Origin of the sequence: Paracoccus aminovorans (assembly GCF_900005615.1) — a bacterium.
Lineage (GTDB): Bacteria > Pseudomonadota > Alphaproteobacteria > Rhodobacterales > Rhodobacteraceae > Paracoccus > Paracoccus aminovorans.
In genome coordinates this window covers 2,424,199-2,478,871 of record NZ_LN832559.1, presented here as the reverse complement: position 1 = coordinate 2,478,871, position 54,673 = coordinate 2,424,199, and the positions used below count along the sequence as shown (strand labels likewise).

Annotated in this window: 55 protein-coding genes and 3 pseudogenes (2 of these 58 running past the window's edge); 15 read left to right on the top strand and 43 right to left on the bottom strand. The window is 62.0% G+C overall.

Annotation, left to right across the window (positions count from 1 at the left end; genetic code table 11):
* The 6 genes from kdpB to JCM7685_RS12345 form a co-directional block, all read left to right on the top strand.
* Positions 1–1,475, top strand: partial view of a potassium-transporting ATPase subunit KdpB gene (gene kdpB, locus JCM7685_RS12370; RefSeq protein ID WP_074970771.1) — the 3' portion only. Its footprint begins 595 nt before the window's first position; 1,475 of the gene's 2,070 nt are visible here — the last part of the coding sequence; its start codon lies off the left edge, out of view; it ends in the stop codon at positions 1,473–1,475.
* 75 nt (positions 1,476–1,550) lie between these two features.
* On the top strand, positions 1,551–2,126 hold the full coding sequence (gene kdpC / locus JCM7685_RS12365) for a potassium-transporting ATPase subunit KdpC (RefSeq protein WP_074970774.1): 576 nt from the start codon (positions 1,551–1,553) through the stop codon (positions 2,124–2,126).
* A gap of 58 nt (positions 2,127–2,184) precedes the next feature.
* Complete coding sequence (locus JCM7685_RS12360) at positions 2,185–4,890, top strand: sensor histidine kinase (RefSeq protein ID WP_170848984.1); 2,706 nt, start codon at positions 2,185–2,187, stop codon at positions 4,888–4,890.
* Complete coding sequence (locus JCM7685_RS12355) at positions 4,887–5,582, top strand: response regulator transcription factor (protein WP_074970778.1); 696 nt, start codon at positions 4,887–4,889, stop codon at positions 5,580–5,582. Before JCM7685_RS12360 ends, JCM7685_RS12355 begins: the two co-directional genes overlap by 4 nt.
* Before the next feature lie 46 nt (positions 5,583–5,628).
* On the top strand, positions 5,629–6,081 hold the full coding sequence (locus JCM7685_RS12350; RefSeq protein ID WP_074970779.1) for a PTS sugar transporter subunit IIA: 453 nt from the start codon (positions 5,629–5,631) through the stop codon (positions 6,079–6,081).
* 169 nt (positions 6,082–6,250) lie between these two features.
* Positions 6,251–7,228, top strand: a complete 978-nt coding sequence (locus JCM7685_RS12345) for a LysR family transcriptional regulator (protein ID WP_074970781.1) — start codon at positions 6,251–6,253, stop codon at positions 7,226–7,228.
* Between the two features lie 28 nt (positions 7,229–7,256).
* Here JCM7685_RS12345 and JCM7685_RS12340 read toward each other — a convergent pair whose 3' ends face one another.
* The 33 genes and pseudogenes from JCM7685_RS12340 to JCM7685_RS12175 all read right to left on the bottom strand — a co-directional run bounded on the left by JCM7685_RS12340 (position 7,257) and on the right by JCM7685_RS12175 (position 37,232).
* The gene (locus JCM7685_RS12340) at positions 7,257–7,478 is read right to left on the bottom strand and encodes a DUF2274 domain-containing protein (RefSeq protein ID WP_074970783.1); all 222 of its coding nucleotides are present in this window, start codon (positions 7,476–7,478) and stop codon (positions 7,257–7,259) included.
* Positions 7,475–8,674: a TrbI/VirB10 family protein gene (locus JCM7685_RS12335; RefSeq protein ID WP_074970785.1), complete on the bottom strand. Its 1,200-nt coding sequence runs from the start codon at positions 8,672–8,674 to the stop codon at positions 7,475–7,477. The genes JCM7685_RS12340 and JCM7685_RS12335 overlap by 4 nt, the downstream gene beginning before the upstream one ends.
* The gene (gene trbG, locus JCM7685_RS12330) at positions 8,671–9,627 is read right to left on the bottom strand and encodes a P-type conjugative transfer protein TrbG (protein WP_074970787.1); all 957 of its coding nucleotides are present in this window, start codon (positions 9,625–9,627) and stop codon (positions 8,671–8,673) included. The genes JCM7685_RS12335 and trbG overlap by 4 nt, the downstream gene beginning before the upstream one ends.
* Positions 9,624–10,313 (bottom strand): conjugal transfer protein TrbF, encoded by a 690-nt coding sequence (trbF, locus tag JCM7685_RS12325; RefSeq protein ID WP_035227367.1) that lies wholly within the window; start codon positions 10,311–10,313, stop codon positions 9,624–9,626. Before trbF ends, trbG begins: the two co-directional genes overlap by 4 nt.
* On the bottom strand, positions 10,310–11,665 hold the full coding sequence (gene trbL / locus JCM7685_RS12320; RefSeq protein WP_074970789.1) for a P-type conjugative transfer protein TrbL: 1,356 nt from the start codon (positions 11,663–11,665) through the stop codon (positions 10,310–10,312). Before trbL ends, trbF begins: the two co-directional genes overlap by 4 nt.
* Before the next feature lie 3 nt (positions 11,666–11,668).
* On the bottom strand, positions 11,669–11,956 hold the full coding sequence (trbK-alt, locus tag JCM7685_RS12315) for a putative entry exclusion protein TrbK-alt (protein ID WP_074970791.1): 288 nt from the start codon (positions 11,954–11,956) through the stop codon (positions 11,669–11,671).
* A 10-nt stretch (positions 11,957–11,966) separates the two neighbouring features.
* Positions 11,967–12,746, bottom strand: a complete 780-nt coding sequence (trbJ, locus tag JCM7685_RS12310; RefSeq protein WP_074970793.1) for a P-type conjugative transfer protein TrbJ — start codon at positions 12,744–12,746, stop codon at positions 11,967–11,969.
* A pseudogene (gene trbE, locus JCM7685_RS12305) lies at positions 12,743–14,542 on the bottom strand (conjugal transfer protein TrbE); the annotation flags it as partial. The pseudogene trbE and the gene trbJ, both read right to left, overlap by 4 nt.
* Positions 14,543–14,677: 135 nt before the next feature.
* Entirely contained in the window at positions 14,678–15,406 is a 729-nt protein-coding gene (istB, locus tag JCM7685_RS12300) for an IS21-like element helper ATPase IstB (protein WP_028030902.1), read from the bottom strand.
* Positions 15,406–16,905: an IS21 family transposase gene (gene istA, locus JCM7685_RS12295; RefSeq protein ID WP_090271472.1), complete on the bottom strand. Its 1,500-nt coding sequence runs from the start codon at positions 16,903–16,905 to the stop codon at positions 15,406–15,408. Before istA (JCM7685_RS12295) ends, istB (JCM7685_RS12300) begins: the two co-directional genes overlap by 1 nt.
* A 108-nt stretch (positions 16,906–17,013) precedes the next feature.
* Positions 17,014–17,184, bottom strand: a pseudogene (locus JCM7685_RS12290) (nucleotide-binding protein); the annotation flags it as partial.
* Positions 17,181–18,341, bottom strand: coding sequence for a replication initiator protein A (locus tag JCM7685_RS12285; RefSeq protein WP_074970049.1), 1,161 nt, complete (start codon positions 18,339–18,341; stop codon positions 17,181–17,183). The pseudogene JCM7685_RS12290 and the gene JCM7685_RS12285, both read right to left, overlap by 4 nt.
* Positions 18,342–18,358: 17 nt before the next feature.
* Positions 18,359–18,640, bottom strand: a complete 282-nt coding sequence (locus tag JCM7685_RS12280; RefSeq protein WP_074970051.1) for a helix-turn-helix transcriptional regulator — start codon at positions 18,638–18,640, stop codon at positions 18,359–18,361.
* Positions 18,641–18,775: 135 nt separating this feature from the next.
* On the bottom strand, positions 18,776–19,096 hold the full coding sequence (locus tag JCM7685_RS20075) for a DUF2285 domain-containing protein (RefSeq protein WP_269458833.1): 321 nt from the start codon (positions 19,094–19,096) through the stop codon (positions 18,776–18,778).
* A 124-nt stretch (positions 19,097–19,220) separates the two neighbouring features.
* On the bottom strand, positions 19,221–19,547 hold the full coding sequence (locus tag JCM7685_RS20795) for a transcriptional regulator domain-containing protein (RefSeq protein WP_408634310.1): 327 nt from the start codon (positions 19,545–19,547) through the stop codon (positions 19,221–19,223).
* A 109-nt stretch (positions 19,548–19,656) separates the two neighbouring features.
* Positions 19,657–19,920, bottom strand: coding sequence for a DNA -binding domain-containing protein (locus tag JCM7685_RS12265; protein ID WP_074970055.1), 264 nt, complete (start codon positions 19,918–19,920; stop codon positions 19,657–19,659).
* Positions 19,921–20,031: 111 nt separating this feature from the next.
* Positions 20,032–20,283, bottom strand: a complete 252-nt coding sequence (locus JCM7685_RS12260) for a helix-turn-helix domain-containing protein (RefSeq protein ID WP_074970057.1) — start codon at positions 20,281–20,283, stop codon at positions 20,032–20,034.
* A gap of 225 nt (positions 20,284–20,508) precedes the next feature.
* Complete coding sequence (locus JCM7685_RS12255; RefSeq protein WP_054589582.1) at positions 20,509–20,835, bottom strand: DUF736 domain-containing protein; 327 nt, start codon at positions 20,833–20,835, stop codon at positions 20,509–20,511.
* A 570-nt stretch (positions 20,836–21,405) separates the two neighbouring features.
* Positions 21,406–21,846, bottom strand: coding sequence for a hypothetical protein (locus JCM7685_RS12245; RefSeq protein WP_074970061.1), 441 nt, complete (start codon positions 21,844–21,846; stop codon positions 21,406–21,408).
* Positions 21,847–21,997: 151 nt separating this feature from the next.
* Positions 21,998–22,924 (bottom strand): DUF2493 domain-containing protein, encoded by a 927-nt coding sequence (locus tag JCM7685_RS12240; protein WP_074970063.1) that lies wholly within the window; start codon positions 22,922–22,924, stop codon positions 21,998–22,000.
* Between the two features lie 307 nt (positions 22,925–23,231).
* On the bottom strand, positions 23,232–24,269 hold the full coding sequence (locus tag JCM7685_RS12235; RefSeq protein ID WP_074970064.1) for a DUF7146 domain-containing protein: 1,038 nt from the start codon (positions 24,267–24,269) through the stop codon (positions 23,232–23,234).
* Positions 24,269–28,603, bottom strand: coding sequence for a strawberry notch family protein (locus JCM7685_RS12230; protein WP_074970066.1), 4,335 nt, complete (start codon positions 28,601–28,603; stop codon positions 24,269–24,271). Before JCM7685_RS12230 ends, JCM7685_RS12235 begins: the two co-directional genes overlap by 1 nt.
* Before the next feature lie 159 nt (positions 28,604–28,762).
* Entirely contained in the window at positions 28,763–29,407 is a 645-nt protein-coding gene (locus JCM7685_RS12225) for an antitoxin of toxin-antitoxin stability system (protein WP_074970068.1), read from the bottom strand.
* A complete protein-coding gene (locus JCM7685_RS12220) occupies positions 29,400–29,816 on the bottom strand; it encodes a hypothetical protein (protein ID WP_074970100.1) in 417 nt (138 codons plus the stop codon). Before JCM7685_RS12220 ends, JCM7685_RS12225 begins: the two co-directional genes overlap by 8 nt.
* Positions 29,817–29,881: 65 nt before the next feature.
* A complete protein-coding gene (locus JCM7685_RS12215; RefSeq protein ID WP_074970070.1) occupies positions 29,882–30,430 on the bottom strand; it encodes a hypothetical protein in 549 nt (182 codons plus the stop codon).
* 197 nt (positions 30,431–30,627) lie between these two features.
* Entirely contained in the window at positions 30,628–30,792 is a 165-nt protein-coding gene (locus JCM7685_RS12210; protein ID WP_009450567.1) for a hypothetical protein, read from the bottom strand.
* Between the two features lie 422 nt (positions 30,793–31,214).
* Entirely contained in the window at positions 31,215–31,511 is a 297-nt protein-coding gene (locus JCM7685_RS12205) for a hypothetical protein (protein ID WP_074970071.1), read from the bottom strand.
* Positions 31,505–31,843, bottom strand: a complete 339-nt coding sequence (locus JCM7685_RS12200; protein ID WP_074970073.1) for a hypothetical protein — start codon at positions 31,841–31,843, stop codon at positions 31,505–31,507. The genes JCM7685_RS12205 and JCM7685_RS12200 overlap by 7 nt, the downstream gene beginning before the upstream one ends.
* Before the next feature lie 98 nt (positions 31,844–31,941).
* Positions 31,942–34,080, bottom strand: coding sequence for a Spo0J and enkurin domain-containing protein (locus JCM7685_RS12195; RefSeq protein WP_074970075.1), 2,139 nt, complete (start codon positions 34,078–34,080; stop codon positions 31,942–31,944).
* 124 nt (positions 34,081–34,204) lie between these two features.
* Complete coding sequence (locus JCM7685_RS12190; protein ID WP_074970077.1) at positions 34,205–34,600, bottom strand: DUF2958 domain-containing protein; 396 nt, start codon at positions 34,598–34,600, stop codon at positions 34,205–34,207.
* A complete protein-coding gene (locus JCM7685_RS12185; RefSeq protein ID WP_074970078.1) occupies positions 34,597–35,559 on the bottom strand; it encodes an ArdC family protein in 963 nt (320 codons plus the stop codon). The genes JCM7685_RS12190 and JCM7685_RS12185 overlap by 4 nt, the downstream gene beginning before the upstream one ends.
* Positions 35,560–35,993: 434 nt before the next feature.
* Positions 35,994–36,422: a tautomerase family protein gene (locus tag JCM7685_RS12180; protein ID WP_074970081.1), complete on the bottom strand. Its 429-nt coding sequence runs from the start codon at positions 36,420–36,422 to the stop codon at positions 35,994–35,996.
* Positions 36,423–36,476: 54 nt separating this feature from the next.
* The gene (locus JCM7685_RS12175) at positions 36,477–37,232 is read right to left on the bottom strand and encodes an SDR family oxidoreductase (RefSeq protein WP_074970083.1); all 756 of its coding nucleotides are present in this window, start codon (positions 37,230–37,232) and stop codon (positions 36,477–36,479) included.
* On the opposite strand from JCM7685_RS12175, the gene JCM7685_RS20790 reads away from it, so the two are divergent.
* Positions 37,168–37,314, top strand: a complete 147-nt coding sequence (locus JCM7685_RS20790; protein ID WP_139218128.1) for a hypothetical protein — start codon at positions 37,168–37,170, stop codon at positions 37,312–37,314. The two genes, JCM7685_RS12175 and JCM7685_RS20790, sit on opposite strands and share 65 nt — an antisense overlap.
* Before the next feature lie 49 nt (positions 37,315–37,363).
* Positions 37,364–38,257 (top strand): AraC family transcriptional regulator, encoded by an 894-nt coding sequence (locus JCM7685_RS12170; RefSeq protein ID WP_074970085.1) that lies wholly within the window; start codon positions 37,364–37,366, stop codon positions 38,255–38,257.
* A 175-nt stretch (positions 38,258–38,432) separates the two neighbouring features.
* Here the strand turns inward: JCM7685_RS12170 and JCM7685_RS12165 are convergent, their stop codons facing one another.
* Positions 38,433–39,740, bottom strand: coding sequence for a transposase (locus JCM7685_RS12165; RefSeq protein WP_074970102.1), 1,308 nt, complete (start codon positions 39,738–39,740; stop codon positions 38,433–38,435).
* 210 nt (positions 39,741–39,950) lie between these two features.
* Between JCM7685_RS12165 and JCM7685_RS12160 the strand changes: the two genes are divergently transcribed.
* Complete coding sequence (locus JCM7685_RS12160) at positions 39,951–40,445, top strand: hypothetical protein (protein ID WP_074970087.1); 495 nt, start codon at positions 39,951–39,953, stop codon at positions 40,443–40,445.
* Between the two features lie 152 nt (positions 40,446–40,597).
* Here the strand turns inward: JCM7685_RS12160 and JCM7685_RS12155 are convergent, their stop codons facing one another.
* From JCM7685_RS12155 to JCM7685_RS12130, 6 genes are all read right to left on the bottom strand, one after another.
* Positions 40,598–43,570 carry a TrlF family AAA-like ATPase gene (locus tag JCM7685_RS12155; RefSeq protein WP_074970089.1) on the bottom strand — a complete coding sequence of 991 codons (2,973 nt, stop codon included), beginning with the start codon at positions 43,568–43,570 and terminating at the stop codon, positions 40,598–40,600.
* Between the two features lie 120 nt (positions 43,571–43,690).
* Positions 43,691–44,632, bottom strand: coding sequence for a DUF2971 domain-containing protein (locus JCM7685_RS12150; RefSeq protein ID WP_074970091.1), 942 nt, complete (start codon positions 44,630–44,632; stop codon positions 43,691–43,693).
* 72 nt (positions 44,633–44,704) lie between these two features.
* Positions 44,705–45,538, bottom strand: a complete 834-nt coding sequence (locus tag JCM7685_RS12145) for a hypothetical protein (RefSeq protein ID WP_074970093.1) — start codon at positions 45,536–45,538, stop codon at positions 44,705–44,707.
* Positions 45,539–45,547: 9 nt separating this feature from the next.
* Positions 45,548–45,967 carry a DUF5615 family PIN-like protein gene (locus JCM7685_RS12140; RefSeq protein ID WP_170848967.1) on the bottom strand — a complete coding sequence of 140 codons (420 nt, stop codon included), beginning with the start codon at positions 45,965–45,967 and terminating at the stop codon, positions 45,548–45,550.
* A complete protein-coding gene (locus JCM7685_RS12135) occupies positions 45,964–46,617 on the bottom strand; it encodes a DUF433 domain-containing protein (protein ID WP_074970095.1) in 654 nt (217 codons plus the stop codon). Before JCM7685_RS12135 ends, JCM7685_RS12140 begins: the two co-directional genes overlap by 4 nt.
* A 108-nt stretch (positions 46,618–46,725) precedes the next feature.
* A complete protein-coding gene (locus JCM7685_RS12130; RefSeq protein ID WP_074970097.1) occupies positions 46,726–47,913 on the bottom strand; it encodes a tyrosine-type recombinase/integrase in 1,188 nt (395 codons plus the stop codon).
* Between the two features lie 414 nt (positions 47,914–48,327).
* Here JCM7685_RS12130 and JCM7685_RS12120 point away from each other — a divergent pair, with 414 nt between their 5' ends.
* The 3 genes from JCM7685_RS12120 (at position 48,328) to JCM7685_RS12110 (ending at position 50,155) form a co-directional block, all read left to right on the top strand.
* On the top strand, positions 48,328–48,618 hold the full coding sequence (locus JCM7685_RS12120; protein WP_074970098.1) for a hypothetical protein: 291 nt from the start codon (positions 48,328–48,330) through the stop codon (positions 48,616–48,618).
* 33 nt (positions 48,619–48,651) lie between these two features.
* A complete protein-coding gene (locus tag JCM7685_RS12115) occupies positions 48,652–48,957 on the top strand; it encodes a HigA family addiction module antitoxin (RefSeq protein ID WP_231964633.1) in 306 nt (101 codons plus the stop codon).
* 64 nt (positions 48,958–49,021) lie between these two features.
* On the top strand, positions 49,022–50,155 hold the full coding sequence (locus JCM7685_RS12110; protein WP_231964632.1) for a DEAD/DEAH box helicase: 1,134 nt from the start codon (positions 49,022–49,024) through the stop codon (positions 50,153–50,155).
* A 103-nt stretch (positions 50,156–50,258) separates the two neighbouring features.
* Here JCM7685_RS12110 and istB (JCM7685_RS12105) read toward each other — a convergent pair whose 3' ends face one another.
* Both istB (JCM7685_RS12105) and istA (JCM7685_RS12100) read right to left on the bottom strand, forming a co-directional pair.
* Positions 50,259–50,987, bottom strand: a complete 729-nt coding sequence (gene istB / locus JCM7685_RS12105) for an IS21-like element helper ATPase IstB (RefSeq protein WP_028030902.1) — start codon at positions 50,985–50,987, stop codon at positions 50,259–50,261.
* Positions 50,987–52,486, bottom strand: coding sequence for an IS21 family transposase (gene istA / locus JCM7685_RS12100; protein ID WP_090271472.1), 1,500 nt, complete (start codon positions 52,484–52,486; stop codon positions 50,987–50,989). The genes istB (JCM7685_RS12105) and istA (JCM7685_RS12100) overlap by 1 nt, the downstream gene beginning before the upstream one ends.
* 122 nt (positions 52,487–52,608) lie before the next feature.
* Here istA (JCM7685_RS12100) and JCM7685_RS12095 point away from each other — a divergent pair.
* From JCM7685_RS12095 to JCM7685_RS12085, 3 genes and pseudogenes are all read left to right on the top strand, one after another.
* A pseudogene (locus JCM7685_RS12095) lies at positions 52,609–52,764 on the top strand (3-hydroxyacyl-CoA dehydrogenase); the annotation flags it as partial.
* Between the two features lie 28 nt (positions 52,765–52,792).
* Positions 52,793–53,974 carry an acetyl-CoA C-acyltransferase gene (locus JCM7685_RS12090; protein ID WP_074971314.1) on the top strand — a complete coding sequence of 394 codons (1,182 nt, stop codon included), beginning with the start codon at positions 52,793–52,795 and terminating at the stop codon, positions 53,972–53,974.
* A complete protein-coding gene (locus tag JCM7685_RS12085; RefSeq protein ID WP_145981075.1) occupies positions 53,974–54,291 on the top strand; it encodes a hypothetical protein in 318 nt (105 codons plus the stop codon). The genes JCM7685_RS12090 and JCM7685_RS12085 overlap by 1 nt, the downstream gene beginning before the upstream one ends.
* Positions 54,292–54,420: 129 nt before the next feature.
* Here JCM7685_RS12085 and JCM7685_RS12080 read toward each other — a convergent pair whose 3' ends face one another.
* Positions 54,421–54,673, bottom strand: partial view of an IS5 family transposase gene (locus tag JCM7685_RS12080; RefSeq protein WP_100526019.1) — the 3' end only. Its footprint extends 680 nt past the window's final position; only the last 253 of its 933 coding nucleotides appear in the window; its start codon lies off the right edge, out of view — the gene reads right to left on this strand; it ends in the stop codon at positions 54,421–54,423.

The following is a 54,673-nucleotide window of genomic DNA, read 5'->3' as shown; positions in this document are numbered from 1 at the left end:
ACAAGATGATCGCTCTCGTCGAAGGCGCCGAGCGCCAGAAGACGCCAAACGAAATCGCGCTCAATATCTTGCTCGCGGGCATGACGTTGATCTTCGTGCTTGCGGTCGTGACCATTCCGAGCTTCGCTGCCTATTCCGGCGGTGTGGTTCCGGTGATCGTGCTGGTCGCCCTGTTCGTCACCCTCATCCCCACAACCATTGGTGCGCTGCTGTCGGCCATCGGCATCGCAGGCATGGATCGGCTGGTGCGCTTCAATGTTCTGGCCATGTCCGGCCGGGCCGTGGAAGCTGCCGGCGACGTCGACACGCTGCTGCTTGACAAGACCGGCACCATCACGCTCGGCAATCGCCAGGCGAGCGAGTTCCGGCCGATCCGCGGCGTCACCGAGAAGGAGCTGGCCGACGCGGCGCAACTTGCCTCGCTGGCTGACGAGACGCCGGAAGGCCGCTCGATTGTCGTGCTCGCCAAGGAAAAATACGGCATCCGTGCTCGCGACATGGCCAGCCTCAACGCCACGTTTGTTCCCTTCACGGCGCAGACCCGGATGAGCGGCGTCGACCTGGACGGTTCGACCATCCGCAAGGGCGCGGTCGATGCGGTTCTGAAACATGTGGAGCTCGCCACGGTCGCGACCGGCAGCCCGCGCGCGTCCGCCGAAAGCGTCCGTGAGCTTCAGGGCATCGCCGACCAGATCGCCAAGGCGGGCGGCACGCCGCTGGCCGTGGTGAAGGACGGCCGCCTGCTCGGCGTCATCTACCTCAAGGACATCGTCAAGGGCGGCATCAAGGAAAGGTTCGCCGAGCTGCGGCGCATGGGCATTCGCACGGTGATGATCACCGGCGACAATCCGATGACCGCGGCGGCTATCGCCGCCGAAGCGGGCGTCGACGACTTCCTGGCTCAGGCGACGCCCGAGAACAAGCTGGCGCTGATCCGCGAGGAACAGGCCAAGGGCAAGCTCGTCGCCATGTGCGGCGACGGCACCAATGACGCCCCGGCGCTCGCCCAGGCCGACGTCGGTGTGGCCATGAACACCGGCACGGTCGCTGCCCGCGAGGCCGGCAACATGGTGGATCTCGACAGCGATCCGACCAAGCTCATCGAGATCGTGGAGATCGGCAAACAGTTGCTGATGACGCGCGGCGCGCTGACGACGTTCTCGATCGCCAACGATATCGCGAAGTATTTCGCGATCATCCCGGCGATGTTCCTCGTCTTCTATCCGCAGCTTGGTGCGCTCAACATCATGGGCCTCGCTTCGCCCCAGAGCGCGATCCTGTCGGCGATCATCTTCAACGCCCTCATCATCGTGGCGCTGATCCCGCTGTCGCTGAAAGGCGTCAAGTATCGCGCCATCGGAGCGGGCTCGCTGTTGTCCCGTAACCTCCTGATCTACGGCCTGGGCGGCATTCTCGTCCCCTTCGCCGGCATCAAACTCATCGACATGGCGATCACCGCCATCGGTCTCGCCTGAGGCGAAACCGACGACCACGAAATCATTCCGCGTCCTTGCTGTTGTTCAGCGGCGGATCATTCGGGACAAACAAAGATGCTCAAGCAAATCCGACCTGCGATTTTCATGATCGTGGCCTTCACCATCATCACCGGACTTCTCTATCCGCTCGGTATCACCGGGATCGCGCAGGCGATCCTTCCCTTCCAGGCCAATGGTAGCCTGATCGAGCGCAACGGCACCGTCGTTGGCTCCGAGCTGATCGGCCAGCGGTTCACCGGCGAGCGCTACTTCCATCCCCGCCCGTCGGCGGCCGGCTCGGACGGCTATGACGCGGGCGCTTCGAGTGGCTCCAACCTTGGCCCCACCAGCCAGGCGCTTCGCGATCGCGTCGCCGCCGATACAGAGGCTCTGCGCGCGGCGAACGGTGGCGATGCGACCGTTCCGATGAACCTCGTGACCGCCTCGGGCAGCGGACTTGATCCGCATATCACGCCCGAAGCCGCCTACTTCCAGGTGAGTCGTGTCGCCAAAGCGCGCGGTATCGACGAGGCTGTGGTGCGCGCATTGGTCGATCAGCATGTCGAGCCGCGCATGCTCGGCTTCATGGGCGAGCCCGTGGTCAACGTTCTCAAGCTGAACCTGGCGCTCGACGACGCCAATAGAGGCTGAATGAAGTCGTCAGGACGGCTATAATAGCCGTCCTGACCGTCGATCCGGAGTCAATTAAGTGTCTGACGACCCAATACGAGAGCAGAGCCGGCCATCGCCTGATGCATTGCTGGAAAATGCGCAGCGGGAGACGCGGGGCCACCTCAAGATCTTTCTTGGGGCGGCGCCGGGTGTGGGCAAAACGTATGAGATGCTCATGTCGGGCCGGGCTCAGCGGGCCGATGGCGTCGACGTGGTCATAGGGGTGGTCGAGACCCACGGGCGGGCCGAGACCGAGGCTCTGGTCGACGGGTTCGAGATCGTTCCGCGTCGCGCTGTGCCCTATCGAGGGCATGTGCTCGATGAAATGGACATCGACGCGATCCTCGCGCGCAAGCCGGCGCTGGTCCTGGTGGACGAGCTCGCCCACACCAACGCTCCTGGCAGTCGCCATCCCAAGCGCTATCTCGATGTCGAGGAACTGCTGGCCAACGGCATAGACGTCTACAGCACGCTTAACATCCAGCATGTTGAAAGCCTCAACGACGTGGTGGCGCAGATCACACGAATCCGGGTGCGGGAGACCGTTCCGGACTCGATCATCGACCGCGCTGACGACATCGAGATCATCGACATCACGCCGGGTGACCTGATCAAGCGGTTGAACGAGGGCAAGGTCTATCTGCCCAAGACAGCGAAGCGCGCGACGCAGAACTATTTCTCGCCAAGCAATCTGACGGCCCTTCGTGAGTTGGCGCTGCGGCGCACGGCGCAGCGGGTCGATGACCAGTTGGTCACCCATATGCAGGCGCATGCGATCGCCGGGCCGTGGTCGGCCGGTGAGCGCGTATTGGTGTGCATCAACGAACGGCCCGGAGCGATGGCGCTCGTGCGCTATGGCCGCCGCCAGGCGGACCGGCTTCGTGCGCCATGGGCCGCGGTTCACGTCGAGACGAGCAAGGATGCCCGGCTCTCCGAGCAGAATAAGGACAAGATCGCCAGCGCACTGCGTCTTGCCGAGCAACTCGGCGCCGAGGCCGTTACCCTGCCCGGCGAGAACGTTGCGCAAGAAATTCTGACCTACGCATCGACCAACAACTATACGCATGTCATCGTCGGCATGCCGACCTCGCCCAGATGGCGGGAGATTTTCGCAGGCTCTGTTTCGCATGACCTGATCCGGGCCAAGACGGATGTGAGCGTGCACGTTATCTCGCCGGGCAACGGCGAGGGAACGCGACCTACAGCGACGCACAGCGCGCGGCCCAAGCGACGGCTGGACTTCGGCAACTATCTCTGGAGTTCCCTTTACGTCGCCGTGGCGCTGGGCATCGGAACGGCGCTGTCGCGCTTTCTGGATGTCCGCAACATCGCCCTCGTTTTCCTGATGGCGGTGCTGGCCTCGGCGATGGGCGGCGGGCTCTGGCCGGCGTTGTTTGCCTCCGTGGCCAGCGCGTTCGTCTTCAACTTCTTCTTCCTCGAACCGCGCTACACGCTGGATATCGGCGACCCCGAAAGCGTCGTGGCCTTTGCGTTCTTTCTCTGCGTCGCGGTGATTGCCAGCAATCTGGCGGGCCGGGTGCAACGGCAAGCCGTGACGGCGCGCCAAAGGGCCAAAACGACCGAGGGCCTTTATCTCTTCAGCAAGAAGCTCGCCGGCGCGGGCACGTTGGGCGACGTTCTCTGGGCGACGGTCTACCAGATCGCTTCCATGCTTCAGGTCAGGGTCGTAGCTCTGTTGCCGGAGAATGGGCGCATCGCGGTCCAGGCGGGTTTCCCGCCCGATGACACGCTCGACGATGCGGACATTGCGGCGGCTCAGTGGGCCTGGGAGCATGACAAGCCGGCAGGGCGTGGCGCGGATACGCTGCCGGGCGCAAAGCGCCTCTATCTCCCCCTAAAGACCGGCAGAACACGGGTCGGCGTCATCGGTCTGGACAATGACAAGCAAGGGCCGGTTCTGACGCCCGCAGAACAGCGGCTTTTCGACTCCCTAGCGGATCAGGCCGCTCTGGCGATCGAGCGGATCCAACTGGTCGCCGATGTCGACAATGCGCGTCTGGCCGCCGAGGCGGACAAGCTGCGCTCTGCGCTTTTGACGTCGCTGTCGCATGATCTCAAGACGCCTTTGGCGTCGATCCTCGGGTCGGCAGGAGCACTGAGAGACTATTCGACCTCTCTGACGGACTCCGGCCGAGTTGAGCTGCTGACGACGATTGTCGAAGAGGCCGAACGGCTGAACAGGTTCATCGCGAACCTTCTCGACATGACCCGGCTGGAATCCGGCGCTGCGGCGGTATCGCTGACGCCGCTGTTCATCGGGGATAGCGTCGGGAGCGCGCTCCGTCGAGCCGAAAAGATACTGGCTTTCCATAAGCTAAGCCTCGCCGTGCCTCCCGATCTGCCCATGGTTCGTCTCGATCCGGTGCTGTTCGAGCAGGTGCTATTCAATCTGCTCGACAACGCGCGCAAATATGCGCCGGCAGGCTCGCTGATCGCGATAAGGGCGTGGGCGGAAGACGCCCAAATTGTGTTGCAGATCATCGACGAAGGGCCCGGCATTCCCTCCGACGATCTGACGAGAATTTTCGATAGCTTCTATCGCGTTCGGAAGAAGGACCACGTTCAGGCTGGGACCGGGCTTGGTCTGTCGATCTGCAAGGGTTTTGTCGAAGCGATGGGTGGGACGATTTTCGCAAACAACCGGGACGACAGACCCGGCGCCATTTTTACTCTGCGGTTTCCGACCGGACCGGAGCCCACGACTTTGGAAGGAAAGATATGAGTACGTCCGTAGTCAAGATTCTCGTCGTTGATGACGAGCCGCCGATCAGGAAGCTGCTGCGGGTAGGGTTGACGGCCGAGGGCTACGCCATGGTCGAAGCGGCAAACGGCGAGGAGGCCGTAGCGCTCCTCGCTGAAGAAAAGCCCGATCTCATTCTGCTTGATCTGGGGCTGCCCGACATCTCCGGCCATGACCTGCTTGAGAGGTGGAGGGCCGAGCTTGTCGAGTTGCCGATCGTCATCCTCTCCAGCCGGACCGATGAAACGGGCATCGTCAAGGCGTTGGAGCTCGGTGCCGATGATTATCTCACCAAGCCATTCGGGATGCGCGAACTGGCAGCGCGCATTCGGGTGGCGCTGAGGCACAAGCTTCAGCAACAGGGCGAACGTCCAATATTCCAGGTCGGCGATCTCTCGGTCGACCTGGTGAAGCGGATCGTCAAGGTCGCAGACAAGGAGGTGAAGCTCTCACCCAAGGAGTACGAAATCCTGCGCGTTCTCGTGCAGCACGCGGGCAAGGTCATCACGCACCAGCACATCCTCAAGCATGTGTGGGGCGGCTCGACCGATGTCCAGTATCTGCGGGTCTATGTCCGCCAGTTGCGGCAGAAGATCGAGGCCACGCCTGATCAGCCGCAATATATCCTTACTGAAACAGGTGTCGGTTACCGCCTCCGTGAGCCGGAGCAGTGACTGCGCGCGCTCGTCTACGGGCGAGCGACTTAACGTGAGTATCCCTATGAACCTGTCATCTGCCATCGCACCAGAGGACGTGATCCTTGATCTATCCATCTCGACAAAAGCCGTCCTGATTAAGAAGCTGGCCGCGTATGCGGCCGCTCGCACTGGGGTGGACGAGGAAGCAATCCATACCGCTTTACTGGGCCGCGAGCGTCTGGGTTCGACGGGCATTGGCCATGGCGTCGCCGTGCCTCATGCACCGGTCCCCAGCCTTCAGACATCCTTTGCGGCGTTGATGGTGCTGAAGAAGCCAATCGATTTCGAATCGGTGGACGACCTTCCTGTCGATGTTGTCTTTCTTCTGCTCTCGGTTCCCGAAGGCAGCAATGAGTACCTGAAGATTCTCGCCGCGGTCGCCCGCCGGACCCGCGATGAACAAGTCATGAAAATGTTGCGCGGCGCGAAGTCGGCGCATGCCGCTTACTCCATCTTGGTAGAGCAGCCGGTATGAGGAGTTTCCGACGACCGGACCGACAGGAGTTCATGGTCGTCGCCGGCTTCGCCCGACAAGCGACTCGGGGACAGATCGTAGTTGTCTTTTTCAAAGGGGACCGCTGCCCAAGGCCATTGGTTTTGAGGGAGTTATCGCTTCCTCCTCCGGCCGACTGAAGGTCGATTGGATGGAGGAGGAAACCCAGGACACAGAGGGGCCTTTCTTTCCTCCTGTGTTCACGAAGATCCCATTTGATCTGAGCGCGCTTCAGTATGTCGTAGCGGCGGCGGACTATGGCAGCTTTCGGCGGGCTGCGGAGGCGTTGGGCCAATATCCGGCGACAGTGAGCCGCGGCGTGCAACGCATTGAGGATGTGGTGGGCGTCTCGTTCTTCGAGCGTTGCTCTTCCGGGATACGCCTGACGGATGCCGGAGTGCAATTCGTCGCAGCTGTCCGTCCAGCGATTGACCAAATTATGCGAGCGACCCAAACCGCCGGCGCAGCGGGCCGCGGAGAATACGGAAGACTGAGCATCGGGGTTCTGACGTCGTTGGCGGGCGGCTTTCTAAGGGAGCTTATTGAACAGTACACCTTGTCACATCCCAAGGTAGCCATAGAGGTCAGGGATGGAGGAAGGGCCGAACACATAGCCGCACTGCGATCACGGCAACTGGATATCGCTTTCTTTACTGGGAATGGCGCAATCGCCGATTGTGAAACTGCCGAACTCTGGCGAGAGCAAGTGCATGTTGCGTTCTCAGCAGATCATCATCTAGCCGAGCGTGAATCGATTGAATGGTCGTGGCTCCGCGACCAGAAATTCCTAGTGACGAAATGCGCGCCCGGTTTGGAAGTCCACGATTACATCGTTCGTCGGCTGGCGGATTATAGCACCTATCCCGCCTTTGAGATTATGCCCTGCAATCAGGAGACATTGATGAACATGGTTGCGATCGGCAGGGGCATCACTGTTGTGTCGGCCGGTTGGAGCTTTGTCTCCGTTCCTCGGCTCGTACTGCGCCCTCTGGTTGCGGACGAAGACACAGTTCCCTTCAGCGCGGTGTGGGCTCCCGGGCGGGACAACCCGTCACTTCGACGTTTTCTCTCGCTGGCCTCGAAACTGGCGTCAAAGGACCCTGGAGAGCGGTTGAGGCGACTTATCTGAGCCTACTGTACGGACACTGTGATCGCTGTCAGCCCCGATTTCGGCGCGCTTTGGCGAATCCTCGGTCAGTTGCCATAAATCGCTCAAGCATCGGAACAATGAGCTTTTTGGGGTCTATGACGGGCTGGCCGGTTTCACGGCCAAGCGCCTCCGCATAGGCACTGAGCTCACGGTGCAGGGCGCCGGGCAGGTCCAAGCTTATCTTAACCGGCTTATCCTCCGCGATCGGGCCGAGTTTCAGTTTCGTCATTGTGCAACTCCATATGGTTCGAGCAAGAGATCCCGGGTGACGATCACGCGGACGGGGAAGCCCGGCCGGATTGTCAGCGTGGGCGCGACCTGCAACTGGCGGCGGATGATCTGCTGGCCGGCGTCATTGATGGTGTCCTGCGCGCCGTCACGAATGGCGCGTATCAGCTGGTCATCATCATCGACAGCGAGCTCCGTACCGATGGCGAGAAGGGTCGAGAGGCCAGCCGCTTTGGCGAGGTCCCACCAGTGATAGTCGACACCGTCTTCCAGACCGGCATAGCCCTGCGTGTCGGCGCCAGGCTGGCGTTCCAGAATGATCGAGCGGCCATTGGGGAGGATCAGGCGGTTCCAGACGAGCAACACCCGGCGTTGACCGAAGCCGACATCGTTGCTGTATTCGCCAATAATCCGCGTTCCCTGGGGCACCAGAAGAAAGCGGCCCGTGGGGCTGTCGTAGATATTCTCGGTGACTTGCGCGGTGATCTGCCCTGGAAGATCCGAGCGGATGCCAGTGATGAGAGCCGCCGATATGACGGCGCCGGCTTGGAGGACATAGGGCGATGCTGGGGCCATGATGCGATCGGTGGCAACTGTGCGCCGATCGACCGGAGCAGTGAGGAAGGCATTCTGCCGGTCCTGGGCCGTCGGGGCACCTTGCAGTCCGGCCAGCCCCAGACCCGCGAGATTCGGATTGGCCATGCCGCCAGTCGTTCCCGTCCCGGCCCCTGAGCCGGGCGCGGTCTGGAAGAAGACGCGGCTCGTGCGGGCAGCTTCCTCTTCGGCGAGCCTGCGTTGTTCTTCAGGATCGACCTGGGGCGTCGCCATCGTTGGTGGAACGACGGGTTGGCCCCGGTTCTGGGCGTCCAGAATCGGACCACCGAGGTCTCCGGGCAGCGGCGGACCGAGAACCGGGCCGGTGTAATCGCGTGGCAGACCGGCAAGACCGTCAGCGGTTGCCCGATTGTCAGTCGAATAGAGTTCCTCGTTTCCTGTGCCGCCATCGCGGGTCTGGAGCGCATAGAGCAGCGCGCCGCCTATGCCGATGCTGGCTACGAGGCCGACGCTGGCGAGAACCTTGCGCGAAAGGCGGGTTACGCGCGGCGGTTCGGCGCGCAGCCGCATCGTGGTTGCGGAATCGACCGGGGCACCGGTGAGGGGCGCGTCATCCTCGCGGTTGGTTTCTTGATTGCTCATGAAGCGGGCCTTCCATCGGTGCGGACGATCCGTACAGTCTGCTGGCGGTCGCTGCCGCCGAGGCGCAACTCGGCCGCGCCGAACAGGCGATCGACGATCAGAATGTGTTGGTGGATGCGGCTATTGACGATCTGGGATTCGCCGTCCGAGCCGATAACGAATAGCGGCGGCATCTCGCCCTGCACGATCCCACGCGGGAACTCGATATAGACGCGCCTGCCGTCGTCATAGACAGAGACAGGTCGCCAGGGCGGTGCATCGCCAGTCAGCGAGTAGCGATAGTTGCGCTCTGTCCCTGTCGGTATCGCCGGCGTGGCCGGACCGGCCTGACGTTGACCGGCTGGCGGTTGCGGATAGGCCCAGGCCACGGCGGGCATATAGGGGGTCTCGCCTGAACGCAGCTCGATCATGTAGACGCGGCGGTCGGTCGTCACGACGAGGTTGGTTGTGATGTCGGCGCGTGACGGTTTGACGAGGATATGGACGCGGCGGGTCACACCGTTGCCGCTTTCCGTATCTCCAATGATCCAGCGTGCCGTGTCGCCGGCAGCGATTGGGCCAGCGCCGGTCAGGCTCTCACCTGGCTCGAGTGCGATGTTGGTGATCTGGCCGGGAGCCGCATAGACCTGATAGAGGGCGCCTTCGCTCCAGGGATAGATCTGGATCGAATTGTAATAGCCCTCTCGTCGCGGTTCTACGCGGGCGGCGGCATTGGCGTTCTGGACACGTCCTTCGGCAGTGCTGGCGGCGGCTCCACCTCGTGCCGGTGTCCAGGCCGGCGGCACATGCAACGGCCGAGGTCGCTGATCGGTAACCGCGGCGGGCACTGCCGGCAACGGCGGCACATCTGAGTCGTAGCTGATCTGGGGTGGCCGATTGGTCGCGCAGCCTGCCAGCATGGTTGCGGAAAGCAGGACAAGCGCCAAAACGGATTTACGGAAAGCCGGGGTCATTGGCTCATCTCCCGCGACCAATTGATGGCGTTGACGTAGATCCCCAGCGGATTGGCGCGCAAGCGCTCGGCGTCGCGCGGCGTTTGGATCACGATGGTCAGGATGGCAGTCCATCGCTCGGTTCTGGAGAGTTGGCCATTTTCATAGTGACGCTCGGTCCAGGCGACGCGGAAACTGTCCGGCGACGCGCGAATGACGCTCGATACCTCGACGGCGATCTGCTGGCGGCCAACGCGGGTGAAAGGATCGTTGGCGCGGGCATAATCGTTTAGCGCCGCAGCGCCGCGATCCGTGGTCCATTCATAGGCGCGCAGCCAGTTCTGGCGCACGATGATTGGATCGGCCGGGATGGCGCGTGTCTGCTCGATGAAGCGGGCCAGATGGAAAGCGATCTGCGGATCGTTGGGACGATAGTCCGCAGAGGCCGGTGCGACTGTTTGCGCCTGACCGAGATTGTCGACCTGAACCACCCAGGGCACGACGGTCCCACGCGCCGATTGCCAGACAAGCGCGGCAGCAAATCCCGCAGTGAGCATCAGGCTGCCAAACGCCATATAGCGCCAGTTCTTTGCTTGAACGCGGGCGGAGCCGATGCGTTCGTCCCAGACCTGTGCGGCCTTCTGATAGGGCGTTTCGGGTTCCGGCGTCTTGCCGTAGTGGGTTGCGGGTCGTTTGAAGAGGCTCATGATCGATCACTTTCAGAAAGGTTGACGGAAGAGCCGCCGCCGTGGCTGTCGCCGGAGCGCACGGCATGGCCGGCGGCAGAGACGCCATGGCTGAGCGCCTGGCCGCGTTTCATGCGCTTCGCCCAGTCGGGAGCGCCGTCACGCTGCGTGCTGGTGGCGGTGGCATCGCCACCACCACCGATGGTTCCCATGGTCGAGGAGCCGCCAGTCGCGCCGAAACCGGCCTTGGCGCCATCGGAGAAGCTGGATTTGACGCTTTCGCTGGCTTTTGAAGCGGCCCGTTTGAGCGGGGATGCGGCAGCGGAACCGGCGGCGCGTGCGACGCCTCCGAGACCGGATGCGACGCCTGATGCGCCGGTCTGGCCGAGAGAACCAAGGCTGTAGGCAGAGGAAGCTGCACCGGCTGCGGCCGCGCCACCACGCACTGCGGCTGCACCGCCCGATACGGCGGCGGCACCCCCCTTCATGGCAAGCCCCGCCGCACCGCCTGCGGCAAGAGCTGCGCCGCCCACCGCGAGGCCAGTGCCGACAGCAGCGCCGGCGCCGAGCTGCGGGCCACCGGATACGAGGCCGCTGGCGATGCCGGGACCGAAGATACCAAGGCCAAGCAACGAGAGTGCGGCCAGCACAACGGCCATGGCGTCGTCGATCGAGGGGGTTTGTCCGCCGAAGCCTGCGGTGAACTGGGAGAACAGGGTTGAGCCGATGCCGATGATGACGGCGAGCACGAGGACTTTGATGCCGGATGACACCACGTTGCCCAGGACGCGCTCGGCCATAAAGGCAGTCTTGCCGAACAGCCCGAACGGGATCAGGACAAAGCCTGCCAGCGTCGTCAGCTTGAACTCGATCAGCGTGACGAAGAGCTGTACGGCCAGGATGAAGAACGCCAGGAGCACCAGAGCCCATGCGAACAGTAGGCAGGCGATCTGGATGAAGTTTTCGAAGAAGGCGATCCAGCCCATCAGGTCGGAGATGGACTCAAGCAGCGGTCGCGCTGCGTCGAGTCCCGTCTGCGCTACCTTACCGGGACGCAGGAGGTCCTGGACCGTGAAGCTGGTGCCCGAGCCCTTGAGGCCAAGGCCGGCGAAACTGTCGAAGACGATGTTCGCAAGGCTATTCCAATTGCCGATGATGTAGGCGAACACGCCGACGAACAGTGTCTTTTTCACGAGGCGGGCGATGATGTCGTCATCGGCTCCCCACGACCAGAAAAGTGCGGCGAGGGTCACGTCGATGACAATCAGCGTCGTGGCGATGAAAGCGACTTCACCGCCGAGCAGGCCAAAACCTGAATCGATGTAGCGGGTGAATGTCCCGAGGAAGGTATCGATGACGCCGGTACCACCCATGATTCATCTCTCTCCGTTGCTGGCGGGCGAGGCCGGTTGCGGCGTGCGGCCAAGGAAACGGTCGCGGGTTTCGGCCCAGACGCGCATGCAGTCGGGATCGTTGGCGGCAGCCTGACCAAGCTGCTGGCACCGGCGCTGAGCTTCGCGAAGCGGATCGCGCGAAGGCTCGTTGAGGCGGACGGGCTCCACTGCGGTAGCTTCGTCTTTCCGGGTCATCTCGATCGCCGTCGCGGTGATCGCCACGGCGACGAAAACGACAGCGCCCAGCCGGGCCAGCATCTTGCCGTCCATGGTTTGGCCCTCAGTTGCCGTTGTTGAACATCTGCGCGTTGCCCGGCTGATAGCCGGAACCCGGCGTCAGGAAGCGGCGGCGCTGTTCGCGCCCCTGTTCGGCCGCGGCCGCGCGTTCTGCTTCGGTTAACGCCCCGGCTCGTCCATTGGCGGCGAGCAGTGCGACAAGGTCGGAGAGCTGCTGCGACTGAAGGGCAAGGAGCTGATTGCCGGCCTGTGTCGCCTGGAGCGCGCCTGTCGCCCCCTGGCTTTGGCCGACCAGCGTCGACACTTCGGCGCGGTTCGTGTCGATGTTGCCGACCACGCCGGCCTGCACGCGCATGGCGTCCTGCAGTCCGCCGACGGTATTCTGCCAGCGCGAGCGGGCGTCGGCGACGAGTTGTTGATCGGTCGTCGATAGCGAGACGTTGCCGTATTGCTGCTGAAACGCCTGATCGATCTTCTGGACGTCGAAGGCGATGTTCTGAGCTTGTTGCAGAAGCTGCTGCGTGCGCTGGAAGCCCTGCTGAAGTTGCTGGAGCGAGGAATGCGGCAGGCTCGCGAGATTGCGGGCCTGGTTGATAAGCATCTGCGCTTCATTCTGTAGCTGGGTGATCTGATTGTTGATCTGCTCCAGTGTGCGCGCAGCGGTCAGCACGTTCTGCGCATAGTTCGACGGATCATAGACGATGCGGCCGAACCCGAACTGCGCATAGGCTGGAGTGGTGAACATGGGTGACAGCGCGATCGGCGTCGCCAGCATGGTCGCGGCCATGAACAGGATACGCGAGCGGGAACGATGGATAGTCATGACATAGTCTCCTTGGGGGCTGGGGGAACGAGATTGGCGAGGTTGGGGATCAAGTCCGCAGCCCAGTCGACGCCGCGCAGACGCAGCCAGGCGGCGAGGAAGCCGTCCGGGCCGTGTTCGGAGAAGATGCGGGCGATAGCGGCCTGATCGGTTTTGGAGGACGCGGCCGTCAGGGCGAGGCCGACTTCGGACAAGCCCAGGTCGAAGAGACGGTTTCCGCGGCGCGACTGGCAATAATAGTCGCGCTTCGGGGTTGCCCGCGCGAGGATCTCGATCTGGCGATCGTTCAAACCGAAGCGGCGATAGATCGCCGTGATCTGCGGCTCGATCGCGCGTTCGTTAGGCAGGAGCAGCCGCGTCGGGCAGCTCTCGATGATGGCGGGTGCTATGACCGAGCCGTCGATATCGCTGAGCGACTGGGTGGCGAAGATGACCGACGCGTTTTTCTTTCTCAACGTCTTCAGCCATTCGCGGAGCTGGCCGGCAAAACCTTCGTCATCGAGCGCGAGCCAGCCTTCATCGATGATGAGCAGCGTGGGCGATCCGTCGAGGCGATCACCGATCCGATGGAAGAGATAGGCGAGAACGGCCGGTGCGGAGCCGGTCCCAACGAGACCCTCGATCTCGAACGCCTGCACGGAGGCGGAGCCGAGATGCTCCTTTTCCGCATCGAGCAGTCGCCCATAGGGACCCCCGACGCAGTAGGACCGCAGCGCCTGTTTCAGGTCGTTGGACTGGAGGAGGACGCACAGGCCGGTGATGGTGCGTTCCTCGATCGGCGCTGAGGCGAGCGAGGTCAGAGCTGACCAGAGATGCTCTTTTACCTCCGGTGTGATCAGGACGCCTTCGCGCATCAGGATGGCGATGAGCCAGTCCGCAGCCCAGGCTCGCTCGGGCACGTCATGGATGCGAGCGAGCGGTTGGAGCGAGACAGAAACCTCGGAGCCGTCGGTAAGATCGCCGCCGAGATCGTGCCAGTCGCCTCCCATCGCCAACGCCGCGGCCCTGATGGAGCCGCCGAAGTCGAAGGCAAATACCTGGGAGTTTTCGTAGCGCCGGAACTGGAGCGCCATGAGCGCGAGCAGTACGGATTTGCCCGCGCCGGTCGGGCCTACCACGAGGGTATGACCGACATCGCCGACATGAAGGGAAAACCGGAACGGGGTGCTTCCCTCGGTCTTGCCGAACAGCAAGGGGGGCGACCCGAAGTGCTCGTCCCGTTCCGGCCCCGCCCACACCGCCGAAAGCGGGATCATGTGGGCGAGATTAAGTGTGGAAATCGGCGGCTGCCGAACATTGGCGTAGACATGTCCGGGTAGTGAGCCGAGCCAGGCGTCCACCGCATTGATGGTCTCGACCATGGCGGTGAAGTCGCGACCCTGAACCACCTTCTCGACCAGGCGCAGCTTCTCGTCGACGATACGCGGATCGTCATCCCAAACGGTGATGGTCGCCGTCACATAAGCCTGACCGGCAAAGTCGGCGCCGAGTTCCTGAAGCGCGAGATCGGCGTCGGCGGCCTTGTTGGCGGCGTCGGTGTCAACGAGGGCGGAGGCCTCGTTGGTCATCACCTCCTTGAGGATGGCGCCGATCGACTTGCGCTTGGCGAACCATTGGCGGCGGATTTTCGTCAGCAGCTTGGTGGCGTCGGTCTTGTCGAGCAGGATCGCGCGCGTCGACCAGCGATAGGGGAAAGCGAGCCGGTTCAGCTCGTCGAGGATTCCTGGCGTCGTTGCCGTCGGGAAGCCGACGATGGTGAGGATGCGTAGATGCGACGTCCCGAGACGCGGCTCCAGCCTGTCAATCGGCATTCAAACGGGCCCCCTGATCGGCGTCCAAAAGTGACCCCTTTGGCGCGCGGGTGAGCAGGCCCGTGGCGGCGTAGCTTTCCAGCTGGCGCAGCCGACGCGGGCCTGCGTTTTGGAGGGTGTTCAGGCTCGGGTTTTGATGCGCCAGCTGTCGTTGCCGGTCTCGACGATGTCGCAGTGGTGGGTGAGCCGGTCGAGCAGCGCGGTGGTCATCTTTGCGTCTCCGAAGACGGTCGGCCACTCCCCGAATGCGAGGTTGGTGGTGACGATGACGGAAGTCTGCTCATAGAGCTTGCTGATCAGATGGAACAGCAGCTGGCCGCCGGACTGCGCGAATGGCAGGTATCCGAGTTCATCGAGGATGACGAAGTCGAGCCGCATCAGATGTTCTGCAAGCCGGCCTGCCCGTCCGGCACGGGCCTCGGCCTCCAGCCTGTTCACCAGATCGACGACATTGAAGAACCTGCCCCGGGCACCATTGCGGATGACCGCGCGCGCTATGGCCACAGAGATATGGGTCTTGCCGGTCCCGGTGCCGCCAACCAGCACGACATTGCGCTGTTGGCTGAGGAACTCCCCGCTGGCCAGATCTCGCACCAGGGTCTCGTTGATTGGGGTGTCATCGAAGGTGAACTCCTCGATCTCCCGGGCATAGGGCAGCTTGGCGGTGGTGATCTGGTATTTGACCGACCGCGCTTTCTTCTCGTTGATCTCGGCGGCCAGAAGATCTCCAACGATCTGGCGGGGTTCGTGCTGGCGGCGCACAGCCACCGCCATGAGTTCGTCATAAGCGGCGCGCATCCCGTAGAGCTTCAACTCGCCCATTGCAGCCATGATGTCAGCACGATCCATCAGCAGGCCCTCCGCAGCAGATCATAACGGGCGCAGTCCGCCACAGGCTCATGGGTCAACTGCAAGGCCGGAGAGGTCAGCAGAAGCGGTGGTGGTTCCGGATCTCGCCTGCGGGATAGAATATTGAGGATTACATCGGCAGAATGGACGCCTTGCGAGAGAGCTTCGGCACATGCCTTTTGAACCACAGGCATCCCTTCCGTCAGCACAGCGCCGAGGACCTTCACCATCTGGCGGTCGCCATCTGAGGAGCCCTGCAGCTTGCGGCGGATCTGTTCAAGAGCTCCGGGAAGAACCCAGTCCTTGAACGGTGCGCCGTTACGCAGCGCCCCGGGTTTGCGAAGCAGAACAGGCACATAATGCCAGGGATTGTAAACCGTTCGGTCCCGGCCGAAGTGACGCGGGTGGTCTCCGACCAGTCGGCCCTCCTGCCGGATCTCGATCCGCTCAGCATAGGCCCTGATCTCGACCTGCCGCCCGACAGCCGTTGCCGCGACGGAGTATTTGTTGTTGTCGAAGCGCACGAGACAGGTCTTTGACACCGCCGCAGGCAGTGAATGGAATCCGTCGAAGCGCCCGGCATAGGGGACAAGGTGCGGGCGCTCTTCCTGGAAGACCTGCCAGACGGTTTTGTCCGTCAGCTCCGGATGCTTGCTGGTTCTGGCCGAGGCGATGCACTTGTCCAGCAGCCAGGCATTCAGTTCCTCGTAGCTCTTGACCCTGACGCGGGGCGCGAAAAACCGCTGACGGACAGTGCCGACCTGGCTCTCCACCTGGCCTTTCTCCCAACCCGCAGCAGGGGTGCAGGCAACGGGTTCGACCAGATAATGGCTGGCCATCTGCAGGAACCGACGATTGTAGAGGCGTTCCTTGCCGGTGAAGATGGTCTCCACCGCCGTCTTCATGTTGTCGTAGATCCCGCGGGTGCAGGTGCCCTTGAAGAAGGCGAAAGCCCTGTCGTGGGCATCGAACACCATCTCCTGCGTCTCGCGCGGATAGGCCCGCACAAAGAACATCCGGCTGTGGCACAGGCGAACATGGGCCACTTTGATGGTGGTGGTCGCCCCATCGATCACCACAACCTCGTGGCTCCAGTCGAACTGATAGGCTTCACCGGGCGCAAAGCTCAGGGGCACGAAGGCGGCAGAAGCGCCTGAACTCTGAGTGCGTGCCCAGTTCGAGGCGTAGCGGCGCACCGCGTCATACCCACCTTCATAACCGAGACCGCTCAGTTCTTCGTAGATCTGTATCAGAGACTGACGTTCCCGGCTGGACCGCGCGGCGTTGACCTCCAGCAGCCGGTTGAGTTCCCCCAGCCAGGCACCCAGCTTCGGGCGCGGCTGCACCGTCCGGGTATAGGTGAACTCGGTAATCCCGGTGCGGATCACCTTCCGCACCACCTTCTTCGACAGCTTCAGGTCACGGCAGATCGTCTTGATCCCCTTGCCCTCGGTGAAATGTAGCCGCCTGATTTTTGCGATTGTCTCCACGATCAGCATCCCGTGCTCGGCCTCCGATAATCATCGAAGGCACAATGGACCCAACCCCCGGTCGGTGGGGTCCATTTTGGACGCCGATCACCCCAGAAGCGGGGTCCTTATTGCAAGCCGTTCAACACCCTCGCGGCTGCGCTGCTGCGACCAGTCGAGCGCCGAGCCTTGAGGATCGGCATCGATCAGGATGACGCGTCTGCCCTCGCGCGCCCATTGACCGGCCAGGTGCAGGGCAAGCGTCGTCTTGCCGACGCCGCCCTTCTGGTTGAGGAGGGCGACAATCATTCTGCACCTCCCGGCTCATTGCCGAAGGAGAGTTGCGGAGGGCCAGAAGAAAAGGTGGCCGTAGAACCTGATTTTCGGAAAGCCGGAACAGATGTCGTGTTTTCAAGGCGAGGTCTTTCGACCTCACCGCCGCCGCTGGTGATGTTTTCCACATCGCGCGCGCGCTCTTCAAAGTTAGACTCTTTGTTAGACTCTAAGTTAGGGGCGCAATTTCGTCTTTTATTCCTAGAGCTTATACCCTGTTTGGGTTCCCGATAGCACGAGCCTCCGGTTCCCGATGGCACGATAGGCCGGGTTCCTGATAGCACGACGCTATCCACAGGTTGTCCACAGGGTGGCGCGGGTTCGAAGGCGAGCAGGAGTCTGCCGCCGATTTCGACCTCAAGGAACAGTATGTAGCCGGGCAACGGCTGGCGTCGGACGATGTCGCGCAACTCGAAGGCGAAGCGCTTGAAGGGCGAGAGGCTGCCAGATTTCTGGTAGAGGTGGCGGAAGTCGAAGCGCCAGCCGTTGCGCTGCTTGCCGCCATGTTTGCGCACGATGCGGTAGAGCCAGCGGTCGAGGCCGCCTGTGAGGCCGAAATAGGTCCGGTCAATGGTCAGGACGAGCGCATCGTCGAGGACGGCGCGATAGAACCAGTCCGGCAGTATCAATTCGAGCCCGGCTGGCTTACCTGAGCGATCGGTGCGCTCCTGCCATTCGTTGATCCATGAGAAGCGATGGCGGCGGCCCTCGGCTGGTTGGCGGATCGTCGTGGCGACCGTGGTGGACTGAAGACGATCCAGCGCCGCCTTGAGGCGCTGATAGTCGCGTACGGAGACGCCGCGGCCTATGAAGTTCAGGATTTCATAGGGGGTCGTGGCCATGAGGCGGGAGGTGCGCAGACCTTTGTCGCGCGCCTCGACGATCTGGCTGGCGGCCCAGATCAGGATGTCGGCGTCCCATATCGTGGCCATGCCATGATCGGGCACCGCCTCGACGCGGATCAACACGTCGCCCGAAACGAAGTTGATAGGCGCGGTGCGGTGGGTCTTCGAGAGGGAGAAAAACGGATAGGCCATGAGATCCTGCGCGTCGCGTGGAGCGAAGTCACCGGGGAGCGCGTGGAACAGATCCAGCTGTCCGCGCTCCGGAGAGGGGTGATGTCGCGCCGTCATTGGAGGGACCGCAGCAATCAGCGGGCGTTACGACCGGCGAGAGCCGCTGTGGGCTGGGCCTGTCGTTTAGCGGGGAGAACACTGCCGCGAGGGTCGGAGGTTGAGGTGACAACCCCACGCTCGGCCCAGGCTTCGAGCTCGTCGATCGAATAGACGACGCGGCCTCCGAGCTTGCGATAGGCTGGCCCTGTACCATAGGTACGGTGCTTTTCGAGTGTTCGGGCGGACAGGCTCAGGAAGGCAGCGGCTTCCTTGGTGCGCAGGAAGCGCGGCGGCAACGTCGCGATATGGGTGGTCATGGTGGCCTCCGTGGCTTTCGCGGGGGGCCGCTGGTGATCAGCGGCGAACGAAGGCCACGATGGCGAAGAAGAATCGGCAGGAGGGAGTGGGAACTTGAGGGGGCTAAAATCGCACACCCTTGGTGGGGTCGCCGGCTACGAACGGCGGCGGTGGCGAAGCAGCTTGCGATAGCCGCCATTGATCATCGCGAAACCGTCCTTCACCAGATCAAGCACGACGTCGCGGAGCGCCGAGGTTTTCCAAGGATCGGCAGAGACTCGTTCAACGCCGAAAATCACTTCGGCGATTTCGCGATATTCTGCGTCGTTCAAGCGGCCATCGACAGCGCGCAGCATGTTCTTGAGGCGACGTCGTTGTTGAGCTGTCATGCGGGTATCCTGAGGCACGGACAGCCCATGCAGCCGTCGCCACATGCGCGTGAGGGCCTGGATGCGATCGAGACTATGGGCGTCAATGGGTATGATTGCGGCGATCGGCTGACGTGGTCCGAGTCCGGTTAGTGCGATCAGATGCAGACGGCCGCTTTCAGTGAACAGCGAGATATGGAGACCTTCAGTCGAGGCTTGGCGAAGCTCGGCGTCAAGATCCCCGAGAACAACCGGACTGGTTTGCGCCAGCGTCGGCGCAGGTCCGAGATGCAGTATGCTGGTGTCGGTTTCCGGCGTCCAGAAGACTGGTTGTTGAATGGCGGTCAGACTTGGCTGGGCGGGGAAATCGAAGACCCCAGCGATTACCGATCGCTTCGGTTTCGTTGCCCAGGATCAGGGGCGCATTTATGCTGTCTGCATAGTCACGCTGGTATTCCAGATTTCGGCGTAAGCATTCCCAAGCGAGAGCATCTACATCGGCATTGTCCATATAGTCGTATGGAGTCGATGATCGCCATTCTGTTGTATCGGGCGTCATGATGATCCTCCCCGTGTAGCGAATATGCGCACAGGCTGAATTGATTCCGGGGATTCAATTTGTTGGGAAGGCTTCGGGACGCAACGGGTGTAGCCCGCGGCGCAACACCTCAGTGAGGGCGGCCGCGCCTAAGCTGCCGGTAGCCGTGTTCAGTCATCCAGTGCGCGCGCGCAAGATGGCTGTCATGGACGCGTCGTGCGCGTTCAGGCTCGGTCTTTGGGCAAATCCCGAACAGAATCTCAACGGCTTCCTGCCAGGTTGCACCGTCGGTTTCCGCATCAAGCAACCTCATATAGAGCTTGATATGCTGCCGATCGTAGTCGGTGAGGGACAGGCCATCTGGAGCCTGATCGAGATAGTCAATTTTGAGCATCGAGAGCGCCACTGTGCTCTTTAAGGGAGTCGAAGTTTTGGTTTGGGTTGTACATGGCCGATGTGACCGTTAAGCGTCACTATGTAGGAAGTATAGCCGTGGCAACGGGTACTATTTTCGAAAAGCTTGTTCATTCCCATCGACGATCATCACCCCCTCATTTCGCCCGGAGTTGATGAAGGCGATGCCTTCTGTTTCCAGGGCTCTGCGCACTTGGTCGCTCGTGCTTTCAAACACACGAAGGCCTGTCGCGGATTCCATGCGTTTTAGCGCGGTCAGCGATACCTTGGCCTTGTCAGCGAGCATCTCCTGTGTCCAACCCAGTAATGCGCGCGCGGCCCGTGTTTGTCGGGCGGTGATCATGCATGATCACCTCCCACCGGCACCAACCGTCACGCCAGAACTACGGCTATAATAGTCGGAGTTCCCTGTAATGGCGAGCCAGAATCGACGTTTGAGGCATTTTGACGAATGCAGGCCGAAGCGAGTGATTCGGGTCGGTGTTGGAGCGGTGGCGGTGGGCGTGACGATTTTTGCGCGGGCATGAGAAAGGCCCCGACCTTGCGGTCGGGGCCTTTGTGCCGCGCCTTAGTCGCCGCGGCGACCGTTGGGGCGGGACCAGATGAGGGAGAAGGTTTCGCCTTCTTCGTCATCGAAGAGGTTGGCGTAGATCGGGGCGTTGAAGCTCGGATCATCCAGCTTGAGGCCCAGATAGTCGCGGCCCTCGTTGGAGCGCTTGGACCAGGCGGCGCCGATCTCTGCGCGGCCGACCAGAACCCGGTGGCTGGGGGCGTTCTCGCCGGTGGCGCGCAGGTCGGGAACGATGCGCACGCCCTTGGCCTGGACGCTGAGGGTGACGATTTCGCCGGTGAATTCGTTCGAGCCGGTCTTCTTGAAGGTGCCGATGGTTGCCATTTTAAGTCTCCGTTTTCCGTTTCCGAGCCCGCACCATTGCGGCCTCTATGGCGATCGACCGGCCGGAGACGAACGCTGGCGCACCCCCTTTGGGGGCTGGACAGCACAGGAGAAACTTTCTTGTTCCGCGCGGAATGGCGGCTCTGCCGTCAGGGGAAGAAAGTTGTGACGACGCTGTTGCGCTAAAGCGGTCGAAGCGCATCGCGCTGTTCTTCGGCCAGATCAGGCCATTGAAGAGGCCGTTTGGAGCGGTTGAGACACGGGGGCTGAACGGAGACGGTGGCAACCTTGAGGTCCGATCAGGATGACCTGACCGGTAACACCGGCCTTTTTGTCACCCCGCCATCTCAGGCTATGCACATCTTTCTTCCCGGCCTGTTCTACCGGCATTGCCCCCAACCGGGTTCTGGTCAGACCAAAAACGCTGGCGCTGACCGTTTCGCGCTCCTATGGGCCTCGTCTGTGCCTCACGCTGCTCCGATGCTTGCCCGGTGTCTGCCACCATTTTCCTGACGAAGATGGAAGATGATCCGCATCCGCTTCTGGTCGCCATCCACGGATCATTGCGGTTCAGGTGCGTGCAAGGTTCCCGTCCGCTGGACCGGTTGCCGCCATGCCCGCAACTCGCAGGAACGCTGTCACGCCCACCGCTATCGCCCCGATCACCGAGAAGATGAGCTGCCATGTCTCAGACGGCATCATGTGCTTTACGATACCGAGCGTGGCATAGAATCCGGCCATACCCGCCGGAGCGACGAAGGCCAGAGCGATCAGCAAACGCGCCCAGATCGGGCGGATCAGCATGAGCAGGCCCTGACCGACCGCCAGTGTCAGACCGGCGGCGAGAAGACCGACCACGATGCCGCCGAGCCAGCCAGCTCCCGTGCCATAGGCCCAGGTGCCTGCATTCAGGCCGATGAAGAACGGCAAGGCGAATACGGCGAGATTGAACAGCAGCCAGCACATGGTGCCGATGGCTGCGATGGAAACGAGGATTCCGAGAACGATCATGGTGGTGTCTCCGTGCAAAAGGTTGGACGGTTGCGCCTTCCACCACCACCACGGCGCACTGCGACATATAGCATGAATATGCCTGTCCAGGCGACACGGAATGATCGGCGGACGCTGTCGTCATGCTCATGATGAGGTGGGAAGGCAGCGCTCACGCGCTGCCGGCCCCGAAGCGATAGACCGGGATGCCCATCTTGCGGGCCTTGTCGGCCAGGTTGTCCTGAATGCCCGTGCCGGGGAAGATGATGACCCCGATCGGCATGATGGAGAGCATCTGGTCGTTGCGCTTGAAGGGTGCTGCCTTTGCATGTTTTGCCCAGTCGGGTTTGAAAGCGACCTGTGCGACCTTGCGGTTATTGGCCCAGGTGGCCGCAATGCGTTCCGCGCCCTTGGGCGATCCGCCGTGCATCAGCACCATGTCTGGGTGCTTGGCGTGGACCTGATCGAGCTTGGCCCAGATCGTCCGGTGATCGGTGGTGTCACCGCCCGAGAAGGCGATCTTTGGTCCGGCGGGCAGCAGCACCTCGTTGTCGGCCCGGCGTTTTGCGGCGATGAAGTCGCGGCTGTCGATCATGGCCGAGGTTATCTGGCGATGGTTGACACGTGAGCCGGAGCGTTGCGACCAGGGCGTTCCGGTGGTGCGCAGATAGATGTCGGCGGCGGTATCGCGGAAGGTCTCCATGCTGTCGCGGCGCTCGATCAGGCTTTGGCCTGCGCCGATCAGGGTTTCGAGCTGGACGGATTTGACCTCGCTGCCGTCCTGTTCGCGCTGAAGGCGCTTCTGTGCCTGCTCGTTATCGTCGAGTTTGGTCTCGATCCGCAGGGCGGCGCGGTGGAAGGTGTTGACGGTGGACCACATGATCTCGTCGAGGTCGAAATCGAGGCTGGTGTCGGCCATGGTGGAAATCAGGGCGTCGAAGATGTCGGAGACTGCGCCCTGGATGACGTGATCTTCGGGTGTGATCCGGGGATCGGCCTCGTCTTCGGAGGGGCGGTAGCCGTAGAGTTCGAGTTCTTCGATGGCGTGGCCGGTCGGGGACGTGCTGTGATCGGGTTCGAAATCGTCGTGCGCGTACATGGGATGCTTCCGTCAGTTGGACCGCGACCGTCGCGGCCTTCATGGCGACGAAAGCCCACGGGCGCTCCGGTCTGGCAGCGCGAGCCTCTGGCGAGTGCCTTGATGGCAAAGCCCGGCTGATTTGTTTCGCGCTGTAAAGGCGGGCTTGCCCGCCGACGGAAATCAGTCGGGCGCCGCCATTGCCTGACCGGAGCGTTTGTGGGCCGATCGCCCTCTCGGAAGGCCAAGGCGCGGTCCTCTGCTGATGACAGGATGCAGCCAATGCGCATGACAGGATCGGAACGGCCCGATCACGGCCCCGTACCGGCTATGCACTTGAAGCCATGAAGCGGCTGACGTCCTCGGGAGCGATTTGCACCCGGATCTCTGCCCGAACGGCATCCAGCCCGTAAGTTGCGAGATCTTCGTTGAAGTCCCCCAACATGGGCGAGAGCGTGATGGCCTCGATCCCGGCCTTGTGCGCCCGGTCCACCAGGCTATCGCGGGCGCTGTCACCTGCCGGATCGTTGTCGCGGACGATATAGAGCCTGCGCAGTTGCGGCGGGAACAGCATGGCCGCGAGGTGTCCGGCCGAGAGTGCGGAAACCATCGGCATGGTGGGCAGAGCCTGACGCAGCGACAGGATGGTTTCGATGCCTTCCCCTGCTGCCATGACATCCTGCGCATCACCGAAACGCACTGCATGTCCGAGCAGGTCGCCCATTGCCTTCCTCGGCGGATCGACAGGTGCCTTGCCGGAACCGTCCGGGGCCAGCCATGTGCGGTGTGCGCCGGTGATCCTGCCATCGAGGTCGGTGACGGCGGCGATCATGGCGGGCCATGCTTGCGTCGGGCCATCGTCCTCGGGCCGCCAGTAGCAATTGGGGTGGAAGCGCAGATTTGCGGTTTGGCGTAAATCCGCAATGCCGCGTCCGCGTAAATACGCTTCTGCGGTACTGCCGATCAGCGGCTGCGTCATGCGCCAGAGGCGGCGTGCGGCCTCGGATGATCCCGATGGTGCTGGCGTTCGGGACTGACGGGATGGTGGCTGCGGTTCAGGATGCGGCAGGCTGAGGAAGCGCCGGGCTTCTTCGGCAACGTCTGCGAAGTCGATCAGACCGAGCGAGTCGCGGATCACGTCCAGCAGATCGCCATATTCCCCCGTGGCCGAGTCCTGCCATTTACCGGCAATGCCTTTCACGCTGTCGTGCAGCCGGACGAACATCGAGCGGCCAGCGGTGTTTCGGACATCGCCAACCTGCCAGTAATTACCCTGTTTGCGCCCATTCGACAGATAGTGGCGGCACACCGCCTCGGCCTGCCGGCCGAGACGCTGCGCCAGTTCGGAAGCGTTGAGACGCGCCATTATGCGGCCTCCCGCTCACCGATGCGCAGGGCTGGGAAGCGGTCAAGCAGTTTGCCTGTGATCGCCGGTCCCGTCGCATCGACAGGCACGAAGAAGCGCAGTTTCCACGAGATGATCTCGCTGAAGAGTCCATAGGCCCGCAGCCGGTCGCGCATCGCGTCAGTAAAGCCGGTCAGTTCGATCCGGTTAGCGCCCATGACCCGGACGCGGCGCAATTGCAGCCCCTCGGCGAGATCAAGGATCGTGCGACCTTCGATCAGCGCGGCATAGGCGGCATCCGGCGTCAGGCTTCTGGTGACGCCACTGGTCGAGGCATTGGCAGCCCAAGCCGGCGAGACCCGGCGACCGATGATGCGTTCGCCCTCGTCGGTCTGGAGGCGATAGACGCGGGAGGATTCCTGCGGCAGGCGTTTCCAGATCGGCAGAAGCAACCCCGTCACCATATGCAGGATACTGTCAGTGAATTCCGGCACCTCGGCCAGTTCCGCCTTCCAGGCCGCGGTGAAGGCGGCACGGTCGGCCTCAAGCCAATGGGTCTCGCCCATCGCCCGCACCGGAATGTTCATCGCCTCCATGGGCCGGATCAGCCGCACGCGCCGTTCGATCTCACCATCATCCAGCATGATGCTGGTGGTCGGGATCTGCACAGCGGCACGACCGGATCGCTCGTTGATGAGCAATCTTGCACGGGGATCATCCAGTTCTGCCAGGGCTGTATCGAGCGTGACCGGCTGATTGCGTTTGCGCTCGGTGAGCGTCAGGAGCCGGGTTTCTGCCCCGGTGCCCGGATGGGTGTGGATCACCTGCCGGTCTGTGACGATGAAGCTTTCGGCCTTCAGCGTTTCCAGCCCCATGTCATATGTGCCGGATGCAATGGCCCCGTCGATCCGCGCCTGGAGAAGCTGCTCGAAGGCCGAGAACAGGATGCCCTGCAACTCGATGGTCAGCGCCAGCAGGCGGTTGAGGAAGGTGGTGATCGGCGGCAGTTCGTCCTTCACACCATTGCTGTCCATCAGCTTCAGGCCGGTGGCGGATTCAAACCGTTCAAGCGAGCAGCCCTCGACCTTGCCGCGCACAATCAGCAGATAGAGCTGGCGCAACGCATCGCGAGCATAGGCGGATTCCAGATTATCCTCGGGACGGAACAGCCCCTGGCCGCCGGTCTGGCGCTGGCCGCGTGTGATCGCGCCCAGCGTGTCGAGGCGGCGGGCGATGGTCGAGAGGAAGCGCTTCTCCGCTTTCACATCGGTGGCAATCGGCCGGAACAACGGCGGCTGCGCCTGATTGGTCCGGTTGGTGCGGCCCAGCCCCTGAATGGCGGCATCGGCCTTCCAGCCCGGTTCCAGCAGATAATGCACGCGCAAGCGCTGGTTTCGCGCCGAGAGTTCGGCATGATAGCTGCGCCCCGTGCCACCGGCATCAGAGAAGACCAGGATGCGCTTGCCGTCATCCATGAAGGCCGAAGTCTCGGCAAGATTGGCGGAAGGCGCACGGTTCTCGACCGCAAGGCGTGCCGATGCCCCGCCGCCCTTGCGCACGATCCGGCGCGAACGGCCCGTGACTTCCGCCACCATATCCGTGCCGAAACGCTGGACGATCTGGTCGAGCGCACCGGGGACAGGCGGAAGCGAACCGAGTTGCTCCAGCATCTCGTCGCGCCGCGCCACGGCTTCGCGGCATTCTACCGGCTGACCATCGCGAAAGACGGGACGGGAAGAGAGGTTGCCCTCGCCATCGGTAAACAGCTCATAGAGCTGTACCGGGAAGGAATGCTGCAAATACGAGCCTACATACTCCCTGGGCGTGACATCGACGGAAATATCGTTCCATTCCTCAGTGGGGATCTCGGAAAGCCGCCGTTCCATCAGCGCCTCGCCGGTCGAGACGATCTGGATAACGGCGGCATGGCCCGCTTCCAGATCGGCGTCGATGGACCGGATCAGGGTCGGGGTTTTCATGGAGGTCAGCAGATGGCCGAAGAAGCGCTGCTTGGTGCTTTCAAAGGCCGAACGGGCGGCGGATTTGGCCTGCCGGTTCAGCGTCGCTCCCCCAGAGTCTGGGCTGCCGGTGATGTTGGCGGCTTCCATCGCCGCATCCAGATTCCCGTGAATCACGGCGAAGGCGGCAGCATATGAGTCGTAGATGTGCCGCTGTTCGTCCGTGAGCTGATGCTCGATCAGTTCATATTCGACGCCATCATAGGAGAGTGAGCGCGCGGTATAGAGGCCGAGGGACCGCAGATCGCGGGCCAGCACTTCCATGGCCGCAACGCCACCGGCCTCAATCGCCTCGACGAACTCGGCACGGGTCTGGAACGGAAAATCCTCGCCGCCCCAGAGGCCGAGGCGCTGCGCATAGGCGAGATTGTGAACTGTGGTGGCGCCGGTCGCCGAGACATAGACCACGCGGGCATCGGGCAGCGCGTGCTGGAGCCGCAGGCCCGCACGTCCCTGCTGCGAGGCGGCGACATCGCCGCGTTCGCCTTTTCCGCCACCGGCATTCTGCATGGAATGGCTCTCGTCGAAGATAATGGCTCCATCGAAATCGGACCCCAACCATTCGACGATCTGCTTGACGCGGGAAACCTTCTCACCCCGGTCGTCGGAGCGTAGCGTGGCATAGGTTGTAAATAGGACGCCTTCCGACAGCGCGATCTTTGCGCCTTGAGGGAAGCGTGACAGAGGCGTGACCAGCAGCCGTTCCATGCCGAGCGCCGACCAGTCGCGTTGCGCGTCCTCGATCAGCTTGTCGGATTTGGAGATCCAGATTGCCTTGCGCCGACCGCGCAACCAGTTGTCGAGAATGATGGCGGCGGACTGGCGACCCTTGCCAGCGCCGGTTCCGTCACCGAGCATGAACCCCCGGCGAAAGCGGATCGATCCCGTAGCATCTTCGGGCGCGGCGCTCACATTGTCGAAATGCTCGTCCACGGTCCAGGCACCCGCGAGATGATCGGCATGGGCTTCCCCGGCATAAATCACCGTTTCGAGCTGGGCGTCCGACAGACGCGCGTAGATGTCGGCGGGCAGCATGGGCCGGTAGGAGGGCTTCGGCGGTGCGACCGAGGCCATGGCGGCGGATTGCACCAGCTTGGTCGGATGCGGCTGCGCGCCAGCAATGCGCAGCGATTGCAGCGCATATTCCTCATAGATGGCATCGGACAGGCGAGCGCCTTCCGGTGGCGTCCAGTCCACGGTCTCATAGGCGAGTTCGACGCCCTCGGGATCGTTGGCGGGAGCAGCAGCAGGCCGCGCAGCTGTCGCCCGGGCCAGATAGCCCCGCACGGTTTTCGGCGCGGTGGTCGAAGCGGACACCACGGTCTTCGGCAATGAGACAGGCGAACGCTGCGGGACATGCGCCTCGATCCAGCCGATCAGCGTGGCAACATCGGGTGCAATTCCCGGTGAGCCCGGGAAACTGGCCGGATCTTCGGCGGGCAGTTTGTCGATCACGGTCAGCCGCGTGTCGATCGTGGTGCCGTGCTTTGCATAGACTGCACCATCGACGGCGGCGGTGAACACCACGCGGCCACGCGCCTGCAAGCGGGTGAAAGCGTCCCGCCATGCCGGAGCCTCGGGGCCAAAGCCTGCACCGGTGATCGTCACCAGCCGACCGCCAGGAGCAAGGCGGGCCAGCGCCGAGGCAACATGGCGGTAGGCCGCATCGGACACACGCCCGCTGACATTGGCCATGACCGAGAATGGCGGGTTCATCAGCACCACGGACGGGACGCCATCCGGGGCGAGATGATCATCGATCTGGGCGGCGTCGAACCGGGTGACGGCGAAGGCCGGAAAGAGCTGGGCCAGCAGATCGGCGCGGGTCTCGGCGAGTTCGTTGAGGATCAGCGAACCGCCGATGGTCTGCGCCAGGATCGCCAGAAGACCGGTGCCAGCCGATGGTTCCAGAACCCTGTCATCAGGTGTGATCGCAGCGGCTGTCAGAGCGGCAAGGCCCAATGGCAGAGGCGTGCTGAACTGCTGGAAGGTCTGGCTTTCCTCGGAACGCCGGGTCTGCGTGGGCAACAGCGCCACGATCTTTGCCAGCACGGAAATCCGTGCAGCCGGAGACGCGGCTTTACGGAAAAGCGCCTTTCCGTATTTGCGCAAGAAGAGAACGGTGGTGACTTCGCAAGCCTCATAGGCCAGCTTCCAGTCCCAGACGCCAGTAGCGTCGGACGCGCCGAAGGCCGTTTCCATCGCACCGCGCAAGGTGGCGGCATCGACGCGCTGACCGCGTTCGAGATGGGGGAGCAAAAGATTGGCCGCAGCCAGGATCGCGGGCGCAGCCACCAGCGGCGTGACCGGATCGGCCACGGGGAAAACCATGTTCATGTCGGGAACCTCAGGAGAGCGGGAAGGGACAAGCCCGGACAGCGCTCTCTATCGACCACCCGGACCTGACCCTTTCCGGCCAGCCTCTCACTCTCAAACCGCAGCATGAAAAAAGCGCCCCGACCGGACGGCGGGGCGCTTGTCAGTGTCATCTCAGGATCATCCGAAGCGGCGACCGCCCTCGGTGAAGGTGTATTCATTGGCGGCGATGGTTTCATCGACCGCCTCGTCGGAGGATAGATAATCATATTCGCGCTCAAGCTGGCGGTAGAGCCAGCGGGCCAGATCGCGCAGCGCCTCGATGATCGTCTCCTCGGCATCGGCGGTCATGTCCTGCCAGGTCGGGCTGTCGCGCTCGACCGAGATCGCCATGCAGTATTCGTGATAATAATGGCCCCGATGGCTGGCATCGGCGCGAAGCTGATAGAAGTTGCGGCGCTGGATCGCCTGAAGGGCGTCGGCGATGCGGTGCAGTTCGGTGTCCTGTGGGGCGTATTCCCGGATCAGGCGCGGTGCATGTTTGCGGTAGGAATACCGGGATTCAAAGCACGCACCGTCCCCCTGCGAAGAAAAGCCCCGGAACCAGATGCAGGGGTCTTGCCGTGTGCCCCCGCCCATCAACCGGACGGTGCGGGTCTTGAGGTTCAGCCCGAGGATTTCCGCGATGCGCTGGAAATCCTCATAGACGGCATCGTACCAGTCATAGTCGAAGCCGCCCTCACGATACCAGGCGCGGGCCTTGTCCTTCGCCGCATCGGACAGTTCGTTGAGGCGATAGACGATGGTTTCGATGATCTCACTCATAGGGATCTCTCCCTTCGAGCACCGAGGAAAGCCAGCCATCGGTATAGATCCAGTCCACTGTTTCTCCGGTGGCAAGATCGAGGACATGCGCGCCACCGCCGAAGCCGTCGATTCTCGGCCTGGAACAGCTGTTTGCGTATTGAAGGCCCCATAAGCCCGTCAGGCGGAACTCGGTGGCGCAGCGTTTGACGAACTGGATGACATGCTCGGGATCGCCGGTGACGTCATCACGCATCCAGAGCTGTGTGCCACCATGTTCTGGCTGGATGGAGAGCAGGAAGCCGTCCGAGGGCGGGTCTTCGGAAGCATTTTCAGCAGTCAGAGCGTTATAGAGCTCGAGCGCGCGGGCGGCATTTTCGGGGGTGCCCACATCGAGCAGGCAGGAAAAGTGCGTGAAATAGTCGGCCATGACGGTCTCCAGGCATGACATGGCCCGGCGTGAAACCGAGCCGAATGGGATGGGAAGGGTGAAGCTCAGGCGGCCTGTGGCAGGCGGAGCAGATCGGCTGCGGTCTCGCGCCAGAAGGGATCGACCAGCCGGACCTCCAGTGCAGCGGCGCGGTAACGCAGCCGTCTCGCATCACCGGGGTCCGAGGCCCGGAATGCCATACCGCGCAGGCGGCTGGCCTCGGTCAGGATCCTGCGTGCCTCGGCATCGCATGCGACCGGCTGTTGCCAGAGGATAATGCCGGCGCGGATTTCGCCGGCGAGGACCAGGCGCTGATCGCGGTCCTGAATGAGCATGATGCGCGGCTGAAAATACGGGAAGCTGTCCGGCCCCGTGCAAATATCACCGCGCGACAGGCGCAAGGCTGCGGCCTGGATGGCCTCTTCCGGTGACGGGCATTCCCCAAGCGGGATCACGCGGTCAAAACTGTTCGCCGCGTCACTGGCGTCATAGTTGGCCACGCCGAGGCACGAGATGCGCAGCGGCAGCTTTTGCGACCGATAAAGCGCGGGCAGAACATCGGCAGCCAGAATATGACCGATGGAACGGAAGGTTTCGGAACGGGCAAAGGTCATTGGGATTACTCCATGACGGGCGCCGGTGAGCCTCTCTCTCCGACCCTCAACCCGTCACGGCCGAACGGCCCGCACTCTTCCTCTCTGACCGGGCTTGTTCCCGGTTCCGCTGCCGGCGATGGGGATCATCGCAAGGCTGAAGGCCCGAAGCGCGGGCTGCCGCGCTCGGGCCGTCGGGGATGAGGCGCTTTCGCGCCTTACTCCCACGGGTCCAACTCCAGCTTCACCATGTCGTCATCGCCGTCGAACTCGGCGGCGGGGCAAGCGGCGTGGGTGCCGTCTCCGGCCTGGAACACAACGATCGAAACCATCAGCGTGGCGGCAAGGCTGGCGGCGAAGGCGGTGGCATCTGCATAGGACATGGGTTCCGGCTCCTGTCTTTGGAGGCGGGGGACCATCCCCCGCGCGACAGGCGCCCGAAGTGTCTGACCGGATCTGCAATCACCCGAGGGCGTTCGGACTTTTTCCGAATCCCCGAGGGCGGCACGCTCGCGTAAGCCGACCCTTCACGGGTTGATTGTCAAAGAGACGGATCGGACCAAGGTTTGCGAATGGAAGCGGGGGTGGTGCTTTGCCTCTGACAGGATGCCGGATACCCGTTGCAGATGCTCTGCCGCGCCAGCCTTGCCACCATGCTGGCATCAGGATCGTGTTCCCTTCAGGCCAGAGATGGCTGCCGCTTGTCCTGAATGGGACGGCAGATGGCATGGTGCAGCCGGATTGGACCCGTCCGGTGTAGACCTCCCATCCTCACGGCCCGAGCGCGACATCCCCGATCGAGCCCTCAGCTCCAAAGCCCATCGGCAATTTCTCGGGCGATCATCGCGCGCGCCTTCATCATCAGATCATCGCCCGAAGTGTCGATGTGACCATAGAAGCGCCCGCGGCCGCCATGGGCAGTCCATTCTGCGTAGCGGCAATGCTCGCGTGCATCGAGGCGGAACACGCGCATGTCTTCGGCCCAATGGGGTTTGGGTTCCACGACGACAGTGATGCCGTCGCGGGTTTCCTCCCAGGGCAGCGTGCGCTCCATCGGACGGTTTTCCCGATCTTGGGCAAAGATCTCATCGACGGTCAGCATGATGCACCTCCGCTGGCGCTGCGCGGAGCGAGAACGGTCGGATCGGTAGCAACGTGATCGCCGACTTCTACGTCACAGAGCTGTATCGAGAAAAACTCCTCGCCGCGATCCAGCATTCGGTCGAAATACTTCTCCCCGATCTCCTCGTCCGGCGGGGGATCGTCGTCATAGGCATTGCTCCACCATTCCCTGGCAATGTCTGTACGCCAGTTCAAAGCTCGATCCCTGGCGAGAAAAACACGGACATCCGTGCCGTGCGGATGATCGTAGATGGCGACATGAACCGACTTCGGGCTGCCCTGGTCGTTTGGAGCCTTGGCGTTGTGCGGCATGATTTTGTCTCCTTAAACAAAAATGGCCCGGCGGAGTGCCGGGCTATGCGGTGGAAGGGGAAAGAGGGCGGGGCGACCGAAGCCGCCCCGCATGAGTGCTATTCAGCAGCGACCATATGCTGTTCATCCTCGTCGTCGGCCGGATCGTCCTCGCCATCGCCGGAGAGGAAATCGGGCAGATCGTCGGCTTCAGCCGCAGCGCCCGATGCCGGCTCGACTTCGATGCCTTCGTCCACCATGCGCAGCGGCTCAGGCAGCCAGCCGGTCTCGGCCAGCAGGCGTTCGGCTTCCTTAGCCATGTCGCCTTTCTTGAGGTGCCCGATCAGATCGGCAGCCCGGTCTCCGGCCCCTTCGCGCACGGCTTCAAGGATACGCGGCTTGGTCACGCGGCCGAGATAATTGCCAACGGTCGGTCGCCAGCCCACGGCCACCATGTCGAGGCCGGTCGAACGGGCCAGCCGGTCAGCCTGCGAGAGGCGGATGTCCAGCCCGTGCTGACTGACGCCCGTGCCGCTATAGGGGTTGGGCTTTTCATAGAGCGCGTTGACACCGAAGCTGACGCAATGGGCGAGCAGATCCATGCGCGAACCATCGTCCAGATCGGTCAGCCAGTCCCAAAGGGCGGCATCGTCTGCCGGGACATGATCGCCCCAGCGTTCGTGTCGGTCTGCAATGGCCTTGGCGGACAAGCTATCACGCAGATCTTCGGCCTGTGCGGGCAGATGGACCTCACGAACCTGTGCTTCGAGGCATCCTTTGCTGGAATGCGGCATGAAGCAATCCATGACCAGCCGGTGCAGCAATGCGGTCATGGCGACATGCGGGTTCACCGCCACCGCATCCCGCAGCGCCAGCGTGCGGTGTGCGGTCAGCTCGCTGACCAGACGATCGGGCAGCGGCTTGATGGTGTCGGCCTCGTCTTCCTCCTCCATTTCGACCGGCTGGCCGCCCAGCGTGATAACCGCACGCATGCGGCTTGCCTCCGGTTCTGCCCGCTGGATCACCTCGCCGGTTTCCGGGTCAACGATCTCCGCCTCCGGTTCCGCAGGCGTTTCATCCTCGGCGCGAACATAGCCGCGCTCAACCAGCAATGCGCCGTCGGCGTCGATGCTGATGAAGACACCCGCCATGCCGATTTGATCGGGGTCGAAGGTCATCGGACGGCGCTCGAAGGTTTCCAGTGCCTGTTCGATCTCACCGAGGCGGGCGTCGATCTCGTCAGGCAGTTCGTCAGCCTCTCCATATTCTGCTTCAAGCCGGTCATATTCGTCGCGCAATGCCTCGCGGGTGGCGCGTTCCTCTTCGCTCAGATCGACCGTAGTGCCGACAATCTGACGAAGGCCATGATCGTGACCGTAGGGAAAGGTGATGGCGACCTCGATCCACTTCCAGCCCTCTGCGGCGATGGCTTCGGCCTCGGCCTTCAGCTTTTCGCCCACCAGCCGGTCGAGCAACACCGGATCTTGCAGCCAGCCGCCATCGTCCTGCTGGAAGAGATCGCGCAAGACGCAGCCGCCAGCCTCCTCATAGGCGGCAATTCCGACAAACACTGCCCGCTTGTCGGCGGCGCGGACCGTGGTTTCGGTCAGCAGGCGACGGATGTGGTAGGGTTCTTTCTGCCAGCCATCCTTGATTGCCTCCCAGACCTGCTCCTGCCGGGCATGGTCAGAACTGACGCTGAAGGCCATGAGCTGTTCCAGCGTCATGCCGTCTTCGGCATAGACGTCGAGCAATGCCGGCGAGACGGAGACCAGACGCAGGCGCTGCTTCACCACCTTGGCATCCACGAAGAAGGCGGCGGCGATGGCTTCCTCGGTCATTCCCTTTTCGCGCATGGCCTGGAAGGCGCGGAACTGATCGAGCGGATGCAGCGGTGCGCGCTCGATGTTCTCGGCGAGCGATACCTCGTCGATCAGCACATCGGCACTGGCCTCCGACATGACGCAGGGGACCGGCGCGACCTTAGCGAGGCGCTTCTGCTTGACCAGCAGTTCCAGCGCCCGGAAGCGGCGACCGCCGGCGGGCACCTCGAACATGCCGGTTTCCTTGCCCTCGGCATCCACTACCGGGCGGACATGCAGGGACTGGATCAGGCCGCGACGGGCGATGGACTCGGCCAGTTCCTCGACCGAGATCCCGGCCTTGACGCGCCGGACGTTGGACTGGCTGAGCACCAGCTTGTTGAAGGGAATGTCGCGCGAAGACGACAGGGTGATCTTCTGAACGGCAGTGGCCATGTCAGTTACTCCATGACGGACGCCGGTGAGCCTCTCTCTCCGGCTATCAGCCCGTCACGAAGCGAAGCGCCGCCCTCTTCCTCTGAAGAGAGCGACGCCAGCCGCAGAACCTGAAACCCGGAAATCAGGCACTCCGGTTTTCTGTATCGGCGGATGTACGAGAAAAGCTCGCGCCGACGCGGTAGAGCAGACGCTCTGCGGCGCGGATGCTGTCGGTCTCACGGGCGGCCTCGGCCCAGACCGAGATCGGGAAATCCCCGGTGAACAGCAGATCGCGCTCGATGCCCATGCCGAAGGGCAGCCGGACTGACTGCATCTCGCCAAGGCTCCACGACCCGAGTTCTGGATAGCCGAGATCGGCCAGGCCAAACATGATGTCGCCATCCTCACCCAGTTCGGTGGCGAGCCAGACGCCCTCGCCGAGGGGGTTGAAGAACTTCACGACCGGGATGTGATCCTGATCGCGCTGGCGACCATTCGCCAGCAGGTGGTCGCGCTGTGTGCCGGTCAGGAGCATCATGCCGCAGCCCTCCGGTCGGTTACGCTGGCATCCGGCTCCCCGGTGTCTTCGGCAGGCAGATGCGACAGCAGCCAGTCCGCCGCCTTGCTGGCCTGCGAGGCTGCGCGGACAATGGCGCGGGAATCCTCGCGCATGACCTCCAGCCACGACCCGATGTAATCGGCATGGCGCACCGTCGGCACGATCCCGAGCGCGGCACAGCTGAAAGCTGCGGTCTGTTCGGCAAGCATTTCCTCGAAGGCGTATTTCTTCGAACCGAACGAGCCGGTCAGATCGCGGTTGAGACGGCTATGATGGCCGCTGGCGTGGCCCAGCTCGTGCAGGGCCGTCCTGTGCCAGTTGATCGGCTCGAAATAGGCTTGCGGAGGCGGCACCTGCACATAGTCGAGCGACGGCATATAGAAGGCGCGATTGCCACCGATACGGAAGTCGATGCCGGTGGCCCGGATCAGCGCCTCGACCCGAGGTTCGATCAGCCCCGGCGGCGGTGGCGGCGCGACTGCCGTGATCTCATCGGGCAGGCCATCGCATTGCGCGGCGTTAAAGACCGTGAACCGCTTCAGAAACGGAATGGCATGCGCATCCTCACCCGTCTCGCGGGCACGGCGTTTTTCGTCCTCTGGGGTAAAACGGTCGGCATAAACGACGGTGGTGCCGCGCTCGCCCTTCCTGACATTGCCGCCCAGCGAAAGCGCCTGTCGGAAAGTCAGCCACGCCTGACCGGGGAAACCGTGCTGGATGACAGCACCCCAGAGAATGAGAATATTGATGCCTGAATATGACCGGCCGGTTGAAACATTTTTCGGCAGGCCCAGCGGGGCGGTATCCGGCGACGCGCCCCATGGCTGGACCCAGGGGAGCCGGCCTTGCTCCAGCTCGGCGATGATCTTGTTGGTGATGTCGTCGTAAAGGTTGCTGCGCGCGCCACCGTCAGCGGGGCTGCGATCCTGTCTGGCCATCGGGATGATCTCCGCGACGGGCGCCGGAAGCCTCTCTTCCAGCCCTCAACCCGTCACGGAAAACCCGTCCGCACTCTCACTCTCAAGGGGGCGTTGCGGGGTCTCCCCGCTGATGGGGGTGCGTCGGCAACGCCAGTGCCGACCAGGGGGAAGGCTTTCCCATAAGCGCTAACTTAAAGCGCAGGCACGGCGGCGGCGCAGACCGCCGTCACAGCTGCCTCTCAGCCAAGACGCTCCGGCGCCCGCCCTGTCATCCCGAAATCGGTTGCTCGGAACGCACTCGGTAGTCCCGTTTCTCCATCTCCATCAGCCGGTTTCGGGAAAAGGCTATCGGGAACAGGTTTTGGAAAACTGATGCGTATGGGGCGGTAGCAGCGTGGGTACGCTCACGCCGTCGTTCTCGATCAACCTTCTTTTGAGGGAACGCTTGAACGTCAGATCGCCGGCGCATCCGGTGGGCTCGCCCGCAGCGCGGTAAGGTCGGCTTGTTTTCCGAAGATGCCCCAATTTTGCTCCGCAACCTCGTGAATGACGACGTACACCGGGGCGACCGCTGTGCCGTCCGGCCGCCGATCAAGGATGGCGGTTGCGCCATCAATGAGCCGGCGCTTGCCGGCAGCATCCAGTCCACCGGCCAGCACATATATCTGGAGTGTCACGACGGGCAGGCGCGCGGGTTCGTCGCCCATGAACACGGCATCCGCCGCGTAATCGGCGAAGTACGTCCACACGGTGCTACGCACCATCGGCGAGGGCTGAAGCGCCTCGCAGTCCAGGCCCAGGGTTGCGAGGTTGCCAGCGACACGCTGGCGATCGGCCGCATTGAAGGTGCCGACAGGCGAGTGGATGATGAGCTTCGGCATGGTAGCGCCTCCGGTATGGAGCGGATGCCGCCGAGCGGCATCCGCTGGTGGGCCTCAGATCGTCTGGCCGCCCGACACCTCGATGCGCTGGCCGTTGACCCAGCGGTTGTCGGGGCCGAGCAGGCTCGCAACCATCGGCCCGACATCGTCGGGCAGGCCGACGCGGCCGAGCGCGGTCATGCCGGCGAAGGCGGTGTTGTAGTCGGGAATGTCCCGCACCGCGCCGCCCAGGAAGTCGGTCTCGATCGCGCCGGGGGCGACCGTGTTGGCGGTGATGCCGCGTGCGCCCAACTCCTTTGCCATGTAGACGGTCAACACCTCGATCGCCCCCTTGGCGGCCGAGTAGGCCGAGAAGCCGGGGAACGACACACGGGTCAGGCCGGACGAGAAGTTCACGATCCGCCCGCCATCGGCCAGCACGGGAAGCAGCGCCTGCGTCAGAAAGAATACGCCCTTGACGTGGACCGAGAACAGCTTGTCGAACTGCTCCTCCGTGGTGGCGGCGAAGTCCGCCATCTCGCCGTGGCCGGCGTTGTTGACGAGGTGGTCGACGCGCTCGCGCCCGAAGGTGGTGGTCAGCGCCCCGCGCAGCTTCTCAATGAAGGACGGGAAGGTCGAGACGCTGCCGGTGTCGAGCTGCAACGCGACCGCCTTGCGGCCCAGCGCCTCGATCTCGGCAACGACCGCATCGGCGTTGTCCTTGCCGCTATTATAGGTGAGGATCACGTCGCCGCCATGGCGAGCAATGCTGATGGCGGTATTGCGGCCGAGGCCACGGCTGCCGCCGGTAACGAGGGAAATGGTGGTCATGCAAGCCTCCGGTTGGTGTTGCCAGCCTTATGCATCCCACCGCCACGCCGCTGTTGCGCGATCGGCCGGAAAAATTGCCTGATCGTCCAGATCGGTTGCCGCATCCGGTCGCGTGCCGTATTTAGTCGACCATGACAGGTCCGCTCCTCGACTATGCACGGCGCTTTGCCGACGCCCATGCCGACCATGCCGGCGTCGCGACGACACCGGTGGAAGGGCTGGTGATCCTGCGTGAGACGGCGCCGACGATGCTGCAATATGCGGTGTCGAAGCCTTTGGTGGCGCTGGTACTGCAAGGTAGCAAACGTGTGACGATGGGCAGCGCCACCTTCGACTTCGGCGCGGGCGATTCCCTGCTTGTCACCACCGACGTGCCGACCGTCAGCCAGATCACGACGGCGACCCGCGTCTTGCCTTATTATTCCCTCGTTCTCGAACTCGATCCTGCCATTATCGCGGGCTTGGTAGACGAGATCGGCGCGGCGCCGTTCGAGGCAGATCGCCCGGTCAGGGTCGATCCGACCGAGACGGAAGTCGCGGACGCGGCCTTGCGACTGCTACGCCTGCTCGACCGCCCCGCAACGCTGGCGGTGTTGGGACCGCAGCTCAAGCGCGAGCTACATTACTGGCTGCTCAGCGGCCGGCATGGCGGCGCGATCCGGGCGCTTGGCGTTACCGACAGCCACGCCCAGCGGATCGCGCGCGCCGTCGCCATGCTCCGCGCGCATTATGCCGAGCTGGTGAAGGTCGAAGCGCTGGCCGAGGTGGCCGGGATGAGCCTGTCCGCCTTCCACGTCCATTTCCGCAGCATCACGTCTTTGTCGCCGCTACAGTTTCAAAAGCAGCTTCGGCTCATCGAGGCGCGGCGCCGAATGCTCTCACTGGGCGAGGCGATCAGCGATGCCGCCTACGGCGTGGGATACGAGAGCGTTCCGCAGTTCACGCGTGAATATGGCCGCATGTTTGGCCTCCCACCCGCCCGAGATGTTCGACAGGCGCGAGCTCAGATGACCACTGCTGCGTAAGTGATTCGATCTTCCCAAATCGTGGTCAGACGAGTTTCGGGAAGAGGTTGGCTTTCCGGTATCTCGGTCGTTTTTGGGGCAGCAACAAAGGGTCACTAGTCTTGGTCCGCCGCTTGGAACCTGCCTGACCCCTGACTATCGATGTCAGTTATCGCAACGCCCTGTCGCACGCCGCTCAAATGGGCAGAGCGCGCAGCTGACTGAACTGCGATAACCTTCGTCGGGGTGGCTCGAAGAGCGTTCTGGCGGCGCCTGCGAGGCTTTGACCGACCCGGGAGAGCCGAGGCTCTCCAAAGATCGCGACCAAGAGCGCGTTCCTTATAAATTTCTGCATTCGCCACAGCGACAGGTGTGCGCCTGTTTGCGCCGACGACGCGGGGGGAAAAGCGAGGCTGTCGGCGACAGCCTCGTCGATCAGCAATCCAACAATTAGGTATGCCGCGAGCCATGAGCGAGCGAGTTGGCTGTCACGCGCCGGAAGCGCATCGATCCCGAGTCCGCTCTTGAGCCGTTTGAACGCCAGTTCGATCTGCCACCGTAGGCGATAGGTCGCGATCGCATTGTCCGCAGAAATTTCCTCTACGGAAGCCGAAGTCAGTAATAGTAGGAAATCCGCCGAAGCGACTGTCAAAGGGTTGGGGTGTGCGGCCACCCGCTGTTTCCTTCGGTGGTCAAACAATATCGCCTTGCGCGCCCGTTCTGACGAAGCCACGTCCTTGCGCCGAATGATTAAACGGGCGCGGAATGTCGAGGCGCCACTCAACTCGCGTTTGCGGCCGGAATGATCAACCAATACCTCGTGTTCGGCGATGTCGCCGGGTTGCATACCAGCGTAGACCGCGTTCCAGTCCAGGCGTGCGCCGTTCGGTGTCAGCAACCGGATCGTCGACCATCCGATCCGCATAATGAAGTCCGCTCCCATTTCGCGCACATGCAGCAGTCCGGGTGTCCGAGCATATCCTCGGTCTCCAAGCACGAGATCGCCCTTCTCGAATTCATGGCGCGATAAGCTCTCCCCGCCATGCGTATCGCTGATCTCAAGCTGGCTGAACCTCCCTCGTGCCGGATCATATGTTGCGTGCAGGCGCCAGTCCGTGCCGCCCTTGCCCGACGAGCGGATCACGCTGCCATCTACTATTCGCAGCCGTCGCTCGCCATTCCGGCTGCGGATATCGTCGTTAAGCAAGGATGCGGCGATATAGCTCAACCAGTCTTCTGCCCCTTTGAGGCGCTTCAACAGCGCGACATCGGACAAATGTGCGATATCGCATCCAGCCGCCCACGCAGCAGCAGACCGTAGGCTCATCCTGCCTGGTCCATAGGCTAGCGCCAACCGCAACATGGTCGCGCCATCCCGCACTACCCTTCTACGTTTTACCGCGCCATGCTCACGCGCGCTTTTGTCAAGATCCAGATTGTCCGGCAAACGGGACAGCAGCTCACGCCACGCGATGTCGAAATGGGGATGGGTATCGGAGTCCATCCTCCTCATGAATCACAGACCGATTCCTGCCGTCCACCCCAAAGTTAGCGCTTATGGGAAGGCTTTCCCCCAACATCTCCATAAATATTGCTTCCGCCCGTCCGGGCCTTGTGTCAGGCGAAGGGTATTCCGTTGGTTGTTAAGAAAGAGGTAGTAGTTTGAATGATGGTTGTTGGGCGATATTCACGTCAGCATTTCTGGATAATGTAAATGGAAGAGATCAACTGGTCTGATCGCGCGTTTTATGATGACGGGGAATGGGTAACCTGGTCAGAGATTGATGAGCAACTGCGGCACAAGGAATGGGGTGCCAAATATCCGAACGCCATCCGTTCGATGATACCCTATTTTGAGGATCTGACCTCGCTCGCCGAGAGCTACCATCTGGAAACGGGGCTGCATCTTTCCGTCTACGGCGATATCGGTGAGCTCTTCGGGGCTATCACCTATGGGATCAAGCTGAACCGCACCTATGCGCAGGGTTCTGACGGACGGCTCGGCAATGACCATGTCGAGATCAAGACCATTACGCCATTCAAGAGCAAGGATGTCGTCATGGTTGATACGTCACGCCATTTCAACAAGCTGCTCGTGGTCAAGATTAATGCGGAATTTCAGGTCTCGGGCCGAATGATTGAGCGAAAGCAGTTGCCGAAACGATCAGGCCGCTATCTCCGTATCCGCTGGGAAGATTTGCCAATCTGAAAGCGTGGAGAGTTGGCTCCATATCATAGCGATGTAAGTCATGGTGCGGGACGCTTGCTTTTGTCGATAGCGATCAGAACGATATCAGGCCCCAGGAAGCCGTGCGCCTGCTGCTCTGGGAATGGGCGGCCATTAGGCCGCCCGCAAAATTGTCATCGCTCCAGCCTGACACGAAGTCGGCGAGCACGCTCTCGAAATGCTTCTTCACCGCCTTCAAGAATATCGCACACGGCTTTGCGGATATCTGCGTTTTCCAGGCCGCCTGCCTTGTAAGTGATGGGCGGCAAGCCGCCGATCTGATGCGGGCCAACCTCTGCGACAATGATCTGATCCGCGTCGGTGTTGATCACAAGGTTCGCGTTGTGGGTGACCATGATGACCTGCCGTTTGGATTTGGCCGCGATGAACAGCGAGACGAGTTCATCGAAGACGGACTTAGGATCGAGATTTTCCTCTGGCTGGTCGATGATGAGTGGTCGGTCGTCTGCGTCGTCCAGTGCGAGATACAGAAGCAAAAGCACAATCCCTCTCGTCCCAGGCGAGAGTTTACGGATATCGATGCCGTCATAGACAATCTCATAGCGTACGGAGATATGGTCAGTCGCAAACAGCCAGTGGGCAAACTCTTTGAGCCAGGCCCGAAACTCAGCCTGTTGCGCTTGAGCAATGGGCGCGTGTCCGATCAAGTCTCGCAGGTACGTTGAGATGAACGCGGCCATTGCGGCTTGCACGTCCGCTGCCGTCCCATTCTCCCAGGCCGGCTTGAGCGCACTATTGGCCAATTGGATCAGCGATCCACGGCCATTGAAGGGACCGGCCTTTCTGCGGTCGAGAAGTTTCTCTTCCGCAATCGTTCCCCAGGCTTCGACATCAACGATACGGCGCACGGAAAAGCCGAGTTTTTGCAAAGTTCCCGATGAGGCTGCCAGACGGCTCATGAGCGGTGCGTAGAGACTGGCGAGCGCCGTCTGTTCATTGATGATAGCTTCAAACACACGGCCATAGGCCGCATCACGTTCGGTTTGCAGGTCTTTCTTGCGGGTCGCGGCGCCCTGGGCATCGGTGAGACGGGCTTGCAGGTTCTGAAGGGCGGTGTTTTCCTGCCCAATGCGGAGTGAAAGCGCTGAATACTGGTCCCGGACCAGCTTGTCCGCGCTGACCAAGGCTTCGAGCCGCGTCATCTCGGCTTGAAGGACGTTGAGGGTGAGCGTGGAAAGATCGGCGCTGTCGGCTATGGGGGGCGTGGGAATGCCCGATGGCAGGGGAGGACCATTGAGAGCAGCAATCTGCTGATCGGCCCATGTGACGTAGCCCGCCAGACTCTTGTCGACATCGCCTTTGTACACCAGCAGGAATTCGTCCCACTGTTGATCGTTCATATGGCCCTGCTGATGGCGTTCCCTGGCCTGCCGCAACAATTCGGGCGCCTTGGTAGCTCGGGTGCTTTTCACCTCATCCTGCAGGGCGAGGAAGGTCCGCCGCTGATTGCCGAATCCCTGGATCTTGCCGCGTACCGCCTGCACGGCCTGACTGAGTTGTGTGTGCCGTTGTGCCTGAGCTTCGGTGCCCTTGACGACGAGTTTGGCGAGATCTTCATTGTAGCTTTTGATCAGGCCGGCTTTCTGGGTCACCTGCGCATTCAGAGTCGGGACAGAACTTTCCTTTTCCAGTTCTGTGGCGATGCGATCGGAAATCTCGGCAATAGCTTCGGCTTCTCGCTCACGGGCTTGCTGGAAGCGACTTGTCCTGTGGCTGCGCAACTCGGCGAAGTCGATCGCACCGTCCCGCTGATCGTCGGAGTGGGATTCGAAAATCACCCGTTCGATCTCGGCGATGAGACCGTCCGAGAAGCCGCCGGAAGAGCAGAGCTCTTCCACGAATTGCTGCGACAAATATCGGGCGCGCGGAAAGGACAGATGATTGTTGGCGTCCCGACCATCGAGCGCGCGCGTTGTGGTGGCGCCACCGCCCCAGGTCAACGTGGCCGTCGCGTTGCCGACCAGCTCGCGGGCGCGGACAAGGAAGGAGGGACTAGCATTCTCGCTGGCGCTCCATCCAGATGGCGTGATGGCATCGCATCCAGCAGCTATCATATCGGCGAGTGCCGTTTTTCCGGAACCACGAGCCCCGATGATCGCTACCAGGCCGGGGTTGAGAGGGATTTCGGGAGTCGCGGCCCAATCTGCATCAGCAATGGAGATGTGCGAAATGACTTGCGAGGGCATAGCGGTTCGCGGCGGTTCGGTTCCGACGTAAGCGCGTCCTTCCGGATCAATGCAGGCTTGGCGCAGGGCATCGAACTCGAGACCACCCTTGATCCATGAAAAGCGCTCCTCCACTGGCTGCCCGACGGTTTTCTGGTCATGTGCGTCGCTGCCATGCAGACATGGCTTACACCCATCATAGTCCTCGCGCAGTTTCTCAACGTTGACGCCCCTTTTGCCGAACCAGAATTCACGTTGCGCGGGGCTGCTTGAGAAGATGATGTGAGCAAACCGCTCGATCTCCTGGCGCATCGTCGCCTCGGCCGCCTGCCGCAACCCCGACGTTCCATCTCCCGCTGCGCCGGCCACCGCGACCAAAATGTTTGTCTTGGCCCAGTCGCTGTCTCGTAGCACCTGGCGCAGTTGAGCGAAGTTGACCTTGAACTGCGTGGCACCGTGGCGCAGAGCCGCGCCATCGTCGATGATGGCGGTGTCGGCGCGTTTGCCAAGAGCAATCAGATCGTTGCGCGTGCAGTTGTAGGTGTCCCCATGCGCCTGGAACTGCAATCGCTGGAGAATGCGATGCAGTTCGGCCAAATGATTGGGATCTTCCGGACTGACCAGCAGGTGCATGTTGACGAAGCCGGTCTTGGCGGCGATGTCGAGCCGCAGTTCGACATTTGGAAAGATGAGCTGGACGTTGGGCAAGCGCCCCGCCTGCTTGCGCCGCAACACTTCCTCATAGGTGTCTGTGACATAGTAGTCGGTAACAGCTATGGCACCGATTGCGGGTGAGCAGCGTTCCAGAGATGTCAGATAGGCCTCCCAGGGATCGCCACCACCGAACTGATTGTTCAGGATTGTCCCCGGTGCATGGATATGCGGCTCCCAACGCCGCCACTGCGAACCTCTGCCGATCATTGCCCCTCCGCGTGTATCGGCAGAAATAGATGGCCTATGCTCTGTCCGAATTCATGTGATTCATGAGATGCTTAGCATCCACAAGTTGTTTTATAACAATTCTTTCTATCAAGCTTGACGTTATTCTTCGTCGAGATTTTCAAAAGCCTCAAAAATTGCCCGCGATCGCCGGGGCAGGGACGCTCCAAGTTCATCCGTGTCGAGCGCGTACTTTCGGAGGTGAAACGTGCCGGGTACTTCACGCATCTCGAAAAAGCGCACGGGGCGGCCCCGGTTTGCCAGGGCCTGAACGACTGTAAATTTGACGGAGGATTTGCAGCGAATGCCGAAGACGACTTCTTCGAGTTCCAGCGGCGAATCCTGTGCGCCGCGTTTGCCGATCAGACGCCATTCCCTCTCATAACGCCAACTCGCAGCCTTGCGGAGCAGGACGGCTTCGTCGACACGCTGTCGTGCGGCGCTGTCGTTCTCCATCATGGCCACATCGCTGGCCATCACCTTGCGACTGCCTCCATAGCGGATCTTGTTGAGGTCGGCTTCCGCTTCGGCCGGAACAGAGTAGCCAGCACAAATCCCGTTATGCTGATCGCCATAGTGGCTCCACATCAACGGGCATGTGGCGCGGACTCCGAACGAAACGATGCCACGGTCGTAGCGGCGAAGCAATTCGTCTTCGAGATACTGACGCAACAGCGATTGCAGGGGATCAGCGATCTCGTAGCTGGGATCGGTTGCGTGATAGCGGATTTCGTCAAGCAGCCGAGCGGCATCCTTCTGGCTATGCCGCGCGATATGATCGATGGTTTTGGGGCCACGATATTTGAGGGATTTTGCCGCAGCCTGCATCTCGGCGAGGATACGCTGCTCGCGCAGACGGCTTAGAACCTGTTCAAGCTGATCGTTGGGGAGGTTAGCATCGAGAGTTGGGCGGCAGTCGAGGGGGTCGTTGAAGTCACCGGGGTCTGAATAGTAAAGCTCGTCCGCGACCAGCATATCCAGCAGGCGGTGGCTGAAACCCCGATATTTGTAGAGCCGTCGGGGTAGTTTGTTCGCTTCGGCCATGGTCGCCCTCAGTTCCTCGTTATTTTGCTTCCTGTTTCGAACTTTACTTGCCTGCGTTGTGTAGGGGCGCGATCAAGATTGCTCTGCCAACTCCGCGAGAAGATAGCTGATATAGCTTCGTGTCAGGTTGCAGTAGAGATGCGCTTCCCTGAGCGACGGCGACACGTCGGCCGCGAGTTGTGTGCCATGGCGGACGCCGCCGCCGCCGGGCGAAGAGAGGAACCCGTGCATCTTGGTCATCCAACCGAGCGCTTCGGCCAGCGCGCTGCCGCCATTATTTTTGCGCAAGGCGCGGATGATTTCGTTGAAGTATTTTCCTTCGACCGTTCCCGATCCGCTTTCCTGCCCCTGAAATGCCGTCGACACCGTTTCAAGGAGCCACAGAATTTCCTGCACCGCCTGTCGCGGCCGCTGTTCGAGAAGAAGGCGGTCTGCCTGATCGAGTGAGGTGTGAATAAGCTCATGCGCACGCTGACCGAGTGATTTCTGCGGCGCCTGGACGACGATGGGGGTTTGCGGATGGCGTGCCAGCAGGGCTGGGGGCCTTACTTCGAAGGGCACTTCATGCTCATAGAGGATCTGGTTGACGATATCTTCGTCTGGAAGGCCGATTTCTGGATGCGCAGATTGTATCTGTGCGCATCCATCCCAGAAGGCGCTGATAAACACTGGGGCATTGTTTCCGGCGGACATCATTGCGCCATGGAGGTCGCTGAGCGCCCAACTTTCGCTGGAGCTCCAGGATTGGCCACCATTAAATTTTGCCTTGAACATCTCAAAGATCGACCAAGACGATTCTGATTGGCTGGCGATGGAGTGAACGAGGGAATTAAAGGCATTTACCGCAGCCGGGGGCATCGCACCGGGGGAGCCATAACGCCAAGCTGTGGGCATTGTCAGGGCCATGCTGCCTCCTCAGCTTTCTTCGGCAGGAAGCGCGTAGCGGAGCACGCGTAAATCATCATCGTCGAGCGTGATTTCGAGCACCTGGTTCACCAGATCAGGGTCAGCGTCGAGTTCGAGCAGAGCCTGCTCGAAGAGTTCGATCTGCATATCCAGATCCATGCCGGGCGGGCCGTTGAGGCAGATCAGGCCGGCATGGATCGCCACATCGGCATACTGCCCCTTCGTTCCGGGCTTGTCCTTTGGCCCCCGGAAGTCGACCGAGTTCTTGGTGACGAATGTCCAGTCGCCGTCCAGGATGATCGGCGTCAGCTCCCAGTCTTTATGTCCGGCGAGACCCAGCCAAACGATATGGCTGGTTTCGCCGTGGTCTTTGTCGATTGCGATCTTTGCAAGCTCTGGGCTCAGACATTCGTCGATTAAAAATTTCATCCCGCCTTCCTACGACGAGGTACGCGGCGGTCGGTGACGATGGTCGAGCCTTCCGGGATGTCGCTGGAGACGCGCGGTCGCCCCCGGAGGGGGTTGGCTTCCGCGTAGATCGCCGCAAGGCGAACTTTCTCGGCGTCGAGGCTCGGCCAAGCGTCAAGGATGCGCCCGATCGGATATTCGGCCGCGACTGCCGCGGCGACATCGTAGACTGGAACGCGAGTGCCTCTAATGACCGGCGTGCCGCCGAGAATATCGTCGGAGGTGCATACGATTTCGCGTGCTGCGCCCAGGTCGTCCAGCCGTTCGCTCGTGCCCTTCACAAAGGGCAACAAATCAATGGTCAGGAACTCGTCGCGGACGGTCCAGTCTTCGCGCAGCAGTGCTGCCCAGGCGAGAGCACGGGAACGCGTCAGCCGAGGACCTGCGGTCTTGATGGCGAAAAGCCGTTCTTCGGAGGTGAGGCGTTTGGCGCTTTCGAAGTAGAACGCGATGAAGGAGCATGCGCCAGCGAGAACGTGGCGCCCGTTGTCGAGCGACACGAAGGCATCTGGCAGGATTCGCTCATCAATGACGCGATTGATGTCACGTAGGCTCACGCGCGAGACCACAGCGGCCTCGGTCGCCTTCAGCATTTCCGTCACTGCGGTCATGTGGGCCTCCTGATTAAATCTTCCGATCGGTCGGAATATATATCAGGCGGCCTCGAATTTCAATCCCGGCCCAGTCAGGCGCTTCCGCGCCGGACCAGGGCAGGCAGGTTAGGCCGCAATATCCAGGTCTTCCTCCACCTTTTCTCGGGCAGGGAGGGAGAGGGCAAGCGCGATGGCGTCGGAGACCTTGTTAGCAGCCGCTCGGATAGGATCGGTCTTGAGGTGGGCATAACGGGCGGTTGTTTGAACCTGGGTGTGGCCAAGCAGCCGACCGATCATCGTGAGGTCCTCGCCAAGCTGGAGGGCGTCCGAGGCGAAGGAGTGGCGCAGGTCGTGTATGCGGAGATCGTCCAGCCCGGCGCGTTTGCGCAAGCGTCTCCAAGGCTTTTGCATGTCGGTCAGATGCTGACCTTCGATCGTGCCGGTGATGACGTAAGGATTGTCCTTCACCTTGGGGATCGCCTTGAAAACCTCCACGACGGCCTGCCCAATCGCGACCAGCTTCGCTCCGCTCTTGGAATCAGGGAGGCGCAAGAGGCCCGCGTCAAGGTCGACATACTCCCATTTCAGTTTCTGGATTTCGCTGAGGCGGCAGCCGGTGAGAAGCAGGAGCTGGATGCAGAAAGCAGCTTCGCGTTCGGCATTGCTTTCACGCAGAACTTTGCCGAGTCTGGCAAGTTCGTCGGGCGTGAGGTAGCGCTCACGCTTGATTTCCTTGTAGCGCTTGACCTTCCAGCAGGGGTTCACTCCATCGGTGCGCACGCCCCACGTGTGGGCGACGGTGAACATGATTGAGAGTACGCCGAGGGTCCGGTTGGCTTGATAGGGGGTCGCCTTCATGGACTGATGCACCTCAACGATATCGGCGCGGGTAATGTCGATGATGCGGTGCGAACCCAGTTTCGGGTTGATGAAAAGCTCGACCGACCTTTTGTATTCCGCTTGGGTGGATGGCTTGCAATGAGAGGCGACGTGCTCTTCGAGAAAGCGTTTGCCGAACTCCTTCATTGTGGGGGAGGCCTTTCGGCGGTCCCGTTCGCCCGCCGGGTCGGCGCCAAGGCGAACTTGCGAGAGATGCTTCATGGCTTCGGTGCGGGCGAGGTCGGGCGTCACCGCTCCGTGCAATCCGATGTTGACGCGGCGCAGGCGCCCGCCGCTCCGGAATTGGGCAAGGTACATCTTCCTGCCCGATGGATAGACGCGCAGGCCGAAGCCTTTGAGTTCGTCGTCCCAAAGGAAAAATTCCTTGTCTGTCGGTGCCGCAGCATCGACGGAACGTTTGGTGATCTTGGCCATCTCCTGCTCCCTCCTGCCGGAATCAAATCGGAATCATTTGGGAGCGTATGGATGCGTTCCCCTTCGCAAAATAAGGTAGGGTTTTTGGTAAAATAAGTCAATAGGAACAGTTATTTATGCGGTATTCTGCGGCAATTTCGCAGAGCGGGATAGTGGGGCGAAAAGTGGTGTGAACAAACTCATAACCTGAAGGCCGCAGGTTCAAATCCTGCCCCCGCAACCACTTCTGTCATAAAACACTCGAAATCGAAGTGTAGCAACAGCTTACACCGAAATCGGCGAGCCACGCACAGCCCCGGACGCGAAAGCGCCGGGGCTGTGTGCTGCTTGACGGCGGCGATCAACGGGAAGTGGGCTCTTGGCTGTATGTAAAGTGTCGCTTGACGCTATCCAGCCTCCAAGATAGTGTGCGGCATGAAGATTCGGAACGTGGTCCATCCGGGCTTGCGCTCTCTCATTGCAGAGGACGAACCGGCCAGCCCGCGAGACATCGACGTTTCGAGGTTGCAGCGCATCCTGTCGTTCCTTCAGGACATGGCCGGGGCATCGGAGCTTCGCTGCGTCGCCGGCTGGATGGTTCAACCGCCGTCCGGTGCCGGGCGGGGACGATGGGAGCTTCAGGCCGCGCCGGTCGGTGCAATCACGTTCGGGATCGACGCACAGGACGACGCGATCACGAACCTCGACTACGAAGGAAACGGCTGAAACGAGGGCGCAAGCGCAATGAACGGTATCCGAATGAAGGCTCCCGCCCATCCGGGCGGCTTCGTAAAGACCGAGGTGATCGAACCTCTCGGCCTGTCGGTCACGGCTGCCGCCGATGTTCTCGGCGTCACTCGCGCCGCTCTATCCGCCCTCCTCAACGAGCGGGCCGACCTGTCGCCGGAAATGGCAATCCGCATCGAGAAGGCGTTCGGCGTGTCGATGGAAACCCTCATGCGTATGCAAAACAGCTTTGACATCGCGGAGGCGCGGAAGAAGGCAGAGGCGGTCAACGTCGCACCCTATTCGGGTAAGCCACCGCAGCGAAATCTCCCGTCATGACCCGTTTATTCTCAGCAAACTCCAGGGCATAGGCTCGCGCACTCAAAAGAAAGCCGTCCACCACATGAAGCTCGAAGAAATCAAGTCTGGTCAGAGTCTATCTGGGATTGAGCCGTCTCAGGTAGTGACGGTCGTTGCCGTCGTCCCTCTCAGCGAAGGGTCCGTCCAGCTTATCTATCGGACCCCTGACGGTGGCATGAAGGAACGGCTTCTCAACAGGGGCGACGAGCCTTCGGTTGAGATTGCCACGGTGGAGCGCCCGTTTTCCTTCGACGGCGATGGCGCGGCGTTTCAGCTTGCTTGCGAGGCCAAGCGGATCGACCTCGCCTTCCTGTTCGACCCGATGATGGCCGTCCATAGCTCAAATGTGGAACCGTTGCCGCACCAGATCACCGCTGTCTATGAATCGCTTTTGCCCCGGCAGCCTTTGCGGTTCGTCCTCGCGGACGATCCCGGTGCCGGCAAGACGATCATGGCGGGCCTCTATATCCGCGAACTCATCATGCGCGCGGATTCACACCGTATCCTGATCGTCGCGCCCGGTAGCCTTGTCGAGCAATGGCGAGACGAGCTTTACGAGAAATTCGGTCTGGAGTTTCACGTCTATTCGCCGCTTCTGGAGCAGACCTCACCGAGCGGAAACCCGTTCGACGACTATCCCCGCCTTATCGTCCGGCTCGATCAGCTCTCTCGCAACGAGGAGCTTCAGGACAAGCTTTGCGCGCCGGGCTGGGATTTGGTCGTCTTCGACGAAGCGCACAAACTCTCCGCGCACTATTTCGGTTCCAAGCTGGAAAAGACGGGCCGTTTCCGCTTCGCCGAGAAGCTGGGCGCGCATGTCCGGCACCTGCTGTTAATGACGGCGACGCCGCACAACGGCAAGGAAGAGGACTTCCAGCTTTTCCTTTCATTGCTCGATTCCGACCGCTTCTACGGCAAGTTCCGCGACGGCGTTCACAAGGTCGATGCCTCCGACCTCATGCGCCGCATGGTCAAGGAGGAACTGGTCAAGTTCGACGGCACGCCGCTCTTCCCAGAGCGCAAGGCATACACGGTCAACTACGAACTCTCGCAGATCGAAGCGGCCTTGTATGAGGCCGTGACCAACTATGTGCAGACCGAAATGGGCAAGGCTGACCAGCTCGAAGGCGCGCGCAAGGGATCTGTCTGTCAATCGGCATTCAAACGGGCCCCCTGATCGGCGTCCAAAAGTGACCCCTTTGGCGCGCGGGTGAGCAGGCCCGTGGCGGCGTAGCTTTCCAGCTGGCGCAGCCGACGCGGGCCTGCGTTTTGGAGGGTGTTCAGGCTCGGGTTTTGATGCGCCAGCTGTCGTTGCCGGTCTCGACGATGTCGCAGTGGTGGGTGAGCCGGTCGAGCAGCGCGGTGGTCATCTTTGCGTCTCCGAAGACGGTCGGCCACTCCCCGAATGCGAGGTTGGTGGTGACGATGACGGAAGTCTGCTCATAGAGCTTGCTGATCAGATGGAACAGCAGCTGGCCGCCGGACTGCGCGAATGGCAGGTATCCGAGTTCATCGAGGATGACGAAGTCGAGCCGCATCAGATGTTCTGCAAGCCGGCCTGCCCGTCCGGCACGGGCCTCGGCCTCCAGCCTGTTCACCAGATCGACGACATTGAAGAACCTGCCCCGGGCACCATTGCGGATGACCGCGCGCGCTATGGCCACAGAGATATGGGTCTTGCCGGTCCCGGTGCCGCCAACCAGCACGACATTGCGCTGTTGGCTGAGGAACTCCCCGCTGGCCAGATCTCGCACCAGGGTCTCGTTGATTGGGGTGTCATCGAAGGTGAACTCCTCGATCTCCCGGGCATAGGGCAGCTTGGCGGTGGTGATCTGGTATTTGACCGACCGCGCTTTCTTCTCGTTGATCTCGGCGGCCAGAAGATCTCCAACGATCTGGCGGGGTTCGTGCTGGCGGCGCACAGCCACCGCCATGAGTTCGTCATAAGCGGCGCGCATCCCGTAGAGCTTCAACTCGCCCATTGCAGCCATGATGTCAGCACGATCCATCAGCAGGCCCTCCGCAGCAGATCATAACGGGCGCAGTCCGCCACAGGCTCATGGGTCAACTGCAAGGCCGGAGAGGTCAGCAGAAGCGGTGGTGGTTCCGGATCTCGCCTGCGGGATAGAATATTGAGGATTACATCGGCAGAATGGACGCCTTGCGAGAGAGCTTCGGCACATGCCTTTTGAACCACAGGCATCCCTTCCGTCAGCACAGCGCCGAGGACCTTCACCATCTGGCGGTCGCCATCTGAGGAGCCCTGCAGCTTGCGGCGGATCTGTTCAAGAGCTCCGGGAAGAACCCAGTCCTTGAACGGTGCGCCGTTACGCAGCGCCCCGGGTTTGCGAAGCAGAACAGGCACATAATGCCAGGGATTGTAAACCGTTCGGTCCCGGCCGAAGTGACGCGGGTGGTCTCCGACCAGTCGGCCCTCCTGCCGGATCTCGATCCGCTCAGCATAGGCCCTGATCTCGACCTGCCGCCCGACAGCCGTTGCCGCGACGGAGTATTTGTTGTTGTCGAAGCGCACGAGACAGGTCTTTGACACCGCCGCAGGCAGTGAATGGAATCCGTCGAAGCGCCCGGCATAGGGGACAAGGTGCGGGCGCTCTTCCTGGAAGACCTGCCAGACGGTTTTGTCCGTCAGCTCCGGATGCTTGCTGGTTCTGGCCGAGGCGATGCACTTGTCCAGCAGCCAGGCATTCAGTTCCTCGTAGCTCTTGACCCTGACGCGGGGCGCGAAAAACCGCTGACGGACAGTGCCGACCTGGCTCTCCACCTGGCCTTTCTCCCAACCCGCAGCAGGGGTGCAGGCAACGGGTTCGACCAGATAATGGCTGGCCATCTGCAGGAACCGACGATTGTAGAGGCGTTCCTTGCCGGTGAAGATGGTCTCCACCGCCGTCTTCATGTTGTCGTAGATCCCGCGGGTGCAGGTGCCCTTGAAGAAGGCGAAAGCCCTGTCGTGGGCATCGAACACCATCTCCTGCGTCTCGCGCGGATAGGCCCGCACAAAGAACATCCGGCTGTGGCACAGGCGAACATGGGCCACTTTGATGGTGGTGGTCGCCCCATCGATCACCACAACCTCGTGGCTCCAGTCGAACTGATAGGCTTCACCGGGCGCAAAGCTCAGGGGCACGAAGGCGGCAGAAGCGCCTGAACTCTGAGTGCGTGCCCAGTTCGAGGCGTAGCGGCGCACCGCGTCATACCCACCTTCATAACCGAGACCGCTCAGTTCTTCGTAGATCTGTATCAGAGACTGACGTTCCCGGCTGGACCGCGCGGCGTTGACCTCCAGCAGCCGGTTGAGTTCCCCCAGCCAGGCACCCAGCTTCGGGCGCGGCTGCACCGTCCGGGTATAGGTGAACTCGGTAATCCCGGTGCGGATCACCTTCCGCACCACCTTCTTCGACAGCTTCAGGTCACGGCAGATCGTCTTGATCCCCTTGCCCTCGGTGAAATGTAGCCGCCTGATTTTTGCGATTGTCTCCACGATCAGCATCCCGTGCTCGGCCTCCGATAATCATCGAAGGCACAATGGACCCAACCCCCGGTCGGTGGGGTCCATTTTGGACGCCGATCACCCCAGAAGCGGGGTCCTTATTGCAAGCCGTTCAACAGGCGGAGGTGCAGGACAGCCTGGCCGGCACCGTGCCCTTTCCGCCGCGGTTGGGCCGACCCGAGGAATATGCGGCGCTGGTGCGCCATGTCGTCGAGAACCCGATGCTGAACGGCGAGGTCATCCGGCTGGACGGCGCGCTGCGCCTGGCACCGAAATAGCGCGTCCCCGAAACAGGAGGGAGAGATCATGGACAAGGATCCGATCGTCATTGCGGGCGCGGCCCGCACGCCCATGGGCGGCTTTCAGGGCGATTTCGCTAGCGTCCCGGCGGCGCAGCTTGGCGCGACCGCGATTCGGGCCGCGTTCGGCGGGCTCGACCCCGGGGCGGTGGACGAGATCTTCATGGGCTGCGTGCTGGCCGCCGGCCAGGGCCAGGCCCCGGCCCGGCAGGCGGCGCTGGCGGCGGGGCTGCCGGCGGCGGCGGGGGCGACGACGGTGAACAAGATGTGCGGCTCGGGCATGAAGGCGGCGATGCTGGGGCACGACCTGATCCTGGCCGGCTCGGCCCGGGTGGTGGTGGCCGGCGGCATGGAAAGCATGTCGAACGCGCCCTATCTGCTGCCCAAGGCGCGGGCGGGCTATCGCATGGGCCACGGCCAGGTGCTGGACCACATGTTCCTGGACGGGCTGGAGGACGCCTATGACAAGGGCCGGCTGATGGGCAGCTTCGCCGAGGATTGCGCCCAGGCCTATGGCTTCACGCGCGAGGCGCAGGACGCTTTCGCCATCGCCTCGCTGACCCGGGCGCAGCGCGCCATCGCCGAGGGGGACTTCGCCGCCGAGATTGCGCCGGTCACGGTGCAGGACCGCGGCGGCGCGCGGGTGGTCGATACCGACGAGCAGCCCGGCAAGGCGCGGCTCGACAAGATCCCGACGCTGAAGCCGGCCTTCCGGCCCGGCGGCACGGTGACGGCGGCGAATGCCTCGTCGATCTCGGACGGGGCGGCGGCGCTGCTGCTGATGCGCGCATCCGAGGCCGAGCGGCGCGGGCTTGCGCCGCGGGCGCGCATCCTCGGCCATGCGACCTTCGCCGACCGGCCGGCTCTGTTCCCGACGGCGCCCATCGGCGCGGTGCGGCGCCTGCTGGACCGGACCGGGACGGAACTTGGCGATTACGACCTTTTCGAGATCAACGAGGCCTTCGCCGTGGTCGCCATGGCGGCGATGCGCGACCTTGGCCTGTCGCATGAGGTGGTGAACGTGAACGGCGGCGCCTGCGCGTTGGGACATCCGATCGGCGCCTCGGGCGCGCGGGTGCTGGTCACGCTGCTGGCGGCGCTGGAGGCGCGGGGGCTGGACCGCGGCATCGCGTCGCTCTGCATCGGCGGCGGCGAGGCGACGGCGGTTGCCATCGAAAGGATGAAATGATGCCGGCAGGACGTTCTGAACAGGTCCGCGAAACTACCGCCAACCTGCAGGAGGACACGCTGATATCGGGACACTTCGTCTGCCATGAGCCTATGATCACAGCGGGTCGCGTATTGGACATTGCCCGCCGCCTCGACGTTGATTTCTCCCAGTTTAACTTTGAGACATTGTCATCCGGACAGTTCCGCCTCTACATCTCTTTTTTTCCGCAGAAGGCAGGCATTACTTCGCTGCTTTTTAAAAGACTGGAGCAACTTGCGGACTTGCGGCTTGAAAATTCATATCCAAGATCGCCGCTGTCGCGCAAGGATCTCTGAAAGCAATAGGCATGAAGAAGTGCTATGCATTGGGTTTTGTAACGTGCTTCGAAAGTTTTGATATGGACATGATAGGACTCTGTTGCACCAAAGAGTTGATGGCCGGATTTCCCCTTTCCCCGGACAGATCTATCCCACGGCCTCTGTGACGGGGGTGCCAAGCGCGGTGTAACGGTTCAGAATAGCGATACGGACCTGAAGCTCGGCGACCTGTCGGTCAAAGTCCCGTGCCATGAGGCGCTGACCCAGCAGTTTCACACAGTGCATCTTCGTCTCGACGCGGCTTCGGGGGTGGTATCCACTCCATCGTCGCCAGAGGGCACGACCGAGGTATTTCGATGCCCGCAGAGCCTCGTTTCGTGCGCCCGCGCCGGCGGCGACT

What these genes read in the sequence shown, in the direction of transcription:
- JCM7685_RS12240 (WP_074970063.1), bottom strand. Translation starts at nt 22,924, where the DNA reads ATGTACGCGCACGACGATTTCGAACCCGATCACAGCACGTCCCCGACC.
- JCM7685_RS12135 (WP_074970095.1), bottom strand. Translation starts at nt 46,617, where the DNA reads ATGACCGCAGTGACGGAAATGCTGAAGGCGACCGAGGCCGCTGTGGTC.
- JCM7685_RS12350 (WP_074970779.1), top strand. Translation starts at nt 5,629, where the DNA reads ATGAACCTGTCATCTGCCATCGCACCAGAGGACGTGATCCTTGATCTA.
- JCM7685_RS12230 (WP_074970066.1), bottom strand. Translation starts at nt 28,603, where the DNA reads ATGAACATGGTTTTCCCCGTGGCCGATCCGGTCACGCCGCTGGTGGCT.
- JCM7685_RS20795 (WP_408634310.1), bottom strand. Translation starts at nt 19,547, where the DNA reads ATGACGCCCGATACAACAGAATGGCGATCATCGACTCCATACGACTAT.
- kdpC (WP_074970774.1), top strand. Translation starts at nt 1,551, where the DNA reads ATGCTCAAGCAAATCCGACCTGCGATTTTCATGATCGTGGCCTTCACC.
- trbL (WP_074970789.1), bottom strand. Translation starts at nt 11,665, where the DNA reads ATGGGTGGTACCGGCGTCATCGATACCTTCCTCGGGACATTCACCCGC.
- JCM7685_RS12085 (WP_145981075.1), top strand. Translation starts at nt 53,974, where the DNA reads ATGCCGGCAGGACGTTCTGAACAGGTCCGCGAAACTACCGCCAACCTG.
- trbG (WP_074970787.1), bottom strand. Translation starts at nt 9,627, where the DNA reads ATGACCCCGGCTTTCCGTAAATCCGTTTTGGCGCTTGTCCTGCTTTCC.
- JCM7685_RS12155 (WP_074970089.1), bottom strand. Translation starts at nt 43,570, where the DNA reads ATGATCGGCAGAGGTTCGCAGTGGCGGCGTTGGGAGCCGCATATCCAT.
- JCM7685_RS12190 (WP_074970077.1), bottom strand. Translation starts at nt 34,600, where the DNA reads ATGATGCTCCTGACCGGCACACAGCGCGACCACCTGCTGGCGAATGGT.
- JCM7685_RS12345 (WP_074970781.1), top strand. Translation starts at nt 6,251, where the DNA reads ATGGAGGAGGAAACCCAGGACACAGAGGGGCCTTTCTTTCCTCCTGTG.
- JCM7685_RS12265 (WP_074970055.1), bottom strand. Translation starts at nt 19,920, where the DNA reads ATGCTCAAAATTGACTATCTCGATCAGGCTCCAGATGGCCTGTCCCTC.
- JCM7685_RS12335 (WP_074970785.1), bottom strand. Translation starts at nt 8,674, where the DNA reads ATGAGCAATCAAGAAACCAACCGCGAGGATGACGCGCCCCTCACCGGT.
- trbK-alt (WP_074970791.1), bottom strand. Translation starts at nt 11,956, where the DNA reads ATGGACGGCAAGATGCTGGCCCGGCTGGGCGCTGTCGTTTTCGTCGCC.
- JCM7685_RS12245 (WP_074970061.1), bottom strand. Translation starts at nt 21,846, where the DNA reads ATGATCGTTCTCGGAATCCTCGTTTCCATCGCAGCCATCGGCACCATG.
- JCM7685_RS12280 (WP_074970051.1), bottom strand. Translation starts at nt 18,640, where the DNA reads ATGACCACCCATATCGCGACGTTGCCGCCGCGCTTCCTGCGCACCAAG.
- JCM7685_RS12285 (WP_074970049.1), bottom strand. Translation starts at nt 18,341, where the DNA reads ATGACGGCGCGACATCACCCCTCTCCGGAGCGCGGACAGCTGGATCTG.
- JCM7685_RS12210 (WP_009450567.1), bottom strand. Translation starts at nt 30,792, where the DNA reads ATGTCCTATGCAGATGCCACCGCCTTCGCCGCCAGCCTTGCCGCCACG.
- JCM7685_RS12340 (WP_074970783.1), bottom strand. Translation starts at nt 7,478, where the DNA reads ATGACGAAACTGAAACTCGGCCCGATCGCGGAGGATAAGCCGGTTAAG.
- JCM7685_RS12160 (WP_074970087.1), top strand. Translation starts at nt 39,951, where the DNA reads ATGGAAGAGATCAACTGGTCTGATCGCGCGTTTTATGATGACGGGGAA.
- JCM7685_RS12220 (WP_074970100.1), bottom strand. Translation starts at nt 29,816, where the DNA reads ATGGCCGACTATTTCACGCACTTTTCCTGCCTGCTCGATGTGGGCACC.
- JCM7685_RS12355 (WP_074970778.1), top strand. Translation starts at nt 4,887, where the DNA reads ATGAGTACGTCCGTAGTCAAGATTCTCGTCGTTGATGACGAGCCGCCG.
- JCM7685_RS12200 (WP_074970073.1), bottom strand. Translation starts at nt 31,843, where the DNA reads ATGCCGCACAACGCCAAGGCTCCAAACGACCAGGGCAGCCCGAAGTCG.
- JCM7685_RS12175 (WP_074970083.1), bottom strand. Translation starts at nt 37,232, where the DNA reads ATGACCACCATTTCCCTCGTTACCGGCGGCAGCCGTGGCCTCGGCCGC.
- JCM7685_RS12130 (WP_074970097.1), bottom strand. Translation starts at nt 47,913, where the DNA reads ATGGCCAAGATCACCAAACGTTCCGTCGATGCTGCGGCACCGACAGAC.
- JCM7685_RS12115 (WP_231964633.1), top strand. Translation starts at nt 48,652, where the DNA reads ATGAAGGCTCCCGCCCATCCGGGCGGCTTCGTAAAGACCGAGGTGATC.
- JCM7685_RS12235 (WP_074970064.1), bottom strand. Translation starts at nt 24,269, where the DNA reads ATGGCGCGTCTCAACGCTTCCGAACTGGCGCAGCGTCTCGGCCGGCAG.
- trbF (WP_035227367.1), bottom strand. Translation starts at nt 10,313, where the DNA reads ATGAGCCTCTTCAAACGACCCGCAACCCACTACGGCAAGACGCCGGAA.
- JCM7685_RS12145 (WP_074970093.1), bottom strand. Translation starts at nt 45,538, where the DNA reads ATGGCCCTGACAATGCCCACAGCTTGGCGTTATGGCTCCCCCGGTGCG.
- istA (WP_090271472.1), bottom strand. Translation starts at nt 16,905, where the DNA reads ATGCTGATCGTGGAGACAATCGCAAAAATCAGGCGGCTACATTTCACC.
- JCM7685_RS12140 (WP_170848967.1), bottom strand. Translation starts at nt 45,967, where the DNA reads ATGAAATTTTTAATCGACGAATGTCTGAGCCCAGAGCTTGCAAAGATC.
- trbJ (WP_074970793.1), bottom strand. Translation starts at nt 12,746, where the DNA reads ATGACTATCCATCGTTCCCGCTCGCGTATCCTGTTCATGGCCGCGACC.
- JCM7685_RS12110 (WP_231964632.1), top strand. Translation starts at nt 49,022, where the DNA reads ATGAAGCTCGAAGAAATCAAGTCTGGTCAGAGTCTATCTGGGATTGAG.
- JCM7685_RS12215 (WP_074970070.1), bottom strand. Translation starts at nt 30,430, where the DNA reads ATGACCTTTGCCCGTTCCGAAACCTTCCGTTCCATCGGTCATATTCTG.
- istB (WP_028030902.1), bottom strand. Translation starts at nt 15,406, where the DNA reads ATGGATCGTGCTGACATCATGGCTGCAATGGGCGAGTTGAAGCTCTAC.
- JCM7685_RS12195 (WP_074970075.1), bottom strand. Translation starts at nt 34,080, where the DNA reads ATGGCCACTGCCGTTCAGAAGATCACCCTGTCGTCTTCGCGCGACATT.
- JCM7685_RS12180 (WP_074970081.1), bottom strand. Translation starts at nt 36,422, where the DNA reads ATGCCGAAGCTCATCATCCACTCGCCTGTCGGCACCTTCAATGCGGCC.
- JCM7685_RS12170 (WP_074970085.1), top strand. Translation starts at nt 37,364, where the DNA reads ATGACAGGTCCGCTCCTCGACTATGCACGGCGCTTTGCCGACGCCCAT.
- JCM7685_RS12120 (WP_074970098.1), top strand. Translation starts at nt 48,328, where the DNA reads ATGAAGATTCGGAACGTGGTCCATCCGGGCTTGCGCTCTCTCATTGCA.
- JCM7685_RS20790 (WP_139218128.1), top strand. Translation starts at nt 37,168, where the DNA reads ATGCTGATGGCGGTATTGCGGCCGAGGCCACGGCTGCCGCCGGTAACG.
- JCM7685_RS12255 (WP_054589582.1), bottom strand. Translation starts at nt 20,835, where the DNA reads ATGGCAACCATCGGCACCTTCAAGAAGACCGGCTCGAACGAATTCACC.
- JCM7685_RS12260 (WP_074970057.1), bottom strand. Translation starts at nt 20,283, where the DNA reads ATGATCACCGCCCGACAAACACGGGCCGCGCGCGCATTACTGGGTTGG.
- istA (WP_090271472.1), bottom strand. Translation starts at nt 52,486, where the DNA reads ATGCTGATCGTGGAGACAATCGCAAAAATCAGGCGGCTACATTTCACC.
- istB (WP_028030902.1), bottom strand. Translation starts at nt 50,987, where the DNA reads ATGGATCGTGCTGACATCATGGCTGCAATGGGCGAGTTGAAGCTCTAC.
- JCM7685_RS12090 (WP_074971314.1), top strand. Translation starts at nt 52,793, where the DNA reads ATGGACAAGGATCCGATCGTCATTGCGGGCGCGGCCCGCACGCCCATG.
- JCM7685_RS12185 (WP_074970078.1), bottom strand. Translation starts at nt 35,559, where the DNA reads ATGGCCAGACAGGATCGCAGCCCCGCTGACGGTGGCGCGCGCAGCAAC.
- JCM7685_RS12205 (WP_074970071.1), bottom strand. Translation starts at nt 31,511, where the DNA reads ATGCTGACCGTCGATGAGATCTTTGCCCAAGATCGGGAAAACCGTCCG.
- JCM7685_RS12150 (WP_074970091.1), bottom strand. Translation starts at nt 44,632, where the DNA reads ATGGCCGAAGCGAACAAACTACCCCGACGGCTCTACAAATATCGGGGT.
- JCM7685_RS12225 (WP_074970068.1), bottom strand. Translation starts at nt 29,407, where the DNA reads ATGAGTGAGATCATCGAAACCATCGTCTATCGCCTCAACGAACTGTCC.
- JCM7685_RS12165 (WP_074970102.1), bottom strand. Translation starts at nt 39,740, where the DNA reads ATGGACTCCGATACCCATCCCCATTTCGACATCGCGTGGCGTGAGCTG.